61 protein-coding genes and 3 pseudogenes (1 of these 64 running past the window's edge) are annotated in these 54,971 nt (G+C 67.7%); 30 read left to right on the top strand and 34 right to left on the bottom strand.

All coding sequences use genetic code 11. The features are described 5' to 3' along the window. The 7 genes from IJ15_RS0108910 to hisI all read left to right on the top strand — a co-directional run. A protein-coding gene (locus tag IJ15_RS0108910; protein ID WP_031937987.1) for an MFS transporter crosses the window boundary here: on the top strand, positions 1-16 show its final stretch. The gene continues 1,136 nt to the left of window position 1, outside the view; only the last 16 of its 1,152 coding nucleotides appear in the window; its start codon lies beyond the left edge, outside the window; the stop codon is at positions 14-16. Positions 17-25: 9 nt separating this feature from the next. Further along, positions 26-661: an imidazole glycerol phosphate synthase subunit HisH gene (gene hisH / locus IJ15_RS0108905; RefSeq protein ID WP_031937986.1), complete on the top strand. Its 636-nt coding sequence runs from the start codon at positions 26-28 to the stop codon at positions 659-661. Beyond that, positions 658-912: a hypothetical protein gene (locus tag IJ15_RS0108900; RefSeq protein ID WP_031937985.1), complete on the top strand. Its 255-nt coding sequence runs from the start codon at positions 658-660 to the stop codon at positions 910-912. The genes hisH and IJ15_RS0108900 overlap by 4 nt, the downstream gene beginning before the upstream one ends. A gap of 61 nt (positions 913-973) precedes the next feature. Next, entirely contained in the window at positions 974-1,708 is a 735-nt protein-coding gene (gene priA / locus IJ15_RS0108895; protein WP_031937984.1) for a bifunctional 1-(5-phosphoribosyl)-5-((5-phosphoribosylamino)methylideneamino)imidazole-4-carboxamide isomerase/phosphoribosylanthranilate isomerase PriA, read from the top strand. A 14-nt stretch (positions 1,709-1,722) separates the two neighbouring features. Beyond that, complete coding sequence (locus IJ15_RS0108890) at positions 1,723-2,556, top strand: inositol monophosphatase family protein (RefSeq protein ID WP_031937983.1); 834 nt, start codon at positions 1,723-1,725, stop codon at positions 2,554-2,556. Then, complete coding sequence (hisF, locus tag IJ15_RS0108885; protein ID WP_031937982.1) at positions 2,553-3,326, top strand: imidazole glycerol phosphate synthase subunit HisF; 774 nt, start codon at positions 2,553-2,555, stop codon at positions 3,324-3,326. Before IJ15_RS0108890 ends, hisF begins: the two co-directional genes overlap by 4 nt. Further along, a complete protein-coding gene (hisI, locus tag IJ15_RS0108880) occupies positions 3,323-3,670 on the top strand; it encodes a phosphoribosyl-AMP cyclohydrolase (protein ID WP_031937981.1) in 348 nt (115 codons plus the stop codon). The genes hisF and hisI overlap by 4 nt, the downstream gene beginning before the upstream one ends. 10 nt (positions 3,671-3,680) lie before the next feature. Here hisI and IJ15_RS0108875 read toward each other — a convergent pair whose 3' ends face one another. The 6 genes from IJ15_RS0108875 to IJ15_RS0108850 are packed head-to-tail and all read right to left on the bottom strand — an operon-like array spanning position 3,681 to position 8,621. Further along, the gene (locus tag IJ15_RS0108875) at positions 3,681-4,148 is read right to left on the bottom strand and encodes a hydrogenase maturation protease (protein ID WP_031937980.1); all 468 of its coding nucleotides are present in this window, start codon (positions 4,146-4,148) and stop codon (positions 3,681-3,683) included. After that, on the bottom strand, positions 4,145-5,446 hold the full coding sequence (locus IJ15_RS0108870) for a Ni/Fe hydrogenase subunit alpha (RefSeq protein WP_031937979.1): 1,302 nt from the start codon (positions 5,444-5,446) through the stop codon (positions 4,145-4,147). Before IJ15_RS0108870 ends, IJ15_RS0108875 begins: the two co-directional genes overlap by 4 nt. Next, positions 5,436-6,206 (bottom strand): NADH-quinone oxidoreductase subunit B family protein, encoded by a 771-nt coding sequence (locus tag IJ15_RS0108865; protein ID WP_031937978.1) that lies wholly within the window; start codon positions 6,204-6,206, stop codon positions 5,436-5,438. Before IJ15_RS0108865 ends, IJ15_RS0108870 begins: the two co-directional genes overlap by 11 nt. Continuing rightward, positions 6,206-7,039, bottom strand: a complete 834-nt coding sequence (locus tag IJ15_RS0108860; protein ID WP_031937977.1) for an FAD/NAD(P)-binding protein — start codon at positions 7,037-7,039, stop codon at positions 6,206-6,208. The genes IJ15_RS0108865 and IJ15_RS0108860 overlap by 1 nt, the downstream gene beginning before the upstream one ends. Further along, the gene (locus IJ15_RS0108855; protein ID WP_031937976.1) at positions 7,036-7,482 is read right to left on the bottom strand and encodes a Crp/Fnr family transcriptional regulator; all 447 of its coding nucleotides are present in this window, start codon (positions 7,480-7,482) and stop codon (positions 7,036-7,038) included. Before IJ15_RS0108855 ends, IJ15_RS0108860 begins: the two co-directional genes overlap by 4 nt. Next, positions 7,479-8,621, bottom strand: a complete 1,143-nt coding sequence (locus IJ15_RS0108850) for a 4Fe-4S dicluster domain-containing protein (protein ID WP_231569469.1) — start codon at positions 8,619-8,621, stop codon at positions 7,479-7,481. Before IJ15_RS0108850 ends, IJ15_RS0108855 begins: the two co-directional genes overlap by 4 nt. Before the next feature lie 146 nt (positions 8,622-8,767). Between IJ15_RS0108850 and IJ15_RS0108845 the strand changes: the two genes are divergently transcribed. Then, positions 8,768-9,727, top strand: a complete 960-nt coding sequence (locus IJ15_RS0108845) for a 1-phosphofructokinase family hexose kinase (protein WP_031937974.1) — start codon at positions 8,768-8,770, stop codon at positions 9,725-9,727. A gap of 20 nt (positions 9,728-9,747) precedes the next feature. After that, positions 9,748-12,372, top strand: coding sequence for a cation-translocating P-type ATPase (locus IJ15_RS0108840; RefSeq protein ID WP_031937973.1), 2,625 nt, complete (start codon positions 9,748-9,750; stop codon positions 12,370-12,372). Between the two features lie 19 nt (positions 12,373-12,391). Here the strand turns inward: IJ15_RS0108840 and IJ15_RS0108835 are convergent, their stop codons facing one another. Then, complete coding sequence (locus IJ15_RS0108835; RefSeq protein WP_031937972.1) at positions 12,392-13,030, bottom strand: response regulator transcription factor; 639 nt, start codon at positions 13,028-13,030, stop codon at positions 12,392-12,394. A 137-nt stretch (positions 13,031-13,167) separates the two neighbouring features. Between IJ15_RS0108835 and IJ15_RS0108830 the strand changes: the two genes are divergently transcribed. The 3 genes from IJ15_RS0108830 (at position 13,168) to IJ15_RS24860 (ending at position 17,090) form a co-directional block, all read left to right on the top strand. Further along, positions 13,168-14,058 carry a universal stress protein gene (locus IJ15_RS0108830; RefSeq protein WP_231569468.1) on the top strand — a complete coding sequence of 297 codons (891 nt, stop codon included), beginning with the start codon at positions 13,168-13,170 and terminating at the stop codon, positions 14,056-14,058. A 274-nt stretch (positions 14,059-14,332) separates the two neighbouring features. After that, positions 14,333-16,651, top strand: a complete 2,319-nt coding sequence (gene ppsA / locus IJ15_RS0108820; RefSeq protein WP_031937970.1) for a phosphoenolpyruvate synthase — start codon at positions 14,333-14,335, stop codon at positions 16,649-16,651. Between the two features lie 4 nt (positions 16,652-16,655). Further along, positions 16,656-17,090, top strand: a complete 435-nt coding sequence (locus IJ15_RS24860) for a CBS domain-containing protein (protein WP_037135334.1) — start codon at positions 16,656-16,658, stop codon at positions 17,088-17,090. 22 nt (positions 17,091-17,112) lie between these two features. On the opposite strand, the gene IJ15_RS0108810 is transcribed toward IJ15_RS24860, so the two are convergent. The 5 genes from IJ15_RS0108810 to IJ15_RS0108790 form a co-directional block, all read right to left on the bottom strand. Beyond that, positions 17,113-17,532, bottom strand: a complete 420-nt coding sequence (locus IJ15_RS0108810) for an Hsp20/alpha crystallin family protein (protein WP_031937969.1) — start codon at positions 17,530-17,532, stop codon at positions 17,113-17,115. 108 nt (positions 17,533-17,640) lie between these two features. Beyond that, on the bottom strand, positions 17,641-19,335 hold the full coding sequence (locus IJ15_RS0108805; protein WP_081880654.1) for a sensor histidine kinase: 1,695 nt from the start codon (positions 19,333-19,335) through the stop codon (positions 17,641-17,643). A gap of 107 nt (positions 19,336-19,442) precedes the next feature. After that, positions 19,443-20,726 carry an RNA polymerase sigma factor gene (locus tag IJ15_RS0108800; RefSeq protein ID WP_031937967.1) on the bottom strand — a complete coding sequence of 428 codons (1,284 nt, stop codon included), beginning with the start codon at positions 20,724-20,726 and terminating at the stop codon, positions 19,443-19,445. Further along, positions 20,726-21,094 (bottom strand): YciI family protein, encoded by a 369-nt coding sequence (locus IJ15_RS0108795; RefSeq protein WP_031937966.1) that lies wholly within the window; start codon positions 21,092-21,094, stop codon positions 20,726-20,728. Before IJ15_RS0108795 ends, IJ15_RS0108800 begins: the two co-directional genes overlap by 1 nt. Positions 21,095-21,123: 29 nt before the next feature. Next, the gene (locus tag IJ15_RS0108790) at positions 21,124-21,804 is read right to left on the bottom strand and encodes a DUF998 domain-containing protein (RefSeq protein WP_031937965.1); all 681 of its coding nucleotides are present in this window, start codon (positions 21,802-21,804) and stop codon (positions 21,124-21,126) included. A 207-nt stretch (positions 21,805-22,011) separates the two neighbouring features. Here IJ15_RS0108790 and IJ15_RS0108785 point away from each other — a divergent pair, with 207 nt between their 5' ends. The 3 genes from IJ15_RS0108785 (at position 22,012) to IJ15_RS0108775 (ending at position 24,122) form a co-directional block, all read left to right on the top strand. Next, positions 22,012-22,485: a hypothetical protein gene (locus IJ15_RS0108785; RefSeq protein WP_031937964.1), complete on the top strand. Its 474-nt coding sequence runs from the start codon at positions 22,012-22,014 to the stop codon at positions 22,483-22,485. A gap of 163 nt (positions 22,486-22,648) precedes the next feature. Then, positions 22,649-23,056 (top strand): hypothetical protein, encoded by a 408-nt coding sequence (locus tag IJ15_RS0108780; protein ID WP_031937963.1) that lies wholly within the window; start codon positions 22,649-22,651, stop codon positions 23,054-23,056. A gap of 100 nt (positions 23,057-23,156) precedes the next feature. Continuing rightward, on the top strand, positions 23,157-24,122 hold the full coding sequence (locus IJ15_RS0108775) for a TIGR03557 family F420-dependent LLM class oxidoreductase (RefSeq protein ID WP_031937962.1): 966 nt from the start codon (positions 23,157-23,159) through the stop codon (positions 24,120-24,122). Between the two features lie 102 nt (positions 24,123-24,224). Here the strand turns inward: IJ15_RS0108775 and mbp1 are convergent, their stop codons facing one another. The 16 genes from mbp1 to IJ15_RS0108695 form a co-directional block, all read right to left on the bottom strand. Continuing rightward, positions 24,225-24,470, bottom strand: coding sequence for a microaggregate-binding protein 1 (gene mbp1, locus IJ15_RS0108770; protein WP_031937961.1), 246 nt, complete (start codon positions 24,468-24,470; stop codon positions 24,225-24,227). A 100-nt stretch (positions 24,471-24,570) separates the two neighbouring features. Beyond that, on the bottom strand, positions 24,571-24,855 hold the full coding sequence (locus IJ15_RS0108765; RefSeq protein WP_031937960.1) for a membrane protein: 285 nt from the start codon (positions 24,853-24,855) through the stop codon (positions 24,571-24,573). Positions 24,856-25,073: 218 nt separating this feature from the next. Then, positions 25,074-25,556: a CinA family protein gene (locus IJ15_RS0108760; RefSeq protein ID WP_031937959.1), complete on the bottom strand. Its 483-nt coding sequence runs from the start codon at positions 25,554-25,556 to the stop codon at positions 25,074-25,076. Positions 25,557-25,610: 54 nt separating this feature from the next. Next, on the bottom strand, positions 25,611-26,024 hold the full coding sequence (locus IJ15_RS0108755) for an STAS domain-containing protein (RefSeq protein WP_051918652.1): 414 nt from the start codon (positions 26,022-26,024) through the stop codon (positions 25,611-25,613). Positions 26,025-26,274: 250 nt separating this feature from the next. Further along, positions 26,275-27,048, bottom strand: a complete 774-nt coding sequence (locus tag IJ15_RS0108750) for a SigB/SigF/SigG family RNA polymerase sigma factor (protein ID WP_031937957.1) — start codon at positions 27,046-27,048, stop codon at positions 26,275-26,277. Then, complete coding sequence (locus IJ15_RS0108745; protein WP_031937956.1) at positions 27,045-27,485, bottom strand: ATP-binding protein; 441 nt, start codon at positions 27,483-27,485, stop codon at positions 27,045-27,047. Before IJ15_RS0108745 ends, IJ15_RS0108750 begins: the two co-directional genes overlap by 4 nt. 110 nt (positions 27,486-27,595) lie before the next feature. After that, positions 27,596-27,859: a gas vesicle protein K gene (locus IJ15_RS0108740; protein WP_031937955.1), complete on the bottom strand. Its 264-nt coding sequence runs from the start codon at positions 27,857-27,859 to the stop codon at positions 27,596-27,598. 74 nt (positions 27,860-27,933) lie between these two features. Continuing rightward, entirely contained in the window at positions 27,934-28,131 is a 198-nt protein-coding gene (gene gvpJ / locus IJ15_RS0108735) for a gas vesicle protein GvpJ (RefSeq protein ID WP_031937954.1), read from the bottom strand. Next, complete coding sequence (locus tag IJ15_RS0108730) at positions 28,128-28,904, bottom strand: GvpL/GvpF family gas vesicle protein (RefSeq protein WP_031937953.1); 777 nt, start codon at positions 28,902-28,904, stop codon at positions 28,128-28,130. Before IJ15_RS0108730 ends, gvpJ (IJ15_RS0108735) begins: the two co-directional genes overlap by 4 nt. Beyond that, a complete protein-coding gene (locus IJ15_RS0108725; protein WP_031937952.1) occupies positions 28,894-29,310 on the bottom strand; it encodes a gas vesicle protein in 417 nt (138 codons plus the stop codon). The genes IJ15_RS0108730 and IJ15_RS0108725 overlap by 11 nt, the downstream gene beginning before the upstream one ends. Beyond that, complete coding sequence (gvpO, locus tag IJ15_RS0108720; RefSeq protein ID WP_031937951.1) at positions 29,307-29,606, bottom strand: gas vesicle protein GvpO; 300 nt, start codon at positions 29,604-29,606, stop codon at positions 29,307-29,309. Before gvpO ends, IJ15_RS0108725 begins: the two co-directional genes overlap by 4 nt. Positions 29,607-29,609: 3 nt before the next feature. Further along, positions 29,610-29,864, bottom strand: coding sequence for a gas vesicle protein GvpG (locus IJ15_RS0108715; protein ID WP_031937950.1), 255 nt, complete (start codon positions 29,862-29,864; stop codon positions 29,610-29,612). 1 nt (position 29,865) lies between these two features. Further along, positions 29,866-30,648 carry a GvpL/GvpF family gas vesicle protein gene (locus IJ15_RS0108710; RefSeq protein ID WP_031937949.1) on the bottom strand — a complete coding sequence of 261 codons (783 nt, stop codon included), beginning with the start codon at positions 30,646-30,648 and terminating at the stop codon, positions 29,866-29,868. Next, positions 30,645-31,043 carry a gas vesicle protein GvpJ gene (gene gvpJ / locus IJ15_RS0108705; protein WP_031937948.1) on the bottom strand — a complete coding sequence of 133 codons (399 nt, stop codon included), beginning with the start codon at positions 31,041-31,043 and terminating at the stop codon, positions 30,645-30,647. The genes IJ15_RS0108710 and gvpJ (IJ15_RS0108705) overlap by 4 nt, the downstream gene beginning before the upstream one ends. Positions 31,044-31,050: 7 nt before the next feature. After that, a complete protein-coding gene (locus tag IJ15_RS0108700) occupies positions 31,051-32,079 on the bottom strand; it encodes an SRPBCC family protein (RefSeq protein WP_031937947.1) in 1,029 nt (342 codons plus the stop codon). 5 nt (positions 32,080-32,084) lie between these two features. Next, positions 32,085-32,756: a hypothetical protein gene (locus IJ15_RS0108695; protein ID WP_231569465.1), complete on the bottom strand. Its 672-nt coding sequence runs from the start codon at positions 32,754-32,756 to the stop codon at positions 32,085-32,087. A 217-nt stretch (positions 32,757-32,973) separates the two neighbouring features. Here IJ15_RS0108695 and IJ15_RS0108690 point away from each other — a divergent pair, with 217 nt between their 5' ends. After that, positions 32,974-33,408 (top strand): hypothetical protein, encoded by a 435-nt coding sequence (locus IJ15_RS0108690; protein ID WP_031937945.1) that lies wholly within the window; start codon positions 32,974-32,976, stop codon positions 33,406-33,408. 349 nt (positions 33,409-33,757) lie between these two features. After that, positions 33,758-34,137 (top strand): annotated as a pseudogene (locus tag IJ15_RS26680) (hypothetical protein). 37 nt (positions 34,138-34,174) lie between these two features. Here the strand turns inward: IJ15_RS26680 and IJ15_RS26020 are convergent. The 3 genes and pseudogenes from IJ15_RS26020 to IJ15_RS0108670 form a co-directional block, all read right to left on the bottom strand. Then, positions 34,175-34,378 (bottom strand): hypothetical protein, encoded by a 204-nt coding sequence (locus tag IJ15_RS26020; protein ID WP_156112056.1) that lies wholly within the window; start codon positions 34,376-34,378, stop codon positions 34,175-34,177. 626 nt (positions 34,379-35,004) lie between these two features. Beyond that, positions 35,005-35,457: a hypothetical protein gene (locus IJ15_RS0108675; RefSeq protein ID WP_031937944.1), complete on the bottom strand. Its 453-nt coding sequence runs from the start codon at positions 35,455-35,457 to the stop codon at positions 35,005-35,007. A 39-nt stretch (positions 35,458-35,496) separates the two neighbouring features. Then, positions 35,497-36,087, bottom strand: a pseudogene (locus IJ15_RS0108670) (ArsA-related P-loop ATPase); the annotation flags it as partial. Here IJ15_RS0108670 and IJ15_RS26675 point away from each other — a divergent pair. From IJ15_RS26675 to IJ15_RS0108645, 4 genes and pseudogenes are all read left to right on the top strand, one after another. Further along, a pseudogene (locus IJ15_RS26675) lies at positions 36,086-36,187 on the top strand (heat-shock protein HtpX); the annotation flags it as partial. The pseudogenes IJ15_RS0108670 and IJ15_RS26675 sit on opposite strands and share 2 nt — an antisense overlap. 555 nt (positions 36,188-36,742) lie before the next feature. Continuing rightward, positions 36,743-39,178 carry a tetratricopeptide repeat protein gene (locus IJ15_RS26015; protein WP_156112055.1) on the top strand — a complete coding sequence of 812 codons (2,436 nt, stop codon included), beginning with the start codon at positions 36,743-36,745 and terminating at the stop codon, positions 39,176-39,178. A 685-nt stretch (positions 39,179-39,863) separates the two neighbouring features. Then, the gene (locus IJ15_RS0108650) at positions 39,864-40,043 is read left to right on the top strand and encodes a tautomerase family protein (RefSeq protein WP_031937942.1); all 180 of its coding nucleotides are present in this window, start codon (positions 39,864-39,866) and stop codon (positions 40,041-40,043) included. A 52-nt stretch (positions 40,044-40,095) separates the two neighbouring features. After that, on the top strand, positions 40,096-40,308 hold the full coding sequence (locus tag IJ15_RS0108645; RefSeq protein WP_051918648.1) for a tautomerase family protein: 213 nt from the start codon (positions 40,096-40,098) through the stop codon (positions 40,306-40,308). Positions 40,309-40,333: 25 nt separating this feature from the next. Here IJ15_RS0108645 and IJ15_RS0108640 read toward each other — a convergent pair whose 3' ends face one another. The 3 genes from IJ15_RS0108640 to IJ15_RS0108630 all read right to left on the bottom strand — a co-directional run bounded on the left by IJ15_RS0108640 (position 40,334) and on the right by IJ15_RS0108630 (position 42,431). Next, positions 40,334-41,053, bottom strand: coding sequence for a transglutaminase-like domain-containing protein (locus IJ15_RS0108640; RefSeq protein WP_031937940.1), 720 nt, complete (start codon positions 41,051-41,053; stop codon positions 40,334-40,336). Between the two features lie 77 nt (positions 41,054-41,130). Continuing rightward, on the bottom strand, positions 41,131-41,928 hold the full coding sequence (locus IJ15_RS0108635) for a helix-turn-helix transcriptional regulator (protein WP_051918646.1): 798 nt from the start codon (positions 41,926-41,928) through the stop codon (positions 41,131-41,133). Positions 41,929-41,936: 8 nt separating this feature from the next. Then, complete coding sequence (locus IJ15_RS0108630) at positions 41,937-42,431, bottom strand: MarR family winged helix-turn-helix transcriptional regulator (RefSeq protein ID WP_031937938.1); 495 nt, start codon at positions 42,429-42,431, stop codon at positions 41,937-41,939. 151 nt (positions 42,432-42,582) lie between these two features. Between IJ15_RS0108630 and IJ15_RS0108625 the strand changes: the two genes are divergently transcribed. From IJ15_RS0108625 to gltB, 9 genes are all read left to right on the top strand, one after another. Beyond that, positions 42,583-43,350, top strand: a complete 768-nt coding sequence (locus tag IJ15_RS0108625) for a dioxygenase family protein (RefSeq protein ID WP_031937937.1) — start codon at positions 42,583-42,585, stop codon at positions 43,348-43,350. A gap of 98 nt (positions 43,351-43,448) precedes the next feature. Further along, positions 43,449-45,050, top strand: coding sequence for an anthranilate synthase component I (locus tag IJ15_RS0108620; protein WP_031937936.1), 1,602 nt, complete (start codon positions 43,449-43,451; stop codon positions 45,048-45,050). Then, entirely contained in the window at positions 45,043-45,777 is a 735-nt protein-coding gene (locus IJ15_RS0108615; protein WP_031937935.1) for a TIGR02234 family membrane protein, read from the top strand. The genes IJ15_RS0108620 and IJ15_RS0108615 overlap by 8 nt, the downstream gene beginning before the upstream one ends. Positions 45,778-45,853: 76 nt before the next feature. Next, a complete protein-coding gene (gene trpC / locus IJ15_RS0108610) occupies positions 45,854-46,663 on the top strand; it encodes an indole-3-glycerol phosphate synthase TrpC (RefSeq protein ID WP_031937934.1) in 810 nt (269 codons plus the stop codon). 61 nt (positions 46,664-46,724) lie between these two features. Further along, positions 46,725-48,032, top strand: a complete 1,308-nt coding sequence (trpB, locus tag IJ15_RS0108605; protein ID WP_031937933.1) for a tryptophan synthase subunit beta — start codon at positions 46,725-46,727, stop codon at positions 48,030-48,032. Then, entirely contained in the window at positions 48,029-48,832 is an 804-nt protein-coding gene (gene trpA, locus IJ15_RS0108600) for a tryptophan synthase subunit alpha (protein ID WP_031937932.1), read from the top strand. The genes trpB and trpA overlap by 4 nt, the downstream gene beginning before the upstream one ends. A 5-nt stretch (positions 48,833-48,837) precedes the next feature. Further along, positions 48,838-49,740, top strand: a complete 903-nt coding sequence (gene lgt, locus IJ15_RS0108595; protein ID WP_197059783.1) for a prolipoprotein diacylglyceryl transferase — start codon at positions 48,838-48,840, stop codon at positions 49,738-49,740. 5 nt (positions 49,741-49,745) lie between these two features. Beyond that, positions 49,746-50,501: a TM2 domain-containing protein gene (locus IJ15_RS0108590; RefSeq protein WP_031937930.1), complete on the top strand. Its 756-nt coding sequence runs from the start codon at positions 49,746-49,748 to the stop codon at positions 50,499-50,501. 286 nt (positions 50,502-50,787) lie between these two features. Next, positions 50,788-54,971: glutamate synthase large subunit (gene gltB, locus IJ15_RS0108585; RefSeq protein WP_031937929.1), on the top strand; the 4,184-nt coding region annotated here is incomplete at its 3' end.

The raw sequence follows: 54,971 nt of genomic DNA, 5'->3' as shown, positions 1-54,971 counted from the left end.
GTCGCGGCCCCGATAGAGTTTCCTCATGACCGCACGCAAGGTTGCCCTCCTCGATTACGGCTCCGGAAATCTCCACTCGGCGCAGCGCGCCCTCGCGCGGACCGGCGCGGAGATCGAGGTGACGTCGGATCCCAAGGTCGCACTCGCCGCAGACGGGCTGGTCGTGCCGGGGGTCGGCGCGTTCGCTGCGTGCATGGAGGGGCTGCTCGCGGTCCGGGGTGAGCGCATCATCGGTCAGCGTCTCGCCGGCGGACGCCCGGTGCTGGGCATCTGCGTCGGCATGCAGATCCTCTTCGAACGCGGTGTCGAGCACGGCGTCGAGGCCGACGGCTGCGGCGAGTGGCCCGGCACCGTCGAACGCCTCGAGGCCGATGTCCTGCCGCACATGGGCTGGAACACCGTCGAGGCGCCCGAGGACAGCGTGCTGTTCGACGGCATGGACGCGGAGACCCGCTTCTACTTCGTGCACTCCTACGGTGTCCGGAAGTGGGAGCTTCCGCCGTCGGACATCATCGCGCCGCCCAAGCTGACCTGGGCCGAGCACGGGGACCGCTTCCTCGCCGCCGTCGAGAACGGGGCCCTCTCGGCGACGCAGTTCCACCCCGAGAAGTCCGGGGACGCAGGCGCCCAGCTACTGGAGAACTGGGTCCGCGCTCTGTGACCCGTGCCCCCGACGGTCGTTCGGGTGATCTGTCGATCGCCCGGCTCGCGCTGGCGGCCCTGGGTGCGGCGACGTCGGCGCTGGTGGTCGTGACTGCGGTGATCGTGGTGCTGCGTCCGGGGCCGGTCGCGGGGCTCGTCATCGCCCTGGTCGGGGTCGCTGCCGCGATCGCGGCGATGGGCGTGGTGTCCACACGGATGGTCCGTCGGGCGGTCGGACCGGAGGCCGACGACCGCGACCGGCGCTCGTGACGGTGCGACCGTCTCGACCGTGCGTTCGGTTGCAGCGGCGCCAGGCACTAGAGTGGGCGCGGTGAGCCTGGTCCTTTTGCCTGCTGTAGATGTCGCCAACGGTGAAGCTGTTCGCCTCGTTCAGGGAGAGGCGGGGAGCGAGACCAGTTACGGTGCGCCCCGCGACGCCGCCCTGGCGTGGCAGAACGACGGTGCCGAGTGGGTGCATCTGGTCGACCTCGACGCCGCGTTCGGCCGCGGATCCAACCGTGAGCTGCTGGCCTCCGTCGTCGGTGAACTCGACGTCAAGGTCGAGCTGTCCGGTGGCATCCGTGACGACGAGTCCCTCGAGGCAGCTCTCGCGACCGGCTGCGCCCGCGTCAACCTCGGTACCGCCGCCGTCGAGAACCCGGACTGGTGCGCCCGCGCCATCGCCAAGCACGGCGAGCGCATCGCCGTCGGCCTCGACGTCAAGCTGATCGATGGCGACTACCGCCTGCGCGGGCGTGGCTGGGTGTCCGACGGCGGCGACCTGTGGGAGGTGCTCGAGCGTCTCAACCGTGACGGCTGCTCGCGTTACGTCGTCACCGACGTCAGCAAGGACGGCACCCTCACCGGCCCGAACCTCGAACTGCTGAGCGCGGTCTGCGCCGCCACCGATGCGCCGGTCGTCGCCTCCGGTGGCGTCTCGACCATCGCCGACCTCGAGGCCATCGCCGGTCTCGTGGGCGAGGGCGTCGAGGGATCGATCGTCGGAAAGGCCCTCTACGCAGGACGATTCACGCTTCCCGAGGCACTCGCCGCGGTCTCGCGCTAGGAACGACACTCGCAATGAGCCTGCCCCGGACACCGCTCGAACTGCTCGCGATCGCGAGTGAGGTTCTCGACGGTGCCCGGGGCAGGTTCGTCGCGGGGCTCGGCGCCCCCAGCGCGGTCCGCAAGGGCCCCAAGGACTTTGCGACCGCCGTCGACCTCGAACTCGAGAAGACGGTGTCGGCCGAACTCGAACGCCGCACCGGCATCGAGGTCCACGGCGAGGAATTCGGTGGGCCCGAACTGGCCCACGGTTACGTCTGGATCCTCGACCCGATCGACGGCACGTTCAACTATTCGGCCGGCCTGCCCACCGCGGGCATGCTGCTCGCGTTGCTGCGCGACGGAGTCCCGGTGCTGGGGCTGACGTGGCTGCCGCTGACCGGGGAACGGTTCGCCGCCGCGGAGGGCGGACCGGTGTACCGCAACGGCGTCGCAGTGCCCCGGCTCGAGGCGAGTTCGCTGTCCGCCGCGATGATCGGTTTCGGTGCGTTCAACATCGACAGCCGCGGCCGCATCCCCGGCCCGTACCGCTTCGAACTGCTCGGTCAGCTCAGCCGGATCTCGTCCCGGATCCGGATCCACGGATCGACGGGCGCCGACCTCGCCTACACCGCTGCCGGAATCCTCGGCGGCGCGGTCGTGTTCGGTCACCACGTGTGGGACAACGCGGCCGGCGTCGCGCTCGTCCGGGCGGCCGGGGGCGTCGTGACGGATCTGCGCGGGGACGACTGGCACGTCGGTTCCCGCTCCGTCCTGGCCGGCGCACCCGGCGTGCACCGCGAACTGCTCGACATTCTCCACTCTCTGGGCGACCCGGAGATCCGGCCTGAAGGAGGGCCACCACAATGACTTTGGCTGTTCGAGTGATCCCGTGCCTCGACGTCGACGCGGGCCGCGTCGTCAAGGGCGTCAACTTCGAGAACCTGCGGGACGCCGGCGATCCCGTCGAGCTCGCTGCGGCGTACAACGCGCAGGGCGCTGACGAGTTGACGTTCCTCGACGTCACCGCGTCCAGCGGCGACCGCGGCACGATGCTCGACGTCGTCACCCGCACCGCCGAGCAGGTCTTCATCCCGCTCACCGTCGGCGGCGGCGTACGCACCGCCCCGGACGTCGACCGCCTGCTGCGGGCCGGCGCCGACAAGGTCAGCGTCAACACCGCCGCGATCGCCCGTCCCGAGGTGCTGCGCGAGATGTCGCAGCGGTTCGGTTCGCAGTGCATCGTGCTGTCGGTCGACGCCCGCACCGTTCCGGAAGGTCAGGAGCCGACGCCGTCGGGCTGGGAGGTCACCACGCACGGCGGCAAACGCGGCACCGGCATCGACGCTGTCGAGTGGGCCATCCGCGGCGCCGAACTGGGTGTGGGGGAGATCCTGCTCAACTCGATGGATGCCGACGGCACCAAGGCCGGCTTCGATCTGAAGATGATCCGCGCGGTCCGCGCGGCGGTGCGTGTGCCGGTCATCGCCAGTGGCGGTGCGGGCGCCGTCGAGCACTTCGCCCCAGCCGTCGAGGCCGGCGCCGACGCCGTCCTCGCGGCGAGTGTCTTCCACTTCGGGGACATGACGATCGGGGACGTCAAGGCGTCCATGCGTGCAGAAGGGATCACCGTCCGATGAGCCTCGATCCGACGATCGCCGCCCGCCTCAAGCGCAACGACGCCGGCCTGTTCAGCGCCGTCGCGCAGGAGAAGTCGACCGGCGCCGTCCTCATGGTCGCGTGGATGGACGACGAGGCACTCGCCCGCACCCTCGAGACCCGCAAGGGCACCTACTACTCGCGCTCGCGCCAGCAGTACTGGGTCAAGGGTGAGACGTCCGGACACACCCAGTACGTGCACGAGGTGCGACTGGACTGCGACGGTGACAGCGTGCTGCTCATCGTCGACCAGGAGGGCGCCGCGTGCCACACCGGCACGCACACCTGTTTCGACACCGACGTCCTGCTCGCCGCCGAAGCCTGACGGGTTCGGGTCACTCGTCTCCCACCGGAGGCGGGTGACGCGTCTCGGCGACGATGGCCCGCGTCGCCACCGCGACGGCCCGCCGAACCGCCGGGGACAGTCCCACCCCGAACCCGACGTCGGTGCCCTCGACCGCGTAGACCACGACCCGACCGGGGGCGGTCCCGAGAACACGTGCGAGCGCCAGTGCGGCAGAAGGATCCGTGCCGTGGCTGCCCAGCACGCCCGGTGCGTCGCCGACGGCCCATCGGTGCAGTCGTCCCGGTCGCGGACGGGTGCGCAGGACGAGATCGACCACGATCACCGACCGCATGCCGGCCCACGCCGCGAGCAGGTCGACCGTGTCGTCGACCGTCAGGACAGTGGTCGTCGAGGGCAGGCGCCCGTCCAAGGCCCGGATCACTGCAGGACCGAAGCCGTCGTCGCGCCGGTACTCGTTGCCGAGCCCGATCACCGCGGTCCGCGGTGTGGAGGTCATCGTCGGGTCACCCGCAGGTCCAGGAAGTGTGTGGCGCACGAGATGCAGGGATCGTGGTTGCGGATCGTCCGTTCGCACAGCGCGGTCAGCACCGCGTCGGGGAGTTCGAGATTCTCGGCGATGCGGTCCACGAGGTCGGCCTCGATCACGTCCTGATTCTGGGCGGTCGGCGGCACGATGTCGGCGGCCCGGATCGATCCGTCGTCGGCCAGCACGTACCGGTGGTACAGCAGCCCCCGCGGTGCCTCGCTCACCCCGTGACCGGTGCCGGCGCGCGCGGTCACCGGCAGCGCCGCGGGCTCGGGACGCTCGTACGAGTCGATGATCCGCAGCGCCTCCTCGAGCGCATACGCCACTTCCACTGCCCGAACGACGATGCTGCGGTACGGGTTCCGGCACTCGTCGCCCAGCCCTGCCGCGTTGGCGGCATCCCGCGCAGCGCCGGTGAGCTGCCCGCCGTTGAGTGAGTACCGGGCCAGCGGCCCAGTCAGGTACGGCGCGCCGTCGAGCCGAGCGTGCAGCGCCGTCGAGTCCGGGACCTGCCGTTCGGTGACGTGGTCGGGGAACTCGGCGGCGGGGAATCGTCCGCCGGCGCTGGTGCGGACGACGCCGTCCTCGATCGCGTATCCGGTGTCGTCGTGCAGCGCCATCAGCATTGGGTCGAGGCGCACGTCCGGGAAGTCGAAGCCCGCGACCCAGTGGACGGTGCCGACGGCGTCGTCGAGGGCGCCCCGCAGCGTCCGCGCGAGCGGCGCCAGTTCGGCGCGGGTCGGGGCCCGGTAGAAGCCGCCGACCCGGATGTTGACCGGATGGATCGGCCGCCCGCCGATCGTCTCGAGGATCGCGTTGCCGGCCTTCTTCAGTGCCAGTCCGCGTTCGACGGCGCCGCGGTCGCGGCGGGCGAGTTCGATCGAATCGGGGACGCCGAGAAAGTCCGGCGCGTGCAGGAAGTAGATGTGCAGGGTGTGGCTGGCGATCCATTCGCCGCAGTACAGCAGCCGCCGCAAGGTCCGCACCCGCGGATCGACCGTGACCCCGCACGCCTGCTCGAGCGCGTTGCACGCGCTGACCTGGTACGCGACCGGGCAGATGCCGCAGATGCGGGACGTGATGTCGGGCGGTTCCCGGAAGTCGCGCCCGCGCAGGAACGCCTCGAAGAAGCGTGGTGGCTCGTAGATGTCGAGCCGGGCGTGCTCGACCGCGCCGGACCGAACCGTGACGTCGAGCCGGCCCTCTCCCTCGACCCGGGCCAACGCCCGCACCGTGAGCCGGCGCCGCTCCTCCTGGTCACCCGCCATGGCGCCGGCCCTCGTCGAACCCGGGGGCGGCGACGTTGAAGGTCGAGAACACCCGCCCGATGCCGTCGTCGTCCATGCCGCAGCGGCGCAACCACCCGGCCAACGACGCGATGTTCGGATCAGCAGTGGGCCCGAAACAGCCGTAGCAGCCGCGGGAATGGGCGGGGCACAGCGCGCCGCACCCGGCGTGCGTGACCGGCCCCAGACACGGGGTGCCGTCGGCGACCATCACGCACGTCAGGCCCCGACGCTTGCACTCGCTGCACACGCTGGTGTCCGGGACGTTCGGGGTGCGGCCGGCGAGGAACGCGGCGATCACCTCGATCAGCTGACCGCGGTCGATGGGGCAGCCGCGCAGTTCGAAGTCCACCGGCACGTGCGCCGAGATCGGCGTCGACGTCGCGAGCGTGTCGATGTACTCGGGGCTCGCGTACACCGCGGCCGCGAACTCGGCGACGTCACCGAAGTTGCGCAGCGCCTGCACCCCACCGGCGGTCGCGCACGCACCGATCGTGACCAGGTGCGAGGAGGTGTCCCGGATCCGGTGGATGCGTTCGACATCCTCGGCGGTGGTGATCGACCCCTCGACGAGGGAGAGGTCGTACGGGCCTGCCACGGTCGAACTGGACATCTCGAGGAAGTGTGCGATCTTCAGTTCCGTTGTCACCGTGAGCAGTTCGTCCTCGCAGTCGAGCAACGACAGTTGGCAGCCGTCGCACGACGCGAACTTCCACACGGCCAGGGTCGGTGGTGGGTCCATCACAGCTCCCGGGTGTGCAGCAGGGAATCGGCGACCGCGTAGTCGACGACCGGGCCGTCGCGGCAGAGCAACAACTCGCCGAGTTGGCAGTGCCCGCACACGCCGACACCGCACTGCATGTTCCGTTCGAGGGAGACCTGCACGTGGCGACGGTCGACGCCGTGGCCGACCAGCATCCGCACCGAGAACCGCATCATCGGCTCGGGCCCGCACAACAGCGCGTGGGTGCGGTCCGGGTCCACCCTCAACCGGGTGAGCACCTCGGTGACGAAGCCGACCGGACCGGTCCAGTCGCGGGCAGGCCGGTCGATGGTCACCACCACGTCGATGCCGGAAGCCCGCCAGCCGTCGAGGTCGCGGCGGTAGAGAATCTCGTCGGGACTGCGTGCCCCGATCACCAGCGTGACGTTCCGGTACCGCCGCCGGTGTGCGACGACCGCGAGCACCGGTGCGCGGACCGCCGCGAGTCCGAACCCGCCCGCGACGATCACCAGATCGCCGCCGACCGCGCCGCCGAGGTCCCAGGCCGTCCCGTACGGCCCGCGCGCGCCGACGACGGCGCCCAGCGGGGCGTCGTGCAGCGCGGCGCTCGCCGAACCGACGCTGCGCACCGTGTGGGTGAGGACGCCGTCGGACCGTGTCGGATCCCCGCACACCGAGATCGGAACCTCCCCGACACCGGGGGAGGCGAGCATCATGAACTGGCCGGGCCGGAACCGTGGCAGCGCGGCAGCGACCGGTTCCAGGTCCAGGGTGACCGAGTCGTGCGTCTCGACCGTGCGGCGGCGCACGCGGTGGGCCGTCGGGACCAGCACCGACACCGCCGCGGTCACGACGCACCCGGATTCGCGTACAGGTCGAGCAGTCGGGCCCGGGTCGCCTGCAGCCGATCGAGCAGCAGACCCGACATCGCGCGGGCGACCGAGTACCCGAATGCGGGATCCCGCTCGGCGGCCTCCTGCAACGCCGCGACGTCGAGTTGCAGGGCCTCGGTGGGCACGGCGGCTCGCGCCCCGAAGCTCCACACCTGAGGGGGTCGCAGCCACGACCACCCCAGCACGTCACCACCGGACAGCGTCTCGATCACCACGTCGCCGCGACCCGGCACGGCGGTGCTGAGCAGCACCCGCCCGCGTCGCAGCACCCAGCACCGCCGTGCGGGTTCGCCCTCGTGGAAGACGACCTCGTCCGGCACCCACAGGGTCGGGGTCGCCAGATCCTCCAGCCGGTCCCGCGCCGCAGCGGACAGGCCCGGCAGCAACAGCGGATCCGTCACGGCCGCGGCTCCCCGGGCGCGGCGTTGCCGTTGGGGACGTCGGGTAGCGCTCCGGTGAGCCGCGCGGCCTCGGCGGTGATGTCGATGCCGACCGGGCACCAGTCGATGCAACGCCCGCACCCGACGCAGCCCGACGAGCCGAACTGGTCGAACCATGTGCCGAGCTTGTGCGTCATCCACTGGCGGTAGCGGCTCGCGCCGCTGGTGCGCACGTTCCCGCCGTGCAGGTGCGAGAAGTCCAGTTCGAAGCACGAGGCCCAGCGCTGCCGCCGTTCCGTGCCGTCGGCGCCGAGTTCGCTCACGTCCTCGGAACTGGTGCAGAAGCAGGTGGGGCACACCATCGTGCAGTTCCCGCAGGTCAGGCAGCGGTCGGCGACGTCGTCCCACACCGGTTCGTCGCGGGCGGCGCGCAGTAGGGATCGCAGGTCCACATCGGGCATCGACCGACCCATCCGTCCGCGCGCGGCGTCGACGGCGGCGTGCGCGTCGTCGGTGTCGGCCGGGGTGGCGGCGGTGTGCGGGATGCGCGCGAGCAGTGCGCGTCCGGTGTCGGTGCCGACCTCGACGACGAAGCGGTGCCCGCGGTCGTCGATGCGTTCGGTCAGTGCCAGGTCGTAGCCGCTGCCGGCGTCGGGGCCGGTGCCCATCGAGGCGCAGAAACACACCCCGCCGGGTTCGGTGCAGTTGACTGCCACCACCACGAGGTCCGCGAGCACCCGCGCGGTGTGGCCGTCCGGGTCCGCGCCCAGCACGGTGCCCAGCGTGCCGATCGCGGCGAGGTCGCAGCCGCGCACCCCGAGGAAGGCGAACCGCTGCTCCTCGGGTTCGGCAACGGTGAAGGTGCCTCCGGACTCCGACCACAACGCCCGGTGCGGTGGATGGACGAACGTCTTCCACGACATTGGTCCCGCCGAATGCGCGAAGACCGCGCCGTCGTCCCGCGGATGCAGTCGGTACTCGCCCGGCGCGGTGACCACCCCCCACCCGTCGGGCAGGTCGGCCCCCGACTCGAGATCGGCCAGCACGACGGCGCTGTCGTGGACCGTCGGACCCACCACCCGGCGCCCGTCGGCACGCAGCACGAGAATCAGGTCGTCGAGGCCGCGTCGATCGATCACCGCTGTGTTCGTCGTGGCCATGGCACTCCTTTCGTCCATTGGCGCAGGTAGGCCGAGTCGTGTGAAGGGCCGTTCGGCCCTGGACCGGGAATTGCCTGCCCTCCACGATCGGAGGGGGCGGGCGCCCCGGCCGCGCCACGGCCCGGATCCGAGGGAGGCGCCCCACGATGCCGGCGATCGTCACGCTCACCATGAACCCGGCCCTCGACATCTCGACGACCGCCGAGCGTGTCGGGCCGACCGACAAGATCCGCTGCAGCGGACCCCGCTACGACCCCGGCGGCGGAGGCATCAACGTCGCCCGGATCGCGCGAGTCCTGGGCGAGTCGGTGGTCGCGGTGTTCCCGGTCGGGTCGGACACCGGCAGAGTGCTCGGGGGACTGCTGGACCGGGAGGGGGTGTGGACCCGTCGCATCCCGATCGAGGGCGCGACCCGGGAGAGTTTCACCGTCGACGAGGACTGTTCCGGTGAGCAGTATCGGTTCGTGCTCCCCGGCCCCCGGGTGACCCGCGCCGAGCAGGAACAGTGCCTGGTGATGCTCGAGGAAGTGGCCCGCGACGCCCGGTACATCGTTGCGAGTGGTTCACTGCCGCCGGGGATCTCACCGGACTTCTACGATCGGGTTGCCGGCACTGCCCGCGACCTCGGGGCGCGGTGTGTGCTCGACACCTCGGGAAAATCGTTGCAGTGCAGTGAATCCGGTGTGTATCTCCTCAAGCCGAGCATCCGGGAACTGCGGGAGCTGAGCGGGGACGACCTCGTCGACGAGTCCGCCCGGATCGGTGCGGCCCGCGCGCTCGTGGACTCCGGGCGATGCGAGGTGGTGGTGCTGTCGATGGGTGCGGGCGGTGCCCTGGCGGTCACTGCCGACTCGGCCGCCCGGTTCGCCGCCATCCCGATCGCGGTCCGCAGCGGAGTCGGCGCCGGGGACGCGATGCTTGCCGGCATCACCGTCGGACTGGTCCGGAACCTGGCCCTGCACGACGCGGTGCGGTTCGGCATCGCCGCGGGCGCCGCGATGCTCAGGATGCCCGGCACCCGTCCGTGCCGGCGCGAGGAGATCGAGATGCTCTACCACCGCGCCCCGCCCGCCACCGTAGTGGACGGCGACCGGGTGGAGTCGTAGGAGCGAGGCGGAGCGGATCGGTGGCACGCACCTCGGCAACCGAGCCCGTCGAGGCGGCGGCGGGACTGTCGTCCGCCGCTGCGGCCGCACGCCTGCGCACCGACGGACCGAATGTTCTGCCGACCGTGCGACCGGTGCCTGCCTGGCGCAAACTCCTGGCCGAGTTGACCCACTTCTTCGCGCTGATGCTGTGGGTGGCAGCGGTGCTCGCGCTCGTCGCCGGAATGCCGCAGTTGGCGATCGCGATCGTCGTGGTGATCCTGGTGAACGGCATCTTCGCGTTCGTGCAGGAGGAACGGGCGGAGAAGGCATCCGATCGGCTCCGGGACCTGTTGCCGTCCGCGGTCACAGTTCGTCGGGACGGTGAACCCCGAACCGTGGAGGCGGCCGACGTAGTCGTCGGTGACGTGATGCTGCTCGCGAGCGGCGACCGGATACCCGCCGACGCCCGCCTGCTGGACACGGACGATCTCGCGGTCGACGAATCGACGCTCACCGGTGAGAGCGAACCGGTGCGCGCAGCGGGCGGTGACAGGGTGTCGGCGGGCACCTACGTCGTGTCCGGACGTGGGGACGCGGTCTGTATCGCGACGGCCGACGACACCCGGCTGGCCGGGATCGCGTCGCTGACCGCCGGTGTGCGCCGACCCCGCAGCCCTCTCGCCGCCGAACTTCACCGCGTCGTGCGGATCATCGCCGTGCTCGCGATCGTCGTCGGGTGCGCCTTCTTCGGGCTGTCGCTGCTGGTCGGCTCTCCGGCCCACAACGGCTTCCTGTTCGCGGTCGGTGTGACCGTCGCCCTGGTCCCGGAGGGACTCCTGCCGACCGTGACACTGTCGTTGGCGATGGGTGCCCAGCGAATGGTCCACCGGCACGCCCTCGTCCGGCACCTCGAGGCCGTGGAGACACTCGGGTCGACGACGGTGATCTGCACCGACAAGACCGGCACACTCACTCAGAACCGGATGACGGTAGTCCAGGCATGGACCCCGGTCGGAACCGTCACCGTCACCGGCGACGGATACGAACCGACGGGGCAGGTTGCCGGTTCCGCCGCCGCACGCGCCGCGGGACAGCGGGTGGGGCGGGCCGCGGTCACCGCCTCGCAGGGCGGGATCGCGTTCCACGACGGGACGTGGTCGGTGGTCGGTGACCCGATGGAGGCAGCGATCGATGCCTTCGCGCGCCGGGTGAGCGGTGGGACCGGCCCGGTGCGCACACGGACGGACCGCCGCTACGTCTTCGACCCTCGGCGTCGCCGTGAATCGGTGGTGTCCGGCCGGACGCTCATGCTCAAGGGTGCGCCGGACTCCGTTCTCCCGCTGTGCACGGGACCCGATCGGGCCACGCTCGAGTCCGCGCACCGGACCGTCGACGAGATGGCAGGTCAGGGACTGCGAGTGCTGGCGGTAGCCGAGAGGAACCTTCCCGGTACCTCGACGATCTCGGACACCGACACGCCGATGTCGGTTGCCGACGCCGAGCGGGATCTGACGCTGCTCGGGCTGTTCGCGATCGAGGACCCGCCACGGCCGACGGTGACCGAAGCGCTCGAGGCGACGCGACGCGCCCACATCAAGGTCGTCATGCTCACCGGGGATCATCCCGCGACGGCCCTGGCCGTGGCGCGGGAAATCGGTCTCGTCGATCCCACGGGTGACGCCGAGGTCCTCGTGGGGCGCGACCTCCCGGCCGACGACGCCGCACTGGGCGAACTGCTCGACCGCGACGGCGCCGTCGTCAGTAGGGTGTCGCCGGAACAGAAGCTGGCCGTTGCCCGCGCCCTCCAGTCGCGGGGTCACGTGGTGGCGATGACCGGCGACGGTGTCAACGACGGTCCCGCGCTGCGCGAGGCCGACATCGGCGTCGCGATGGGGCGGGGCGGCACCGACGTCGCTCGCGCCGCCGCCGACCTCGTGCTGCTCGACGACGACTTCTCCACGATCGTTGCCGCCGTCGAGCAGGGGCGTGCGACCTACGCCAACATCAGGCGCTTTCTCACCTATCACCTGACGGCCAACGTCGCCGAGCTCACGCCGTTCGTCGTCTGGGCATTGTCGGGTGGCCACATTCCCCTCGCGATCGGTGTCCTGCAGGTGCTGTGCTTCGACATCGTCACCGACCTCCTGCCCGCTCTCGCGCTCGGTGGGGAACCACCGAGCGCAGGTGTGATGGATCGCGGTCCTGAGCGACGCCACCTCATGGACCGCGCGTTGTTGACCCGCGTGTTCGGGGTGCTGGGCCCCGTGGAGTCGCTGACCGAGATGCTGGCGTTCCTGACAGTGCTCATGCTCGGGGGCTGGCACTTGGGCGCCGGCGCGCCCGACGGTCGAGTGCTCGTCACAGCCTCCGGGAGCGCATTCACCGCGGTCGTGCTCGGCCAGATCGCGAATGCCTTCGCCTGCCGGAGCGCGACCCGGTCGCCGTGGCAGATCGGCTGGCTGACCAACCGGATGCTGGTGTGGGCGGTGGCCGCCGAGTTCGCGATCCTGATCGTGCTACTGACTGTCGGCCCCGTCGCCGCGGTGCTCGGACAATCGCCGCCGTCGGTCGTGGGGTGGGCGATTGCGCTCGTCGGTATGCCGGCGCTGATCGCGGCCGACTACGGGAGTAAACGGATCCGGCACGCACGCGCGCCGACGTGAACTCGGACAGCGGGCGTCGTCACGGACGCGACAGGCGCACGTCGGCCACACCCGATCGCGCGGCCAGCACGGCGGCCTGGGTTCGGCGCTCCACACCCAGCTTGCCCAGTAGTCGGGAGACGTAGTTCTTGACCGTCTTCTCGGCCAGGAACATGCGCGCCGCGATCTGTCGATTGGTGAGACCCTCCCCGAGCAGGGTGAGTAGCCGCTGTTCCTGTGCGGTGAGGTCCTCCGGGATCGGGGTGCGTCGACGGCGAGGTCGCGGCGTGGTTCCCGCAGGCAGTGGCAGGGTGCGGCCCGCTCCGACTTCCCGGACCGCCTCGATGAGTTGCATTCCGCGAATGTCCTTGACCACGTAGCCCTTTGCGCCCGCAGCGGCGGCGTCCTGTATCGCGCGCTCGTCGTGGAAGGCGGTGACGATCAGGCACCGCAGATCGGGAAGCCCGGTGCGCAGTTGACGGCAGACGTCGATTCCGTTGCCGTCCGGTAGACGCACGTCGAGCAGCACCACATCCGGCCGCAGTGCAGGTATCCGTGCGAGGGCCTGCGAGCGGTTCTCTGCCTGCCCCACCACTTGTATGCCGTCGTCCGTCTCGAGCAGTTCGGCGAGTCCGCGGCGCACGACCTCGTGATCGTCCACGATGAACACGGTCAGCATTCTCGGCACCTCCCAGGTGCATACCCGTCCGATCGTACGACGATCCGCGGGCCGCGGGCCGTGGCAGGACTTCCGGCCCTATCCCGGCGGGCCCCACGCGGCGACTATGGGTGCACGCGAGGTGCGTGGAGGTCGCCGTGGACACAATCGGAACGAAAGCCCCGGTGGTGGTCGGAATCGACGGATCGTCCACATCGTTTGCCGCGGTGAGTTGGGCGGCGCGGACCGCCGGGCTGCACGATTGCCCGTTGCGCATCGTGACTGCGCTGGGCGCGCCCACACCGTACGGCGACGGGGTCCGGCTCCCGCCGAGCTACTTCGCCGACCGCGACCGCGCCGCGCACACCAACCTCGAGGAGGCGGCCGCGATCGCGCGGACCACTGACACCCCTACGAACATCACCGACATCGCCACGGAGGTTCTCGACGGCCCCGCGCGTCCGGCGCTGATCGAGGCGTCGACGTCCGCACGGATGGTCGTGGTCGGCAGCAGGGGTCTGGGCCGGGTCACGGGCGTGCTGGCGGGGTCGGTGGCCGTGGCCCTGGCCGCGCACGCCCACAGTCCCGTCGTGGTGATCCGACGCCCGGCCCATCTGGTATCCGGCGGCCGCTACGTCGTAGTCGGCGTCGACGGCACGGAGAACGCCGGGCCGGCACTCGCCGCGGCGTTCGGGGAGGCGTCACTGCGGGGATCCGGGCTGCTCGCGATCCACACGTGGTCGACGTTCGAGCTTTCCACTGCGTTCGACGACCAACTCGATCTGCAGTGGGACGAGGTCGAGGTCGCCGAGCGGGCAGTTCTGGCGGAGTGTCTCGCCGGATGGCGCGAGCGCCGCCCCGAGATCGAGGTGACTGCGCTGGTCGTCCGCGGCAACGCTGCGGAGGAATTGCGGATCCGGGCCGCCGACGCCGAACTGCTGGTGGTCGGCTCGCACGGGCGTGGAGGCTTCGCCGGAATGCTCCTCGGGTCGACCAGTTCCGTCCTGCTGCACTCGGCCGACTGTCCACTCATGATCGTCCGACCGTGACCGCCGGAACCGAGAGGACACGCCCGTGGACGCCCCTGCCGACCAACTCTTCCTCCTGGCCGGGTCGTCGGTCTCGTTGACCGACGCGATGGCGTATGCGTTCCGGCAGCGGCGTCCGTGCGTGGTGTTCTCGGAGGACCGCCCTGACACAGGGCATCAGACGCCCAGGTGATCGGATGCCGGGGGATCAGGACCGATGACCTTGGGCCCTGGAACGGGTCCGGTCGACGGGTGTTTGCTGAAGAGGACTCTCGCACCACCACGAGGAGCGGAGATGACAACTCAGTCGGGCCCGGTCGGGCAACCGTGGACCGCGTCGATCGACGATCTCGGGTCGGCCGACGCCCCATCGGTGGGTGGCAAGGCCGCGAATCTGGGGGAACTCGTGCGCGCCGGATTTCCGGTGCCACCGGCGTTCGCGATCACCGAACGGGCGTATCTCGCCGCGATGGACGCGGCCGGTGTCCGGACCGAACTCGCCGACCGCGGCGCAACTCTCCGTCGCACGATCGACGACGCCGATCTCACCCGTGCATCGGAGGAACTGCAGGGCCTCGTGCGCGGGGTGCGGCTCCCCGACGACATGAGATCCGAGATCGCTCGCGCCTACCGGGATCTCGGGCCCGACGTCCCTGTCGCGGTGCGCTCGTCGGCCCCGGCTGAGGACGCCGCCGACACATCGTTCGCCGGAATCCACGAGAGCTACACCGACGTCGTCGGAGACGAGGCACTCGTCGACGCGGTACTCGCCTGCTGGGCATCGCTGTGGACACCACGCGCTCTCACCTATCGGAGCATGCGGAACTACGAGGAGGAACCGTCGATCGCGGTCGTCGTGCAGCGCATGGTCCGCTCCGACCGCTCCGGTGTCGCGTTCACCGCCGACCCTCGCACCGGTGACCGGGATCGCGTCGTCGTGGAGGCTGCCCTCGGGTTGGGCGAGGTGATCGTCGGTGGCCAGGTCGAGCCCGACACCTACGTCGTCGCCAAGGACGATTTCGTGCTGATCGACAAGCGCATCGGGGTACAGGCGTTCGCGATCCGCCCCGGCCGCCACGGCGATGAGCGGGTCGACCTGTCGCCCGACGAGGGTGCCCGCCAGGTCCTCGGCCTCTCCCAGGTGCGGGAGATCGCAAAAATTGCTGCGGCAGTGGAGAAACACTACGGGGTGCCGCAGGACCTCGAGTTCGCGGTCGAGGACGGTCGGGTGTGGCTCGTCCAGACGCGTCCCATCACCACACTCGGAGATCGGCCGTCGGCTTCCGCGGACACCACGACCGGTGCCGCCACACTCCTGGTCCGCGGACTCGGCGCCGGACCCGGCACCGTGACCGGAACGGCACGCGTGCTCACCGCCCTCGAGGATTCGAATCGACTCGAGGACGGCGACATTCTCGTCGCCCCGATGACCCGCCCGGACTGGCTGCCCGTGCTCCGGCGCGCTGCGGCGATCGTGACCGACGGTGGCGGAGTGACGTGCCATGCGGCGATCGTCGGCCGCGAACTCGGACGGCCCGTCGTCGTCGGCACCCACGAGGCCACCACGGTCATCGGCGACGGCACCGTGATCACGGTCGACGGCGACGGCGGGACGGTGTTCGCCGGCGCCCCGCCGCATCCCGCCCGTTCGGAACCCTCCGCACCGGCCCGCGGCGCCCCGAGCACTGCGATGAACGAGCCAACCGCCACGGCGCTCTACGTCAACCTCGCGACCCCCGACGCCGCGGAGTCCGTCGCCGCCACCGACGTGGACGGCGTCGGACTACTGCGCGCCGAGTTCATGATCACCGGCGCGCTCGGCGGCAAACACCCCGCGGCGATGATCGCCGCCGGCCGCCGACAGGAGTACGTCGACGAGATGTCCGCTGGTGTCGAGCACATCGCCGCCGCGTTCGCGCCCCGGCCGGTCGTCTACCGGGCGGTGGATCTGCGGTCCAACGAGTTCGCGGAACTCGAGGGCGGTGACATCGAGCCGGACGAGGACAATCCGATGATCGGCTATCGCGGCTGCTTCCGGTACGTGCGCGAGCCCGAACTGTTCTCCCTCGACCTCGACGTGCTGCACCGTGTCCGGCGGCGGTTGCCGAACGTGCACCTGATGATCCCGTTCGTCCGCACCCGCTGGGAACTCGCGGACTGCCTCGCCCAACTCGACGCGCATCCGCTGGGCGCCGATCGTCGGATGCACCGCTGGATCATGGCCGAGGTCCCGTCGGTGACGTACTGGATCCCCGAGTACGCCGGACTGGGCATCGACGGGGTGTCGATCGGCAGTAACGACCTCACACAGTTGATGCTCGGCGTCGACCGCGATTCCGAGGTGTGCAAGGACCTGTTCGACACAATGGACCCGGCCGTCCTCGATGCGATCGACCGGATAATCGACCGGGCCCGACGGGCGGGGATGACGACGTCACTGTGCGGGCAGGCGGTCTCCACCGACCCTGGTCTCGCCGAGCACCTCGTGCGGAGGGGGATCACCTCGGTGTCCGTGACTGCGGATTCGGCGACCCGTACCCGTCGGGTGATCGCGGCCGCCGAACGTCGCATCCTGCTCGATCACGCCCGCGCCGCGGACCGAACCGAGGAATGAGTCGATGCGTGCCGGCGACATCATGGAGCGGGGAGTCGTCACGGTGGGCGAGCATGCCTCGCTCGCCGACGCGGTCGGGTTGCTCTGCACCGACCCCCGCGCCACCCTCCACGTCGTGGACGCCGCGGGTCACCTCGTCGGCCTGGTCACCGCCGCCCACCTGCTCGAGCCGATTCGCGCGGTCCTGGCCGCGGTCGAACGCTCGACCGGAGGCGACGCGACCACCGACACTGTCGCCGACGCGATGAGCACGCCGGTCGTTGCGGTGCGCGCCGACACCGACATAGGCCACCTCGCGGCCGCGCTGACCGACACCGACACGGTCGCCGTGGCCGTGGTCGATGGATTCACCCCGATCGGCACGGTTACCCGGCTCGAACTCGTCCGGGCGCTGACCGGGCTCGGCACCCGGCAACGCCAGGACGGGGGCACCACCTGACCGCCGGTCCGCAGCGGATCGGTCAATCGGCGGATTTCACGTCGATGCTCCTGCCCCCGGTTCCCGTCGCCGTCAAGGCCACGGTGACCTCCAGGATCCCTTTCGCATAGCTTGCTTCGACCTGGTCCTCGTCGGCGCCGGCCGGAAGGGACACCGACCTGTTGAACGATCCGTACGAGAACTCCGACCGACCGCTCTCCGACCGCTCCTCGGTCCGCTCGGCCTCGATCGTCAGTCGACCGTCCTCGACGTTGACCTTGATGTCCTCGGGGTCCAGGCCCGGGAGTTCGGCGCGCAGGACGTACTTGTCCTCGTCGACCCGGTCCTCGACTCGAATCAGGTTGCCGCCGAAGGGGGGACGGAAACCCGTGACGGGGAACGCGTCGAACAGCTCGGTCAGATCGGGAAAGACGGACCGGCGGCGGGCAGGAACATTCGACATGGCCACTCCTCACTGTCGTGCAGCCTCGGAAATCGGCTGTCTCCCCATTCGACGCCCGTTGCGGACTGCTGGGGAGGGCCGTTGGTCACAGCCGTCTACCGGCGGCACTCACTCGGTCGCGGGAGCCGACCAGACGACCCATGTGCCCTCGCCCGGCACCGAATCGAACGCGAACGTGCCCCCGACCTCGTCGGCCCGGGCGGCGAGGTTCGTCAGCCCGCTGCGCTCGACGTCCGCGCGGGCGCCGCACCCGTCGTCGGAGATCTCCACCGTCACCCGGTCTGCCACCTCGACCGTGACTCGGAGCGTCTCGGCCCGCGAGTGCCGGACCGCGTTGCTCACCGCTTCGCGCACCACCGCCTCGACGTGGTCCGTGACCACCGGTGTCAGCGTTTCCAACTGACCCCGGATGCGCAGTTCCGTCGCCGCCGGGGAGTTCGCGGTCAGGGCCGCCACGGCCCGCCGTATCCGCCGGCCGAGACTGCCTGGTTCGCCGCCGTCATGGAGGTCGCGGATCGCGCTCCGGATCTCCGCGACCACCGCGTGCAGTTCGTCGATCGTCGTGTCGACGCGGGCTCGCGACTCCGGTGAGGCGGGATCCCGAAGGGTGCCGTGCAGCGCCAGACCGGCCGCGAAGAGGCGTTGGATGACATGGTCGTGGAGGTCGCGCGCGATGCGATCCCGGTCGGCCAGCAGTTCCAGTTCGTGCCTGTCGCGCTGCGCGGAGGCCAGCCGCAGTGCGAGTGCCGCCTGATCCGCGAAGGAGGTCATCAGGTCCAGCTGATCGGAGTCGAAGGCCGGACGTCCGCGGCGCCGCAACGTGACGAGTAGCCCCGTGACCCCCTTCGTGGCGCGGAGAGGAACGATCAGCGCCGGCCCGAACGTGTCCAGGACGCCGTCGGGCGGCGAGCACGCGAGGCGGTCCGCGCCGCTCGGCAGGTCCGTCCACACCGATCGCCCACGGCCCGCAGGAGCAACCGAGACGACACAGCCCACCGCCTGCGCGGATCCCGGTCCCGAGGCAACAGCGATCTCCAGTTCGTCGATCTCGCCGGTTGCGGCGTCCGGGTCGGTCGGCATCGCGAGGAACGACTGATCCGAGTCGGTGAGTTCCAGGGCGTGGTCGGACACGATCTGCAACACACCGTCAGGATCGCCGCCCGCCAGGAGCGCGGTGCTCACCTCGTGCAGCGCTTCGAGGCGACGCTGCCTCGCATGGGATTGCTCGTACAGTCGCGCGTTGGCGATCGCGATTCCAGCCTCGGACGCCAGTGCCCGGGCCAGGATCTCGTCGTCGGTGGTGAACGGCGCACCGTCCGCCTTCTCCGTCAGATACAACGCCCCGTGCACCGTGCCGCGCAACTGGATCGGAACACCCAGAAACGTCGTCATAGGTGGATGACCAGTGGGAAAGCCGACCGAGGACGGGTGGCGGCGCAGGTCCTCGAGTCGTAGCGGAACCGGATCGTCGAACAGCACACCCAGGATCCCGCGTCCGTGTGGAGCCCGGCCGATGGCGCGCACCGTCTCGGGGTCGAGACCCTGGTGCACGAAATGGGACAGCTGGCTCTCGTCGGGGCCGCGCACGCCGAGTGCCCCGTAGCGAGCGCCGGTCAGGCGCATACCGGCAACCACCACACGGCGCAGTGTTTCGGGCAGATCCAGATCTGCTGTGATGTCGAGCAGCGCCTGCACCAGCCCCTCGAGCTGATCCCGGGTACGGCACGACGCGGCGATCATCTCGCCGTCGAGTTGATCCGCGGCGTCGGTGAGGGTTCCACGCTGTTTCGGAGTCCGGGGCACGGCGTCATCGATTCGTGCATCTACAGGGCAGCGGCGATCGAGTCGATGTGGCCATCGAAAGCTCGTCGCCATCCGTGAACGAGAATACGGGAGCCGGATGCGCGGCGTCAGCGTTCTCTCTCGGGGAGTTCTCCTGCGCGACGCAGAAGGTACCGCCTCTCGACGTCGTTTCCGGTGAGTTCTGCAGCCGCACGGAACTGTTCACGTGCTCGGGTGTCGTCGCCGAGTTGTTCGAGCAGATGTGCCCGAACGGCACGGGCACGTTGTGCGACGAGCGGATCGTCCGTGATCCGGTGATCCCGCTCGAACTCGTCGAGAAGGGCGATGCCGCGTCGTGGGCCGAAGGCGTGCGTGACGGCGACGACCCTGCTCAGGCGTACCGGCGCGGTGGGCTGCAATCGCTCGAGCCACAGGTAGAGGGCAGCGATCTGGGGCCAATCGGTCTCCGCGGCCGTCTGCGCCTGCGCGTGAGTTGCGGCGATGGCGGCTTGGAGCTGATAGGGGCCCACATCGTTGTGCGCCCAGGCCTGTTCGATCAGTCGCCGGCCCTCCGCGGTCAGCCGCTCGTCCCACAGTGCGCGGTCCTGCTCGGCGAGGGGGACGAGCTCGTCGTCCCCGTCGGTCCGAGCGGAGCGGCGTGCCTCGGTGAGCAGCATCAGTGCGAGCAGGCCGGACGCCTCGGGGTCGTCGGGCAGCAGATCGCGCAGCATCCGGGTCAGCCGTGTCGCCTCCACCGTCAGATCGGTCCGGGTGAGTGCGTCCCCGGCGGTGACGGTGTAGCCCTCGTTGAAGACGAGATAGAGCACGCGCATGACGGTGGCGGTGCGCTCCGCGAGTTCCTCACCGGAGCGAATCTCGAAGCGGGCCCCGGCCTTCTTCAACGTCTGCTTGGCCCTGCTGATCCGGGTACTCATCGTCGCTTCGGTCGTGCCGTAGGCATGCGCGATCTCCGCCGTGGTCAGGCCACCCACCGCGCGCAGGGTCAGGGCGACTTGGGAGGTCCGGCTGAGCGCAGGATGGCAGCACAGCAACAGCAGTTGCACGCTGTCGTCACTGTCGCCGGGGGCGGTGCCGGTCCGTACGGGATCGACCAGCACCGCATCGGCGTACGCGACTTCCTCCTCGCGGCGGCGAGCCGCCTGCTCGGACCGGACGAGATCGACCATCTTGCGATAGCCGACGCGGATGAGCCAGCTGCGAGGTTCCTCGGGGATCGCGTCCTCGCGCCACGTCCGGCTGGCCACGAGCAGTGCTTCCTGGGTGGCGTCCTCAGCGAGCTCGAATCTGCCGAAGCGGCGTACCAACGCGCCGACCACGTGCGGCGTCTCGGTGCGCAGCACGTGCTCGATGCGCCGGTGCCCAGTTCCGGGAGCGGACGCCGAAGGTTCCATCAGGCGAAATCGTCACCCATGATCGGCCGGATCTCCATCGGCTCGCCGAGCACGTCGACCATCCGGGCCACGATGTCACGAGCGCGTTCGAGGCTCGAGCATTCGACGATCGCGAAGCTCGCGAGTACCTCCTTCAGTTCGGCGAAGGGGCCGTCCGTCGCGACGACACCGGTATCCGTCTTCCGGACGGTGGTCGACACCGCCGGGTGCCCCAGGCCCTCGCTCAGGACGAACTCACCTGTCTCGCGGAGTTCGTTCTCGAACTTCTGGTAGGCGGCGAAGGCGGCCATCGCGTCGTCGCTGGGGACGTCGGCGGTCTCGGCGTCCCAGGCTTCCGCGGGCGTGTAGCTCAACAGCAGGAACTTCATCGCTCTCCTCGGTTGTTTCGTTTCTGTTGTCAGCCTAGGCTTTTCGCGGGGTCTGTGTGGTCCGACATGCCGTGGCGCAGTCCGAGTGAGTACACCGTGACCCACGTGAACGCGACCAGTCCGGTCACCGCGATCTGCACGCTCGACTCGGACGGAGACACCGGCACCAACAGCACGAGCGCCGTCACGCCGTGGCCGACAGCGGCCCACACGTGGTGGCGTCGGAACGCGCGCACGAGCAGCACGATGCACGCCGCGGCCAATGCGACGAACGACAGGGCGGCCGCCGCGGAATGGATGACGGAGTGCCAGGACATCTCCACCGTGCCCGCCGGCGCCCCGATGGGGAAGCCGTTCTGCGGATCCATCGGGAAGCAGCCGGCGACGACGAATCCGACCCCGAAGATGCCGAGGAACACGGGCGCACTGCGGGCGCCGGTGCCCTTCGGCACCACTCGTCGATGCGCGACCGCCAGGGCGAGCACACCGAGGCCCGCCAGCACGAAACTCACCGCCTGAATCCAGCCGAGGTCGCCGGTGGCGAGCTGACTGAGGGGATGGTCGCGAAGGTCGAAGCCGCTGCGCGTGAGCGCCTGCACGGTGGACGAGAGGTAGAACAGTGGACCGGCGATCGCCGCGGCAGTGAGCAGGAGACGCGTCCGCCCGTCCGCTCGCTGCGTCGCGCGGTCGTGAAGTGTGGTGATGGCCATGTCGTCCTCCGGTGATCGTGGCGTCCACCGCCCGGATCCGGGCGGTTCTCACGGACACCACGGAGCCGGAGTCGCTGCTTCGACATCGCCGCCGAAGAAATCGGTTGAAACTTCTTCGCACACGATGTCGAGAACTCGATGTCGGCTCCGAGGTATCCGCGAGAGCAGCCACAAAGACGCTGCTTCGGACCGGACAGGGAGCACATCATGAGCGACACCACCAGCACCACCAGCAACACTCTTGACGCTTTCGAGCAGGGCGAGCCGGCGCGGCCCAGCGACAGGGTTCGAGCCCTCGAGCGGCTCGTCGGCACCTGGACGGTCACCGGGGGAGCCGAGGGCGCCGTGCGGTACGAGTGGATGCCGGGCGGGCACTTCCTCGTCCAGCACGTCGAACTCGAACAGTACGGCCAGGCCGTGACGGGGTTCGAGGTGATCGGGCACCTGCACCCGTTCGGGGAGCCGGTGGGCGAGGAGGTCGTCTCCCGGTTCTACGACTCGGAGGGCAACACGTTCGACTACGTGTACGAACTCGACGGTGACGTCCTCACCATCTGGGCCGGTGCACACGGCAGCCCGGCGTACTTCCGCGGCACCTTCGCCGATGGCGACCGGACGATGACCGGTGACTGGGTGTACCCCGGTGGCGGCGGATACCCCTCGACGATGACGCGGCGGTAGTTGGCGTCGCGCCGGTCGAGTGCCGGCGCGGCGCTGCCGTCTCCGGACGTTTGTGCCCCGGCTGTGGGGGGTAGGTCATAGGCGTGATCCCCACAAGACGTCGGGATCACCGGGTTCTTGAAGTGCCGCACACGGTTCGCCCGCGATCGAGCGAGGAGTTCACATGATCATCATCGGACTTGTCATCCTGATCGCAGCTGTTGCGATCGGCGTCGCGGGCGTCGTGAACAACACCGGTGGCGAGCATCTCGTGCGTGACGACTTCACGATCTTCGGCGTCCAGGTGACCGGATCGACGGGGACGTTGTTCCTCGCCGGCCTCATCGTCGGCGCGGCGGGAATGCTGGGCCTCGCTCTCCTGCTCGCGGGATCGCGTCGACACTCGCGCAGGGAGCGCCAAGCGCGGCACGAACTCGCACGCCGCGAGTCGGTGTCGGCTGTCGGTGACGGTGGCGCCGTCACCGCGCCGACAACGCGGTCCGCGGCGCACGGCACGGCTCCTGTCAGGAGTTGGCGGCACCCGTTCGGGGGCGGTGCCACCGCTGTCGGGAGCCCGCACCCGACGCATTGACCGGATCCCGTCCGAATCCCGCGGAGGAGGGACGAACGGGCACGGTTCGCCGGGAGTCGCGCCGGTGAGTCCAGTCCAGGCAGGGAAGGGCCGATGCACTGTGAAGATCGGATACAAGTTGTTCGCGGAGGCCTACTCGCCGCCCGAGTTGGTTCGTCAGGCCGTTCGCGCGGAGGAAGCGGGTTTCGATTTCGTCGAGATCAGTGACCACTTCCACCCGTGGCTGCACGATCAGAACCACTCGGGCTTCGCTTGGTCGATCCTGGGTTCGATCGCAGCGAAGACATCGACGCTCGACTTGGCCACCGGCGTGACCTGCCCGTTCGTTCGCTATCACCCCGCGATCGTCGCGCAGGCGGCGGCAACGACGGCTCTGCTGTCCGACGGCAGGTTCACTCTCGGTCTGGGAACCGGAGAAAAGCTGAACGAGCACGTCGTGGCCAGGGGCTGGCCACCGGCGTCCACTCGTACTGAGATGCTGCGCGAATCGATCGAGGTCATCCGTCTGTTGTGGGGCGGTGGCTATCACAGCTACACCGGGCGTCATGTCCAACTCGAGGACGCGCGGGTCTTCGATCTGCCCGACGAGCTTCCGGCGATCGTGGTCGCGGGCTCGGGTGGACCGGCGGCCAGGGTCGCAGCCGAACTCGGCGACGGACTGTTCGCGACGGAAGCAGACCCGGAGTTGATCGAGACATACCGGAACGCGGGTGGGGTGGGACCGCGCTATGCGGAGGTACCGCTGTCGTGGGCGCCGACCGACGACGCAGCACTGAAGTCGGCGCACAAGCTGTTCCGCTTCTCGGCAGCAGGCTGGAAGGTCCAGGCCGAGCTGCCGAACCCCGTCAACTTCGAGGCAGCGTCCTCCCTGGTCCGCGAGTCGGACACTGCAGACAGCTTCGGCTACGGACCCGGCAGGGAGCACCATCTCGCGAGGGTGCGGATGTTCGCCGACGCCGGTTTCGATCATCTTGCCCTCGTGAATGCGGGACCTGACATCGAGGGATTCTTCCGCTTCTACTCGGACGAACTCGAGCCGGCGCTGTCGACGCTCACCTCGGCCTGAGAATCGGCCTGACAACGTCCGACAACGACTGCACCGGCCTCGGAACCGTGAAAGAGGCCGGTGCACTTCACTTGTCGTCTGATCGGCATCGAGGCCGGTGCGCTACTTGTCCTGTTCGGCTCGCTGGCGCGCCTCGTGTGCCGCCGCTTTGCCGCGCGCCTTCTCCGCCGCCGCTTCCTTCTCGGCCGCTTCTCGTTGCGCCGCCGCCTTGTCTTGCTGGGCCTTGCCCTCGCGGACCAGATCGTCCTGACCGGTCACGGCGCCCGTGGCCTCCTTGGCCTTACCTTTCACGCCCTCGACGACTCCTTTGACGGCCTCCGCGGGTCCCGACTTGTCCTTGTCCGACATGACGCGACCTCCCTTCTGCAGATCTACGGTGCGCACGTGGGTACCCGACCGGTCCCGCCGACAAACATGGGCCGGACCTCCCGTAGTAGGTCGCTCCAGGTCAGTGGCCTCGTTGATCGCCGAGTGATGCATTGTCGAGTCGTTTGACCCGCTGATGCTCGGTCAGAACGAGAACCGTCCCGGCCACCAGCGCGCAGCCGCAAACGATCCCGGCGATCCAGGCCCATCCCGCGAAGCCGTAACCGGCCGCGACGAGTGTGAGGCCCAGTGCGACGATCGCGATGCCGATCAGCGCATATCCGGGCCAATTCCGTGAGTCTTCGATGGCCTCGCCGGGGTGCTCCCGGGTTGTGTGTGCGAGGTCGCGAGGGTCGTTGCTGTTCATTCGAGCCTCCCGGTGTCGAATCGATTCCCCCACCGCGCCGAATCTGCCGGTGGGGCCGGTGCGTCGTTCATCGATTGTCGTCCACCTCGGTCGATCGTGCACGGAACGGAACTCAGCGCACTGTCGGTACTCGGTTCGGCGGCAACGCAATGCGGGAAGAAGCGGGACGGCGCCGTGCCGGTGCCGCTCGCACCCGATGCGGTGCCACGCCGACCAGATCATTCGTGAGCGAGACACTCCGCGAGCAGCTCGAGTGCATAGCGTGAGGTCTGTTCGACGACGTCGGATGGTCCTCCCGGAAAATGCTTCCGCTCGGCAGTCACGGTGCCACGGTCGAACAGTCCGACCCAGACGGTGCCGGGCTCCTGTCCGTCCTGCGGATCAGGACCGGCCGCGCCGGTCACCGCAACGACGGTGTCGGCGTCGAGCAGTCTCGCCGTCGCGGCAGCCATCCTGCGAGCGCTCTCCTCGGACACGACCGGCCCCGGGGGCACCCCCAGCAACCGATACTTCACCTCGCTCGAATACGCGACGATGCTGCCGCGATACCAATCGGAGGACGAAGAGGCTGCGCCGAGAAGGCAGGAGATGTGCCCGCCGGTCAGAGATTCGGCGGCGGCGACAGTTCGAGCGCTGCCGAGCGCCAGCTCGGAAATCTTCTCTGCCGCAGCCGAACTGCCGTCGCTCGCGGTGACTGTCATCGTTCGGTTATACCCCTGTGGGACCGGATGGTGCCGGCCTGCGGTGGTGTCGGGTCAGGTCCGTGCCGGGTGCGTCAATACGTCGAGTAGAGGCGAGTCTGCGGCCAGTGCCGATTCGACGGTCGGGTGACACTCGAAGGATCGTCGCGTTCCTGTGGCAGCGAGAGCGCGTTCGACTCCATGCGCTGCAGTGACGAGCCTGAACCCGACACTGTGTCGAAGGGTCAGATCCCTGGCTTCGACCAGCGCGGAAGTGCCGTCGATGCTGAGGAACTTCACGAGGGATAGATCGAGCACGATGACGTCTCCGGGCGCCAATCCGGCGGGGGCCTCGCCGAGCAGAGCCCCGAACGCGCGACGGAAGCTGTCGATCGTGCTCATGTCCAGATCGTCCGTGATGTCGACCACGAGTGCCGTGGAATGAGGCGTGTGGGTGGCTGTGGCGCCATCGACGCAGACGCGACGCATGGCCCGTGTTGAAACAAGAAGATCAGGCACGTTGTGCCTCCAACCGGTTGGAACGAGCCCGAAGTGCCTGTCGAACTGCCGACGGGGGACACCCGCTCGCGACGGTGGCGAATGCACCATCTCTGATGTGGCGGCAGGCTGTTCACTCAACCTCCCTCGTTTCTAACACTGACTTGCCCGGTTGTACAGCGGGAGCGAGGGCGCCGATGCGGTCCGGGAGCCGTCACGAGGGGGGAGGGCGGCTGATCGACTATCTCTCCACACGTTCGCGAAGCTTCGCCAACGTGTCCGACAGGATGCGCGAAACGTGCATCTGGGAGACGCCGATTCGCGCGGCGATCTGAGACTGGGTCTGGTCTCGGAAGAAGCGAAGCAACAGGACGGTTCGTTCTCGCTCCGGTAGGTCGTCGAGTATGGCGCGCAAGGTCTCGTGGTCGTCGATTCCGGCCAGCGCGTCGTCGTCGCCACCCAGCAGATCGCCCAGTGTCGATCCGTCTTCGGAGCGGGCCGCCGCGTCCACCGAGAGCGCCTGGTAGCCACTGGCGGCCTGCAGGCCCTGCTCGACGTCTTCCTCCGTGACGCCAAGATCCACGGCGATCTCTCGGAACGTCGGCGACCGGCCGAGCCGTTGTGACAACGCCGAGGACGCTCGGGTGATCTCGAAGTGAAGTTCCTTCAGCCGCCGCGGCACCCGGACAGCCCATCCGGTGTCACGGAAGTGACGTCGCACCTCGCCCATGATCGTCGGCACCGCGAAGGCGAGGAAATCGGAACCACGGTCCACGTCGTAACGATCCACCGCATTGAGCAGCCCGAGGCGCGCGACCTGCACGAGGTCGTCGAACGGCTCACCGCGCCGATCGAAGCGGCGGGCAATGTGCTCCGCCAGGGGCAGGCACCGGGTGATGATCGCCGACCGCAGTTCGTCGCGAGCGACGTCGTCGCCGTCCACCGACGCCAGTGCCGTGAACATGGGCTTCACGTCGCCGTACTCGTCGGACCGGTCGGCGGTTCGGGAACTCATGCAGCGTCTCCACACCGCACGGTGAACGAGATGCTGACACTCGAGTATGCGCCGTCGCCGTTGCCGTGGTGCCGGTGGAGTTTCAGATCGTCGGTCAGTGTGCGTAGAACGTGCCAGCCGAACCGGCGCTCGTAGGGGCCGTCGACATCTTCCCCTTCGGTGGCCACACAAGCCGCGAAGTGCAGTGAATCAGGCGACACGCGAAACCTGCACACGACCTCGCTGCCGGTCAACGCGATCCGAAAGAGAGTGCTGCAAGCCTCGTCCACTGCCAGGCGCAAGTCAGCGATCTGGTCCAGGGTCATTCCGCACTGCTCTGCCAGCGATGCGGCCACGCTCCGAATCGGACCCAGTTGTGAGGCGTCGGCCGGAGCGCGTAGTTCGATCACCGCTCCCGAGTTCTCGGGCTTCCTCGTGGAAGCGCACGCTTCGCTCATGACTCCTCGCTTCGACGGTGCCTGTTGATCCGATCGGCGTCGGCGAGTGAGTAATTCCCGAACCGCGCGCATTCCAAACTCGTGGGCGAGGATCGATGTCGTTCCCGATCTCACTCGTCGGCGAGAAGTGGACCGAGGGGCCCGAGATCGATGTTGAGATCCTCGGGTTCGAGTCCGAAGTGGTTGCGCAACTCCTCCATCTTCTCCTCGAGCAGCATCAAGGTGGTTCCGATGCGTTCGATCTGGTCGTCGGAGAGATCGCCTGCGTCCACACGGCGCAGCGCCTGGCGTTCCATGAGCTGGCGCAGCAACTCGACGAGCGTGAGCACCAACGCCACGAGGCCGCGTTCGACCGAGTCCGGGTCGGCGTCGATCCTTTGACGAAGCGACGACGGGCCGGGGCCCGATGCCGGGTCCCCCGTCGGGTGCCTGTCGTCCGGTGAACCGTTCACTGCGGAATCTCCGGCGGTCCGCCGGGGGGAGGTGTGAGTGCACTGACCGACGACACGAGTGTGCGGAGGGAGATGTGCACCATGTCGACATCGGCGATCGAGAGTGTGATCTCGCCGGCAACGACCACACCGCCGCCGAGGACTCGATCGAGTAGGTCGACCAGGGCGATTCGGCGATCGGGGGCCGCGCTCATCGAATGTTCTCCACCGAGGTGAACGAATACGGCGGCCATGGCCCGGTGAAGGCCAGTTCGACGTCGTCGAGGCGTGCATCGAGTTGTTCGACCGCAGCGATGAACTCGCGACACCGCTTGTTGTCGACCAGGAACGACGCGTTGAGGATCTCCGGTGAGCGATGTGTGGACAGATCGGGAGGAGAAGGCGGCTGGCGAACGCCTGCCACGGCCGACCGGCCCAACTCGGAGAAGATCTCATCGGCCCGCCGGGCCGCAGCGGATTCGGATTCCTCACGTGCGGCTGCCTTCGCGCGTCGTTGCATGAGATATGCCGTCCCGGAGGGCCTGCCGGACTGCTCGGATGTGGTCCGCTGTTCCGGGCGGGGCCGATCGAGGTATGCCCGCACGCCCCACTCTGCGCGGTCGGTGATTCGCTCGAGTGCCTCGCCGAGTTGTTCGGCATTGTCGCGCAACATCGTTCGCACTCGATCGGCGTCGAAGTACACGGTCGCCAGACGGAGAGGCACGGTGGCGCCGCCGGCACAGATCGAGGCGACGACCGCATCGTGACGGCGGGCCGTCTCGGACAGCCAGTCGAGGTCTTCGAGATTACGGCGCAGTGCCTCCTCCCCGAACGTGTCGAGACGCACGGTGCCGACGACGGCAGTGAAACCCGAGTCGGTGACCGTGCGCAATTCCTCACCGGCCACGCCTCGAATGCCCGAGATGCCGCCGGGGAATGGACTGTCGCTGGTCACCGCGTACACCCACACGCCGTCGTCAGAGGTCATCCTGGCGCTCCTCGTCCGCTGCCGGTTCCAACGGTTCCCTTGCCTGCGGCGCGGCGGCGGTCCGGCCGTCGACCCTTTCATGACCTGCCTCGAGCGCCTCGACTCGAGCGCGCAGACGCTCGTTCTCCAGCTTCAGGTCACTGCTGCGTCCCGACAGCCACGGGTCGTGCTCCCACCAATCGATTCCGACTTCACGGGCCGTCTCGAGCGACGCGATCACCAAGCGCAGCTTGATCGTGAGGAGTTCGATGTCGAGAAGGTTGACGCGGATGTCACCGGCGATGACGATGCCCTTGTCGAGAACGCGCTCGAGGATGTCGCCGAGGTTGGCTGGCTCGTGCCCAGCTCCGCCGAGACCCTGGCTGTACTGCTGTGGGTAGTTCGATCCGCCTCCTGATCTCGTCACTGCTGCGCTCCCTTCTCGGACCGCCCCCGCGTGTACTGTCGGATTCTTCTGTAGGACAGGAGCATCCCGTCCATGTCGAGAACCACGACGTAGATGGCCAATACGTCGGAAGACGACGGGATCCGCCGATCCTCCACGACCTCCACTTCGACGGACCATCCCTCGTCGCTGGGTGCGACGGACACTGCCCCGATCGGCGTCCTGCCGGTGAGTGCGGCGATCTGTCGGGCGGCCTCGGCCGCGGCCTCGGGTGCGCTCAGGTCGCTGTGCTCGTCCGGATCTCGTGGGCCGGACATCGGTCACTCCTCTCCGTCCGGGGCTTCGACGTCCCTCGTTCGCGTGACCCGGTCGAGGATTTCGTCTTCGGCACCTGCGGCGTCGTCCTCCGAGATCTGCCCCGAACGCCGGCGCTCCTCGATCGCCTCGAGGTCACGGCGCATCGCAGCCGGACTCGTCGTCTCTTCCTCCACCTGGCGGCGAACGACCTCCCCGATCCACACCACGCCCCGGACCGGAGCCAGTGGCAGTCCGAAGACGGCAGAGAAGAGGCCCATGTCAGGTTCCCGGTGCCCGAGTCTTCACGAAGTCGTATGCGGCGAGCGGCCCGGTCACCGTCACGTCGACGCGTCCCTGCCAGTCGTCGATCAGCGGAGCCACGGCCTTGTCCAACTCGGCCGCCCGGTCCGCGGGCATCAGCACGGCCACAATGCCGGTCCCCTCGTCGTCGGTGGGCTCGCGCGCCGACACGGCCGTGGCGACCGGTTCGACGGCCTCGGCTATGCGCTGGGTGTCCTGTTCGCGCTTGGCGGTCAAAACTCGACTGATCAGTTCACCGAGTGCGAGGCGCTCGTCACGCGTCGCCTCCTCGGGCTGATCGCGGATCGCGTCCCGCAGGCGCGTTGCCTCGGGGTCGCTCGACAGGATCTCGCGCAGGATCACATCCTCGACGTACTTGCCCTTGACGATGAATTGGACCGTTCCCTCCAACTGGTCGAGCGCGTCGCGGAATTCGTCCCGGTACGGTTCGAGCAACTCGGAGATCACCGCATCCGTGTCGGTGAGTACGGCGCCGAACCGCAGCGGTAGCACCGGTGCCACCGTGGCGGTGGAATCGAGAACCGCGGCGTGGGTCCGAAGATCGTCGGAGCTCCCGAGTGGGGCGTCCGCATCTATCTTGCTCACGAGGGCTGCGACGTCGTCGTGCGTCACGATCTCGAGGGGCCGCGGAGGCGATCCGATGCCGGTGGCGTCTTCGTTCACTTCCACGTCCGCAGGCACCAGTCCGTAGACGTACACCACGGCTGCGCTCTCCTCGGGCGCGGACTTCTCCTCGGTCATCCCTCCTCACCTCCACCGGAACGTCCGCGAGGCTGCCGCTCGCGCTCGTCCTGCGAGCTGCCCAGGAAGTCGAGTACCTTCTCGCCGGCGGCCTCGATTGCGCCTTTCGTCTTGCCTTCGGCGACGCCCGTGGTCATGTCCTGCACCACGTCGGGGAGGCCCTTCGGCTGGGTTTCCGAAATCTCCAGGCGGTTGACCGCCTCGGCGAAGCGCAGATACGTGTCGACGCTGGCCACCACGACGCGCGCGTCGATCGTGACGAGTTCGATGCCCACGAGGGAGACCCGCACGTAGGCATCGATCACGAGGCCCTTGTCGAGAATCGTGTCCACGACATCCGCGAGACTCTGGGAACTGGGCCCGCCCGCCGCGCCGCCGCTCTGAACCATGGTCATCTTCCTGTCACCTCCGGCTCTTCCGTGGCGTCCCGGCCGTGTCGTCGTCACCGGACTCGGCATCTGCGCTCTCGTCGTCCTCGTCCGGCTCGTCCGGCTCGTCCGGCTCGTCTTGCTCTTCCTGCCCGTCCTCGCCCCGGTCCTCGTCGTTCTCGGGTTCGTCGAACTCCTCCTCGTCGCCCTCGGATTCGTCGCGCTCCTCCTCGGGTACCACCTCACCGTCGCGGATCTCTCCGTGCCACCCCTCGACATCGTCCGGGTGCAGAAGTGTCTGGATCATGACTTGGCGTTGGAAGTGTTTGAGCTCCAGTCGTATTCGCCGACCCTGCGCGCGCCAGATGTTGCCGGTCTTCTCGAAGAAGCCCTGCGGGTGGTACTCGATCACGACCACCACCCTTGTGAGATCGGGTGTGAGTTCGTGGAATGTGATCGCGCCGTCGAGGTATCCCTTGTCGCCTTTCGACCGCCACACGATGCGTTCGTCCTGGACCTGTTCGAGAATCGTGGACTCCCACGAACGGTGGGACCAGAAGACCTGCGCTTTCCACCTCAGCTTCTCGTCCGAGACCTGTTCCACCTGCTCGAGTTTCTTCATGAAGCGGGGGAAGTCGGCGAACTCTGTCCACTGGTCGTAGACCAGGTCGACCGGTGCACCGATATCGATCTGCTCGACGATGTTGGTGATCTTGTCCTTCTTGCCCTTACCTTTGCCTTTGCCGCCTCCGGTGAGGGCTTCCTTGAGGTCGCGTCCCTTCTCCTTGATCTTTCCCGTCACGGACGACATTCCTGCCTTGAGCGCTACCTTGGCCGGGGACTCTCCCTGGGAGAGGCCGGACACAGCGGAGGCCAGGCCGCCGCTGCCGCCGTTCGACGCGAACTGGTCCAGATTGCCGACAGTCGACGTGATCGTGTCGGTCAGCGACTTGACCCCCTTCTGGGTTACGGCACCGACGAGATGCTGCAACGACGACTTGAGCTGGTCCGCGCCGACCGCGGACCCCTGCTCTTCCTCGATCCCATCCTTCGTGGCGGTCATCGGTGTCACCTCCCTGTGCGGCGCACAGGTGCGTCGGTGGACGTAGTGGGCCGCGAGCGGGTCCGCGACTTGGGTTCGGATTCCCTGCGGGTGCGGGGGGTGCTGCGGCGCGACGCCGAGGTACGTGACGACGTCGAAGCAGTGCGCCGGCGCCCGGAGTCTTCGGTCGACGACTCGGCCCGGTCGTGTCCGTCTTCTGCGTCGGCATCCTCGCGTTCGGCATCCGGTTGCTTCTTCCGTTGCCGGGGGGCACGGGTGCGTTCGCGGTCAACCTCCGGCTCGGCGGCCTCGGTCTCGGCTTCTTCGTGCTCCTCCTCCGGTTGTTCCCCGCCCAGGAGCCCTTCACCGACCTTGCCCACCTGCTCGCCGACCTTGCCGACACCGTCGCCCGCGGCGTCACCGACACCCTCGATGCGACTGGTGAGTGCTTCGATCCGGTTGCTGGCCGCGGCGACTGCCGCGCGTTTCGCCGCATCGGTGAGTTCGCCTCGGACGCTTTCGGTGAGTTTTCCGACCTCTGCGGAATCGCCGAGCTTCTTGATGCCCTCCCGGACCAACTCGCGAGAGTTGCTGGGGAGACGACCGGTCGCGCCCGCGCCGGCCAGCATCAGAGCAACCTTCATCTTGCGCGTTCGGCCCAGGAAGTACCCGACTGCGACGCCCAGGGCGATTCGCATGCCACCTTTCATGACGGGTTCCATTCGTACGAGGGAGACGAGTGTCCGACACCCGGACGGCCCGGATCGATCCGCTCCGTGCGACGGGTAGCCCCTATTGGACTGCCGCAAACACGGATTACCGAAAGGTGATGGGTTGTTCGGCGGCGACGATTGATCGAGGGGCCGACCGGGTACGTACCGTCCACGCGAGGTTCTGAGTAGACGGGCAATCCGAATGAAGAAGATCATCGCCACCGCGCTGGTAGGTGCCGGCGCCGTGCTCACCTTGTCGGCGTGCGGAGACGGCAACGACGACAACACCGACACGACGATGCAGACATCGATGGAGATGCCGGTGACCACGGAAACAGAAACCGACGGGTCGAGCCCCTCCTCGGTCACATCGACCGAACAATTGGGGACCATCGATCAGGCCAAGCTCGATGCGTTCGTGGTCTCGTTCCGAACCGGCTACGCGGATCTCTCCGCGGACCGCGACGACGACAGCATCGAGAACATCGTCATCACCTCGTGCAACGACCTCGCGAACGGGGTCAGAGAAGAGCAGGTGACCGAGAAGATCCGGGTACTGGCGGCGAACAACGGCACCGAGCCGTCGCAGGATCAGGCCGAGCAGATCTACGACATCGTCACGCCGGCCTGCCCCTGACGACCTGGGCGAACCCGGCCCGGTCGGCAGATGAATCACGCCCGGCCCCGAAGATCGGCCGCACATGGACCGAGGCGACAATGGCGGCATGCCACTGGTGCTTGTGTATGACCGGTCAGTGACCACTGCCGGTGTCGGCGGCAACGATGGCTCATGGGTCGAGTCTGCTGCCTTGGCGTAGTGGCCCAGAGTGTTGGTCCGGCGAACCATATTGACGGGCATTGATGCCTCTCTGATCGCCGTCTTCGGAACTAGATCTCTGCGCTGTGCAAAAAGTTGAGAATGCTGGATCCAAGTTGCACGATGCGTATACACGCTCGGACCTATCGTGGGATTGGAGGTGGATTGCATGGCGGCGTCGCACCCACGGCCGGATCTTGACGCGTATTCCGAAGCAGCGTTTATGGGCCCCGCTGAGTTAACCAGCGCACTCCGCGAAGTACTCGGAGCGAAGTTGGTCGCCTACCTCGGTGGAGTGAGCGATACACGGATTATTCGGCAGTGGGCGGAGGGCTCCGTCGAGATTGACAGCCACGAGCTCATCGCGCGACTTCGGTTCGCGTATCGCGACTGATTGCCGACCGCAACAACAAAGCGGTCGCGCAGGGCTGGTTCCAAGGGATGAACTGTGACCTCGACGACCGGTCGCCCGCCCAGATGCTCCAGCAAGGCCGCACCCTGGAGGACTGGTCGCTCATATTGGCCGCTGCCCGGACATTCGTGGCATAGCTCGCTGCGCCGAGTGCCCGCGTGGGACTCTCCAAACTCACTTGATGGCTGTGCTTGAGACGCTCAGTGCGCCAAGCGCCACGACTCCCACAGGTTCTTCAGTTAGTGCCGGAACAACAGCGAACTTTTCCGCGTGCTCGGTGGCAATCAGGGCGAGTTCCGCCACTTCCGCCGCAGCGCGCCGCTGCAACAGCGTCCAGGAGCTGATCGATGAGCTTGAGTAGGCGTCCAGCGGTGGCACGCCTCGACTCCGTTGGTTGATTGGGGGCGCTGATGACCAGTCGATTCTTCACGGCGCGTGGGCCGGTTCTCCGTGACCTCTGTGTGTGCGTGGGGTGGGGACGAATTGCCTTCTGCTGCAAGTCCGACCAGTCCCTCGGCTGAACTCTTGGCCTCGGCCAGGCGCTCGATCCAGTGTCGTGTCCCGGTCAGCCGATACACGTACGACGGATGCCAGACAGGCCGGCCTGCCGGGGTTGGGAGGCCCTCGGCGTTGAAGATCTCGCAGATTCTCCGGTAGGACAGACCAGCCAGACGCATCGCGATCGTCCGATCAAGTACCTCAGGAGAGCACAGCGGTGGCCGGCCTCGTCGGCCGGACAGTACCGTCACCGCTGATCACTCCCGCCGCGGCGTAGCAGGTCCGTGAAGATGCGGACCAGGTCGCGAGCGCGATCGGCACGGTCTCCGTCCGACTTCAGCGCAACGAACAGCGCACAGGAAACCCAGACAGCCCAGAAGAGAAGCACCAGCGCGACCATCGCGCACATGAAGGAGCCGGGAGCGACGGAGTCGAAAGCAGAGAAGAGATAGGTATGCACCGGGATTAGTCCTCAGCAACTAGTGCGGGGGACTGCTGCCTGATGCTCAGGCGTGCAGAACCACCGCAGGGTCTATTTCGGCAAAAGACCTGCGGTAGTCAGGGCCGCGTGTGACCTGCGGCTGGGTCGAGACGAGGTGTCCGGGTGGGTCTCCACCCCCGCGGTGGCGCACTATCAGCGATCGGAGGAAGGCGTGGACGTGGCCGTCGGCATCGATGGACCGGCGACGGTACTGCCCCAGCGATTCGTCGAGATTGCTGACTTTCGCCGGCGCCAGACTCGACAGCCACGCGCTGGAGCGGCGGGCGCGCTCCCAGAAGATATCGAGCACCTGGCGTGTACGGTCGAGCATGTCGAGGATGGCGGCGCTCCGCCGCATGACTTCCATCGCGGGTTCGAAGGCGCGTTGCATCTGTTGCGCCGCAGGCCCGAAATCCACGTGCACCGACAGAGACAGGGGCACCCCAGGCTGCCTCGCTGTCGGTGCGATCGTAATCATCCCTCGATGATAGCTAGCTGAACCGACCGTTCGGCATATTCAATATGAGATGTTCTCGATGGCAGGTCGCTCAGAGTGGGCTAGGGCCTTGAGCGCAGCTATACCGATGGGCTCCGTTTGAAGCATCGGGGCGATGGCGCAGCGGGTGTGCGCGCGACAGTGGGTGTGCGCGCGTGTGGTGGCATCGATTTCGGCGAACTCTGTGTGCGCGCGGCGTTGAAGCAGCGGTGATGTTGGTTTCGCTGCGGCGATTGAGTTGTTGACGACCCATACCCAGGGGTGAATGCCGGCACGCTCGAGGTCGGCATGCAGAGTTTCGGCTTCGAGGCGGGGTGTGGTTTCGGCGAGGGTGACGATGAGGATCTTGGTCTCGTCGGGGTTCTGCAGCCGCATGAGCCGGGTGGTGTAGTACGTGTTCTCGCCCATCTGTCGGGCGATCTCGCGGTGGTAGGAGCCGGGGGCATCGAGTAGGAGCAGGGTGTGGCCGGTGGGGGCGGTGTCGACGACGACGAAGCGTCGGCGGGATTCGTGGATGACCCGGGAGAAGGCATGGAAGACGGACACTCCCTCGGTGCACGGGGATTTCAGGTCTTCGGCGAGGTTGGCGTGGCCCTGGTCGTCGAGGGCGGCCAGCGAGGGCGTCGCGGCTGTCCGACCGATCCGCGACGAGATTGAAGCGAAGGTCGAGGCGCCGATCGCCGAACTGACCACCGAACCCGTCCACCCCTGACCACAAATGTCCCGCTCTTCGCCCCTGTAGGGGCGTCACGGAAGGCTAGGGGAGTGCGTGTTGTTTGGTGCAGAGTTCGTGGTCGCCGAAGCGAAATACGTGCGTATCCGCACAGCTTCATGTCGCGGTCGGCACGGATGTTGTCTGCGTATCTTACGGGTGACGCGTGGCCGCGGTCGTCGGTGTAGAGCTGTTTGCCGTCGAATTCGAGGACGCTGCGGTGGACTGTATAGCAGTAGGAGGAAGTCCACTCGGAAGTTGAGGAGGGCGGCGGCCCGTCACGGTCTTGTGGTCCAGTGCAGTCGCACATCGGGCAAGAGGGCCGGCAGGTCCGGGATCGATGCCCCTGGGAGATGTGACGGTAGGCCATGAACAAGACTCTGCTGCGGTGGAGAGTTGTCCGGCCTACAGCACACAAGCCGGGCGTAGAGGACCTTCTTGACTTCGGTGTCGCTCGGGTCGAGGCGGGTACGGCTCGACCAGATTTGCATATCGCGCTTGCCCTGGATAGCTGCGCGCGAGGTAACCTGCTGCAAAACCGATGGGGAGGTCAACTTGAGCCTGGCGATCGAAGACGTACGGATGAGCAGGGCACGCTTGTATGTGCTAATCGACAGTTTCGAACAAGACATGCGTCGAACTATCGAATCGAATCTTCTCGACCATCTGACCGAACGCGACATCCTGACTGAAGCCGAGTTCACCGAAGCGTCTCGCCGACAGAAGCTTGATGAGAATGGCGATCACGTCAGCATCATCCACTACCTCGACCTCGGAACATGTTTCGATATCATGCTGAGAAATAAAGATTGTCTTCCAACTGAGGTGGTCCAAGAAATTCGCGACAACGCCCCGTCAGTCGCCAAGCTTTCTCCAATTCGACACCGCGTGATGCACGGTAGACCACTGAACTCAGACGACCCAATAGTTGCAGTTTCTATACTGTCAGGGTTTCATTCTCGAGCATGGGAGGAAACCGTCGTTGTCATCGGCCGACTTCGACGCGACCCCACCTGGGAGCCATACTTTGAGCGGTCCGCCGTGCCTTTCGAGAAGACCCTCCACAATCTCCCCGAGGTTGACTACGACGAAACTTCCTTCATCGGCCGAAAAGATGAGTCGGAGAAACTATTCCAGGCGCTAATAAGGCGGCGCCAGAACGTCATTACTGTTACAGGGGAGGGCGGAATCGGCAAGACAACCCTCGCGCTCGACGTCGCGTATCGCATACTTGACTCCGACGCAAACCCTTACGAAGCAATCCTCTGGGTCTCCCTCAAGACCGAGAGGCTTACGGCTTATGGGGTCGAGGAACTTAGAAACGCAATCCAAGGAATCGACCAGACGATTGTTGCGCTCGGACGAGGGCTCGACAACGATTTCACGGGCAGGCTGACCGACCTATCGCACGCACTTGAGGGAATCGAATGTCTGATCATTATTGACAACTTGGAGTCTGCACAGGGGGATGAAATCGTGCACATGTACGATGTTCTTCCACCGTCTGTCAACTACCTGTTTACGAGCCGGTTAGGAATCGGCCAGCTCGAGCGGAGATTCCCTCTACCTCCATTGAGCGCACAAGAGGCAAAGCTGCTACTTCGAAAGTTCTCCAAGGCAAGGAATCAACGAAAGCTCGCAGGACTGTCCGAGAAGACCCTAGACAAGGTCGTTGAACAGCTCAGATGTAGCCCGCTAGCGATTCGCTGGTACGTCCTATCGAGTGAGGCGGGAAAGGTTCCACTCGACACCCTAAGGGACCAACGGGAACTGCTGGACTTCTGCGTTAAGAACGTATACGACGGCCTCCCCCAGAATGCAAGGGCGGTTCTAACCATCCTTCGGGCACTGGACAGGTCAATCGGGTTTGATGAGTTCGCGATTCTTACCGATATGTCAATCGACGATCTGCGGTCGGCGACCCAAAAACTCACACAAGGTTCACTAGTCTCAGTAGAATCCGAATCTGCAGGTGCGGTGGCGGGCAAACTTGCACTCACACCGACGGCACGAATGTTTGTAGCGCGGCCCGATCATTCTGGAGCCTTCATTGGTGCTGTCCTTCAGCGAGAACGGCAATTCCGGGCCTCGGTCGAGCATAACGCTCAACAGAAGCAGGAGCGGATCAATCCGGAGCGCGTGTTTCCTTCGGACGAATTGGACCATCCCGCAACATTTCTATTGTCGCGCGCAGTAACAATGGCCAAGTCAGGCCAGTACGATAGGGCCCATGAACAGATCGAACGCGCGAGAAGCTTTAATCCCGAGTTTTCTGAAGTTTATCGAATTTCCGGTTTTGTAAACACGCTCGAGCGGCGGTACGAGAACGCGGTGTCCGAATACAAAATGGCACTCTCCTACGCTACCGACCCGATCGTTACCGCGACAACAAACTATTCACTAGCAAACGTCATGGCGAAGGATCTCCACGATGCAGGATTGGCACTACCCCACGCCAAATCCGCGTACCAGACTTTTCCATGTAGCGACACCTCATTCCTGCTCGGTCGAGTTCTTATCTGGACTGGGAACTTCAAAGACGGCCAGGAGACTATCGAAAACCACTTGGAAGAAACAAGCGGGCGCCACCGCCGAATCGTTCTGGCCGTGCTCGTCGACAGTTGGGCTCGCTGGGCCGACCGCGAGTTCGCTGCCAGACGATTCAAAGAATCATTCGATAAGGCATCAGTCGGAATACACAGCGGAGTAGTAGCCATGAACGAAGGTGGTCCCCACAGCAAGACTGCCGAATCCATTGCAGAATGTGCGATCGTACTGTTCAAATCATGGCAGAAGCTTGAGGAGCCAACCTCCAACTCGCAAGAGCGAGCCATACGGCAGGTAGTAGATTTTGTGGTCAAGTGGAGCCGGAGCATTTCTCCGCGCAGGTCGTCTATCCTCAGCGACCGAATCGGTACTGCCGCTAGTGCAGTTGGATCAGGACACCGGCTCCACGGTGAACTCGTAAAGGCATGCTCGCTGTTGGCATAGACAGAGCAAGAACGGCAGTGCCTGCACCGGCACTGCCGTTCACGCCCACCCTTGAAGACCTGGGCCCTCGGTTCCGCTAACTGTCGGCCAAGTACTTCGCGGTGACACCGGACACGATGCTTCTCCAGTTCGCACCGAGCGCGCCTCCCGGGTGGTCTTCGCGGATCGCAGTGTCCCGGAGTACGTCCGCGAGCCCTGCCGTTTGCTCGCCGTGTCGAGCAGATTGAAGAATTCCTCGATAAGAATGTCCGGAGCAAATCGTGAAGCCACGTGGTTCGATTCCTGACATTGATGACGTGCGGGTAGTGGTGCGGGACCCGAGCCGGGGCGAGGGAAGCACGCGATTGAGCGTCCTGTCGATCGCGCGCCATTTTGGATTGTCCAACACAACTTCGCAGATGTCGTCGACGAGATCCGAACGATCAACGAAATCGAACCCGTTGCTCGCGGGAGTGCTACTCGGTCGACCGGACCTTGCCATGACTGTGATCGGCTTCGGAAAGAGAACTCGGTCCTGCGAGGTGACGTGGCGGCCGCTGCTGTCAGCGTGCAGCGCCTGGCCCTCGAGAACTACCGTTTGCACCGCGAGCTCGAAGCCCTGAGTGGAGTCGTGGACATCGCGTCACGGAATCGAACGCGAGTGGTGTCCGAGGCGGTCGAATGAGGTTGTGACACAGTACTTCCTATGCCGATGATTCAGATCACTCAAACACCGGGGCTTACGAGGGAACAGAAGCGGGCGGTGATCGAAGCGGTCACCAGGGCGTATGCCGAGGCTGCGGGGAAGAACCCGGACAAGGTCTGGGTGACGATCACCGAGGTTCTCGGCGAGAACTGGGGGGTTGGGGGAGTGCCCTTGAGCTGAGGTCGTGGAACTCCTCAGCGCATCACGATAGTGGCGGCGGGCCGTACGGCGTATGTATCTAGTCAATGGTCAATCCGAAAGTACCGACACAATCATTCAGATCAGCCAGACCCCCGGACTGACCGCCGAACAGAAGCGCGAGACCATCGCCGCCGTCACCAAGGCCTACGCCGAGGCGACCGGGAAGAACGCCTCGTCGGTGTGGGTGACAATCACCGAGGTGCCGCGGGAGAACTGGGGCGTCGGCGGCGAGCCGCTGGGTTGAATTAGCGGCTCGCCGCTGAGTTGATCTAGCGGCTCGCCGCTGTGCTGGTCGCGCGCCCGCGGATCGAGGCCACCTTCCGGTTCATCAGGTGCCGGATCACCTTCTGATACAGGAGATCCCGCACTCCGCTGAGGTTGGTTCCGTGCTGTCGGTAGAACGTGTCCGGATCGTCGTGGACCCCGAGGTCGCGGTTCACTCCCGTCTTCTGGATCGCGGTGTCGGTGCCGGTCCAGGCGACCGGCGGGTCGGCGATGTCCTCGGTGCCGGCACCGTAGCCGAGGAACGGACCATTCGACGCGACCGTGTTGCGCAGTCCGGCCAGATAGTCGGCGTCGAGGATGACGCCCTCCAGGTCGACCCAGCGGTCGTCGAACCGGACCTCGGCCCAACTGTGCAGGATGTCGTTCGGGGCCAGTCGGTAGAGGATCCCGTCGACGACGCCCTTCTGCAGGCGTTTGTCGATCGTCGCCCCGTGGAATCGGCAGGGCACCTCGACCGCTCTCAACAGCGCCATCAGGAGCGTGGTCTTGGTGTTGCACTGGCCGTACCCGTCCGAGAGCACCTGGGACGCGGGTAGCGCGTCGGTCGCGTTGTACCCGAAGCCGATCTCGTCCCGGACGAAGTCGTAGACCGCACCGATGCGCTCTCCATAGTGCAGATCGAGCCATCCGTGGATCGACACCAATGACTGGATCGAGGGGTGGTCGTAGTCGAGGATCGCGGTGGATTTCCGGTGAACGTCCATGAGTCGAACCTAGGGGGAGCGGGATCTCGAACGCTTGAACGTTGCGGCTGACCTTCCCCGGACGGTGCCCCGTCGGGTCAGGTGGTGCCGCCGGGCCAGGCGTCGCGATCGAACTGCATCCCCAACAGGGCGGACGGACTCAGGCCGAAATTGCTCTTGAACACCCGGCTGAGGTGCGCAGAGTCGCTGAAGCCGGCGGCGACGGCCGCCCGAGTCAGGTTGTCGCCCTCCGCCACTCGCTCGGCCACGGTCCGTAGCCGCACCCAAAGTGCGTAGCGACGAAACGGGATACCCACCTCCCGGGTGAAGAGGTGTGTCAAACGGGAGGGCGACAGGTGCGCCTCGGCGGCCGCGTGGCCGAGGGTGGGCCGTGCACCGGAGTTCCCCTCGATGTACCGAAGCGCCGAGCGCACCGGCGCGGACAAGTGGGTGGGCGGTTGCTGGACTGTCGGGGTGATCGTCCGAACCAGGCGGTCGATCGTGGCCACGGTGCTCGAATCGTGGGAGTGCTCGGTGGCGATGCGCGCGAGCGCGTCCTCGACCTCCTGGCCACGACTGCGCTGTCCGGCGACGCTGAGTCCACGGCCCCGCGGACCGAACGGCTCGACCAGCATCAACAGCAGGCTGCGGGAGTTGCAGCGCAATCCGTGCGGCAGCCCGCTCGGGACGACCGCGGCCGCCGCGGGATGGAGGCCGTCCTCGAGCTCCAGAACGAACGGCTCGTCCAGGGAGACGATGACCTGCACGGCGTGGTGCGCGTGGATCTCCGCGTCGCCGCCGGCGCCGACGTAGAGAACCGCCCCCGGGGTCAGCGTGAGCACGCCCTCCCACGGGAATCGTGCGGGTGTCGGCTGTTCCGCCGACGTGGCAGCCACGGTTCGCTCTAGGCCTTGCCGGTGCCTGCCGCGATGCCCTTGTCGAGTTGATCGACGAGGGCGCGGCCCAGCGACGACAGTTGGGCGACCTGATCGTCGTCGAGCCCCTCGAAGACCAGCGCCTGCACAGTGGCGACGTGCCCGGGTGCCGCCTCGACGACCGTGGCCAGGCCCGCGTCGGTGAGGACCGCGAACGCGCCCCGTGTCCCGGCGACCGTCTCGCGACGGGCCCAGCCCCGCTTCTCCAGCCGGGTGACGACGTGCGACAGGCGGGAGAGCGACGCGTTGGCCTGCTGCGCCAGTTCCGACAGCCGCAGTCGCCGGTCCGGGGCCTCCGAGAGTACGGCGAGGACGAAGTACTCGAAGTGGGCCAGGTCGGAGTCCCGCTGCAGTTGGGTGTCCAGCGCTGCGGGCAGTCGCGTCACGAGGGCGACGAGGGTGCGCCAGGCGTCCTGCTGGGCGGCGGTGAGCCACTTGGTGTCGGTGTTGTCCTGCGCGCCCATCGGCTCGTTTCTCCGATCGCTGAAAGTCGGTGTTCGGGTACCAGCGTGCCAAATGTCCGCGGCGGCCCGCTGACCGGGGAATAGCGGGACGGAGGGAGCGTTGAGGGACATGTTAGGTTGAAGCTTCAACAAAGGAGTTCCTGTGACCGACATCCCCGCGATCTTCCTCAGCCACGGCGCACCCCCGCTGGTCGACAGCGAACGGTGGGTCCGCGAACTCACACAGTGGTCGTCCGACCTGCCGCGTCCGACGGCGATCCTCGTCGTCTCCGCGCACTGGGAGTCAGCGCCGCTCACGATCGGCGCCACCGCGACCGGGACGCCGCTCGTCTACGACTTCGGGGGATTCCCTCGACGGTTCTACGACGTGACCTACCGGTCTCCCGGTGCGCCGGAACTGGCTCGTCGGGTCGCGGCGCTGATGCCGGACAGTGAACCCGTCCACCACCAGCCGGATCGCGGCCTCGATCACGGCGCGTACGTGCCGCTGACGGTCATGTATCCGGACGCCGACATCCCGGTCCTGCAGATCTCGATGCCGACGCTCGACCCGCAGCGTCTGCTCGACCTCGGGCGGCGGCTGCGGCCCCTGCGCGAGGAGGGCGTGCTGATCATCGGGTCGGGCTTCGCGACGCACGGGCTGCCGTTCCTGCGCGATCCGTCGCCCGATGCGGTTGCCCCGGGTTGGTCGGCCGAGTTCGACGCGTGGGCGGGGGAGCGGTTGGCCGCCGGCGACGTCGACGCCCTGCTCGACTTCCGTGCGCAGGCGCCCGGCATGCCGTACGCGCATCCGACGATCGAGCACTTCGCGCCGCTGTTCGTCACGCTGGGCGCCTCGAGTGACCCGGAGCAGTCCCCGCGGCAGGTGATCGACGGATTCTGGATGGGTCTGGCGAAACGATCGATCCAGGTGGCCTGACGCGCCGGCGCCGCGCCGGTGCGCACTTCAGGCGGTGGCCGCTACCGAAAAGGCGCACGGGCGCGCAGCGCCCCGGTGCCGCCTGGGATGATGGGTGCATGCGCGGCGAGTCCACCACCATCCCAGCAGCTACCTCGGCAGTTCCGGGCGAGGGTCCCCGGCACGATTCGACCACCACGCGGGAGCAGTTCCGGGCTCTCGCGGCGGAGCATCGCGTGGTGCCCGTCATCCGAAAGGTGTTGGCGGATGCCGAGACTCCACTGTCGGCGTACACCAAGCTGGCCGGCAGCCGTCCGGGCACCTTCCTGCTCGAGTCGGCGGAGAACGGCCGGTCGTGGTCGCGTTGGTCGTTCATCGGCGCGGGCAGTCCCGCAGCGCTGACCGTGCAGGACGGGGAGGCCGCGTGGTTCGGCAACGTCCCGGTGGGCGCGCCGTCCGGCGGTGATCCCCTGGAGGCGTTGGGGCGCACCCTCGAGTTGCTGCGCAGCGAGCGCCTGCCGGACCTCCCGCCGCTGACCGGCGGCATGGTCGGGTTCCTCGGATACGACGCCGTCCGACGCCTCGAACGCCTACCTGAACATGCCGTCGACGACCTGCAGATCCCCGAGATGGTGATGCTCCTCGCCACCGACCTGGCCGCGGTCGATCACCACGAGGGCGCCATCACGCTCATCGCCAATGCCGTCAACTGGGACGGCTCCGACGAGCGTGTCGACGCCGCGTACGACGACGCCGTCGCCCGCCTGGACAGGATGACCGCGGCGCTCGCCGCACCCGCCCACTCGACGGTCTCGACGTTCGCCCGCCCGCAACCCGACTACCGGCGCCAGCGCACCACCGAGAGCTTCGGGACCGATGTCCGACGGCTGATCGGTGAGATCGAGGCCGGTGAGGCGTTCCAGGTGGTGCTCTCGCAGCGATTCGAGATGGATTGCGCGGCTGAGCCGATCGATGTGTACCGCATGCTGCGCGCATCGAACCCGAGTCCGTACATGTATCTCGTGCAGGTCCCCGGCGCAGACGGGGAGACGGCGTTCTCGATCGTCGGTTCCAGTCCGGAGGCGCTCGTCACGGTGAAGGACGGGACCGCGACGACGCATCCGATCGCCGGAACCCGGTGGCGTGGTGCCACCGAGGAGGACGACATCCTGCTCGAGAAGGATCTCCTCGCCGACGAGAAGGAAAATTCCGAGCACCTGATGCTCGTGGATCTCGGTCGCAACGACCTGGGCCGGGTGTGCGAGCCGGGTACCGTCAAGGTGCACGACTACCGGCACATCGAGCGGTACAGCCACGTGATGCACCTGGTCTCGACCGTGACCGGACGCCTGGCGGAGGGCAAGCACGCGCTCAACGCGGTGACGGCCTGCTTCCCCGCCGGAACGCTGTCGGGTGCGCCGAAGGTCCGCGCGATGGAGCTGATCGACGAACTCGAGCCGACCCGCCGGGGCATCTACGGCGGCATCGTCGGATACCTGGACTTCGCGGGCGACGCGGACACCGCGATCGCGATCCGCACCGCGTTGATCAAGGACGGCACGGCGTACGTCCAGGCGGGCGCCGGTGTCGTGGCCGACTCGGACCCCGTCTACGAGGACACTGAGGCACGGAACAAGGCGATGGCGGTCCTGAGCGCGATCGCCGCGGCGCAGACGCTGCGGTCCTTCGGGGACCGTTCGGAGGTGAACAACGGTGAGTGAGAACGAGACCGGACGACGGGCGGCCGGTCGGCGCGCGACCGGGGTGGCCGCGTTGCTGCTCGCGGTGGCTGCGCTGTGCCTGTGGGGCTCGTCGCGGATGACGTGGGTGACGGTGACGTCGTCCGACGGGCTGGGCGAGGACCGCGTGACGGCCCTCGACGGCGGCACCTGGGCCGCGGCGACGACACCGCTGGCGCTCGCGTTGGTCGCGGCGATCGCGGCCGCGTTCGCGGTACGCGGGTGGCTCGTGCGACTTCTGGGTCTGCTGGTCGCGATCGTCGCCGTCGTCGCCGCGATTCCCGCGATCGGCATGCTGGTGAGTGGGGCGTCGGACGAGAAGGCCGCGGACATCGCAGGATTCGAGCGAGTCGCCACGCAGGTGACCGCGACCGAGGTCTCCGTCCTGCCGGCGGTGCTGGTGTTGCTGGGTTCGGTGGTTGCGCTGGCCGCGGCCTTCGTGCTCATCCGGAAACCGGCTGCGACGGGCGGACTCTCGTCGAAGTACGACAGCCCGGCCGCTCGACGGGACGCTGCCTCCAAGCGTGCGGACACCGGCGCGAAGGACGAGCCTCCGACGCAGCGCATGCTGTGGGATGCCCTCGACGCCGGTGAGGACCCGACCGTCTCGGACGACGAGGGGGCTCCCCGTGCCGAGGAGTCAACCCCTCCCGCGACGGATGTGACCAAGGACACCGGCGGGTCGGGTACCCGCCGCGAGACCGAATAACCCCTACCTCTAGGCTGAGTCAAGATCCGATGAGGTACCTCACACATCGGACATGCCGGAAAGGACTCGGGCCACGATGACCGTTCTCGACTCGATTCTCGACGGGGTACGCGCCGATGTCGCCGCCCGCGAAGCCGTTCTCGACCTGGCCGCCGTCAAGGCCGCCGCTGCCGCAGCGCCCCCCGCGCTGGACGCGGCCGCGGCGCTGCGCGCCCCGGGTATCGGCGTCATCGCGGAGGTCAAGCGCGCGAGCCCGTCGAAGGGTGCACTCGCAGACATCCCGGATCCCGCTGTGCTCGCGGCTGCGTACGAAGCCGGTGGCGCACGGATGATCAGCGTCCTCACCGAGGAACGCCGCTTCCACGGTTCGCTCGCGGACCTCGACGCCGTTCGCCGGGCGGTGAACATCCCGATCCTGCGCAAGGATTTCATCGTCGGCCCGTACCAGATCCACGAGGCACGCGCGCACGGCGCGGACGTCATCCTGCTGATCGTCGCGGCCCTCGAGCAGGCCGTGCTCACGTCACTGCTCGAGCGCACCGAATCGCTCGGCATGACCGCGCTGGTCGAGGTTCACACCGAGGCCGAGGCGGACCGTGCTCTCGAGGCCGGCGCCAGCGTCATCGGCGTGAACGCCCGCAATCTCAAGACCCTCGAGGTCGACATGGACACGTTCGGGCGGATCGCTCCGGGCCTGCCGTCCAGCGTCGTGAAGATCGCCGAGTCCGGCGTTCGCGGCACCGCCGACCTGTTGGCCTACGCGGGTGCCGGTGCGGACGCGGTGCTCGTCGGCGAGGGACTGGTGACCAGCGGCGACCCGCGGACCGCCGTTTCCGATCTGGTCACGGCGGGTGCGCATCCGTCGTGCCCCAAGCCGGCTCGCTGAGTCGACGGCCGGCGGCGGACCCGACCATTCGTTCTCGTCGGGGTTGGGGCAGACTGGGGGCGTGAGTTCACGCAATGAGGCCTTCGTCTCCAAGGGCGGGAATCTGCCCCCCGCCAGCGCCGGTCTGACCGAGCGCTCCACCCATGAGCCCGATCCCGGCGGCCACTGGGGCGTGTACGGCGGGCGTCACGTCCCCGAGGCGCTGATGGCGGTGATCGAGGAGGTCACCGCCGAGTACGACAAGGCCCGGGGGGACGACTCGTTCCTCGACGAGCTGGATCGACTCCAGCGCGACTACACCGGTCGTCCGTCGCCGATGTTCGAGGCGACGCGGCTGCGCGAGCACGCCGGTGGCGCGCGCATCCTGCTCAAGCGGGAAGACCTGAACCACACCGGATCTCACAAGATCAACAACGTGCTGGGGCAGGTCCTGCTCGCCAAGCGCATGGGCAAGACGCGGATCATCGCCGAGACCGGTGCCGGTCAGCACGGTGTGGCGACGGCGACCGCGTGTGCACTGCTCGGTCTCGAGTGCGTCGTCTACATGGGCGCGGTCGACACCCGCCGGCAGGCGCTCAATGTCGCCCGGATGCGTCTGCTGGGCGCGGAGGTCGTGTCCGTCGAGACCGGATCGGCCACCCTGAAGGACGCGATCAACGAGGCACTGCGCGACTGGGTCACCAACGCCGATCGGACGTACTACTGCTTCGGCACCGCAGCCGGACCGCACCCGTTCCCGATGATCGTGCGCGACTTCCAGCGCATCGTCGGACTCGAGGCGCGCGCACAGGTGCAGGCGCTGACGGGCCGACTGCCGGACGCGGTCGTGGCGTGTGTCGGCGGCGGCTCCAACGCGATCGGAATCTTCCACGCATTCATCGACGATCCGTCGGTCAAGCTGGTCGGCTACGAGGCGGCCGGTGACGGTGTCGAGACCGGTCGGCATGCTGCCACGTTCGCCGGCGGCACCCCGGGGGCCTTCCAGGGCGCGTACTCGTACCTGCTGCAGGACGAGGACGGCCAGACCGTCGAGTCGCACTCGATCTCGGCCGGCCTCGACTACCCGGGTGTCGGACCCGAGCACGCCTACCTCAAGGACACCGGACGGGCGACCTACGAGCCGATCACCGACTCCCAGGCGATGGACGCGCTGCTGCTGCTGTCGCGGCGCGAGGGCATCATCCCGGCGATCGAGTCGGCGCACGCGATCGCCGGCGCCCTCGAGCTCGGTCGTGAACTGGGCGACGGCGCGATCATCGTCGTGAGCCTGTCCGGCCGCGGCGACAAGGACATGGACACCGCCGCGCAGTGGTTCGACCTGTTCGACAAGGACGCTGCTGATTCGAGCAAGGAAGGTACGGTCAAGTGAGCCAACGAGATTCACGCCTGGCGTCGACGTTCGCGAAGTGTCGCGAGGAGAAGCGGGCGGCACTCGTCGGCTACCTGCCGGCCGGCTACCCGGACGTTGCCGGGTCGATCGACGTCTACAAGACGATGGTCGATGCGGGCTGCGACATCATCGAGGTCGGTGTCGCGTACTCCGATCCGGTGATGGACGGACCGACGATCCAGACCGCGGCCGAGACCGCACTGCGCAACGGGGTGCGACTCCGTGACGTGTTCACCGTCGTCGAGCAGATCGCGTCGGTCGGTGGCAAAGCCGTCGTCATGACGTACTGGAACCCGGTGCTCAAGTACGGCGTCGACGCGTTCTCGCGCGACCTGGCTTCCGCGGGTGGCCTCGGCATGATCACCCCGAACCTGATCCCCGAGGAAGCCGGCGAATGGATGGCGGCGTCCGAGGAGCATCACCTCGACCGCATCTTCCTGGTGGCGCCGTCGTCCACCGAGGAGCGACTGGCCATGACCCTCGAGGCGAGCAGCGGGTTCATCTACGCTGCGTCGACGATGGGCGTGACCGGTGCGCGTGATGCGGTGTCGTCGATGGCGCCGGAACTGACGTCTCGGATCCGCGCTCACTCGGACATCCCGGTCGGTGTCGGACTCGGCGTCCGGTCGGGTGCCCAGGCCGCCGAGATCGCGGCGTACGCGGACGCGGTCATCGTCGGATCCGCCATCGTCTCCGCGGTGGAGCAGGGCCTGGGCGCGGTCCGCGCCCTCACCACCGAACTCGCGGAGGGCGTGCGCTCGGCTACCGTGGCCCAGTGACTTCGATGGCGACTTCGACGCAACTTCTCGCGTATCTCCCCAGTCCACCGCAAGGGGTGTGGTACCTCGGTCCGTTCGCCCTGCGTGCCTACGCGCTCTGCATCATTGCCGGCATCATCGTGGCGATCGTGTGGGGTGACCGGCGCTGGGTGGCGCGTGGCGGCGAGAAGGGCACGGTTCTCGACATCGCCGTCTGGGCGGTGCCGTTCGGTCTGATCGGTGGACGGCTGTATCACGTCCTCACGGACTGGCCGACGTACTTCGGAGCCGGCGGGAACCCCGTCGATGCGCTGAAGATCTGGCAGGGCGGCCTCGGCATCTGGGGCGCGGTGGCGCTCGGTGCCGTCGGCGCCTGGATCGGGTGCCGGCGCCGGGGGATCCCGTTGCCGGCGCTGGGCGATGCGGTCGCGCCGGGTGTCATCCTGGCGCAGGCGATCGGCCGACTCGGCAACTGGTTCAACCAGGAACTCTACGGCCGCGAGACGACGGTTCCGTGGGGGCTCGAGATCTATGAGCGCACCGACGGCGCGGGCCGGGTCGACACCCTCGACGGCGTGTCCAACGGTGTCGTGTTGCAGGTCGTTCACCCCACGTTCCTGTACGAACTGGTGTGGAACCTGCTGATCGTGGTGCTGCTCGTGGTGGTGGACCGCAGGTTCCGGATCGGGCACGGCCGCCTGTTCGCGCTCTACGTGGCCGGTTACTGCGCGGGCCGCTTCTGGATCGAACTGATGCGCTCGGACCATGCCTCCGAGATCCTCGGTATCCGCGTCAACTCGTTCACGTCGGCGATCGTGTTCGTCGGTGCGATCGCGTACTTCGTGCTCGCGAAGAAGGGTCGGGAGGATCCGGAGGAATTGAAGCCGCACCGGGTGGCCGGCGCCGATCCGTCCGACGTGAAGGGATAGAAGCGATGATCGATCTCAGCAAGTCGGGCGGCGATGAGCCGGACCCGCAGGAACCGAACCGGGCCGCACAGGCCCCACCGGAGTTCGGCTCGCCGTTCGACTACGACGCCACCGCGGACGCGTCGCTGTCCGAGTCGACGTCGGGTACCTCCGCGGTGCCACCGTCCGGCGGCTCGACCGCGGGCCCGGGCTGGGACACCTACTCGGGCGTCGGGAACGGCCCCGGGTGGGGCAGCGAGCCGAGCTATCCGCCGCCGGTGAGCGGCTCCGTGCCGCAGCCCACAGGGCCGGTGTTCGGAACGCCGCAGCCCGAGTACACCTCGCCGGTCCCGCCCCCGCCGAGTTATCCGTCGCCGCCGGTGTCGGGGTACCCGCCGGCCTCGGGCTACCCGGCGGCACCGGGGTACCAGGCGGCGCCCGGGTACCCGGCTCCTTACGGCGGTGGCTACGGCGACCCGAGCGCGCCGTTCGGGCGCGACCCGGTCACCGGTGAACCCTTCTCGGACAAGTCGAAGGCCACGGCCGGCTTGCTGCAGATCCTGCTCGGCTTCGTCTCCCTGCCCGGAATCGGCCGACTGTACATCGGCAGTATCGGAATCGGACTCACCCAGTTGCTCGTCTTCTGGCTGGGTATCGCCACCATCTTCTTCGGAATCGGACTCATCATCTTCCCGGTGGTCTGGCTCTGGGGATTCGTCGACGGCATCCTGATGCTCTCCGGTGCGGTGCGCGACCCCCAGGGGCGTCCGCTGCGAACCTGATTCCCGTCGAGGACATCACTCACCGACACACCGCCCGCGCCGTTTTCCGGCGCGGGCGGTGTGCGTTTTCGCCATCGCTTCGGGTGGCCGTGGCGGGGTAAACTGGCCCGGCCGGGTGTGAAACTCGGCAACCTTCACGGGTCGACAGCAATGCCGGTGGACCCCGATCAACGCAGTCAGCGCCCGTAGTCGGCGACCCCCCAGGAGGGAGTCGCCCCGAGAAGTGCGTGATGCGCGAACAGGTGGTCGCGGTCGAAGATTTCCGCGTCCGGTGTGGAGGTGTTCGGTGCTGTTCTCTCGGCAACCCGATGCCGGTGGCCTGTATGTCCCCGATCGGGAATCGGACTCGTGCGGTGTCGCGATGGTCGCCGACGTCCGCGGTCGCCGCTCGTACGCGATCGTCGCGGACGCGTTGCTCGCCCTCGAGAATCTCGAGCATCGTGGGGCCGCGGGCGCCGAGGTCAACAGCGGTGACGGTGCGGGAATCCTCATCCAGCTTCCGGTGGACTTCCTGCGCGAACTGGTTGATTTCGAACTTCCGCCGGCATCGGCGGACGGGTCCGCGACCTTCGCGGCCGGAATCTGCTTCCTGCCGACGGAGCCCGGCCTGCGCGCGGAGGCGCGCCGCCGGGTGGAGTCGATCGCGGACCGCGAGGATCTCGAGGTCCTCGGTTGGCACGAGGTACGGGTGGATCCGATCGGGGCCGATGTCGGCGCGACGGCCCGGTCCTGCATGCCGCACATGACGTTCCTCTTCGTGTCCGCACCGCCTGTCGGCGGCGTCCGGCCGGCCGGGGTGGATTTGGATCGACGGGTGTACGGGCTGCGCAAGCGCGCCGAGTCGATGACACCGGAGATCGAACGGGCCGGCACCGGCGTGTACTTCCCGTCGCTGTCGAGTCGGACGATGACGTTCAAGGGCATGCTGACGACCGCCCAGTTGGCGTTGTACTTCGCGGATCTGCGGGATCGGCGGATCACGAGTGCGATCGCGCTCGTGCACAGTCGCTTCTCGACCAACACGTTCCCGTCCTGGCCGTTGGCGCATCCGTTCCGGTACGTCGCGCACAACGGGGAGATCAATACGGTCCGGGGGAACCGGAACCGGATGCGTTCGCGGGAGGCGATGCTGCGCAGCGACCTCATCCCGGGTGCGCTCGAACGGCTCTTTCCGATCTGCACTGCCGATGCGTCGGACTCGGCGTCGTTCGACGAGGTTCTCGAGTTGCTGCACCTGGGGGGCCGGTCGCTGCCGCACGCGGTGTTGATGATGATCCCGGAGGCGTGGGAGAACCACACGGCGATGAGCGACGACCGACGTGCGTTCTACCAGTTCCACGCGTCGCTGATGGAGCCGTGGGACGGCCCGGCCTGCATGACGTTCACCGACGGCACGGTCGTGGGCGCGGTCCTCGACCGCAACGGGCTTCGTCCGGGCCGGTGGTGGCACACCAGCGATGGCCGTGTGGTGCTCGCGAGCGAGAGCGGGGTCCTGCCGATACCCCAGTCGGATGTGATCGCGAAGGGCCGCCTCGAGCCGGGCCATATGTTCCTGGTCGACACCGCGGCAGGGCGCATCGTGCCCGACGACGAGATCAAGGCGGACCTGGCGTCCCGGGAGCCGTACCGGGAGTGGCTCCACGCGGGCCTGCTCGAACTGCGCGCGCTCCCGAACCGGGGGCGGATCCCGCACGACCACGAGTCGGTGGTGCGCCGGCAGCAGGCGTTCGGCTACACGGAGGAGGAGGAACGCGTCCTGCTCGCGCCGATGGCGGCGTCGGGTGGCGAACCGCTCGGGTCGATGGGCACCGACACGCCCGTCGCGGTACTGTCGCAACGTCCGCGGCTGCTCTACGACTACTTCGTCGAGACGTTCGCGCAGGTGACGAACCCGCCGTTGGACGCGATCCGGGAGGAAATCGTCACGTCGCTGCGGCGGGTGATGGGCCCGGAACAGAATCTCCTCGAGCCGACGGCGGCGTCGTGTCGTCAACTGGTCCTGTCATGGCCCGTCCTCGACAACGACGAACTCGGCAAGATCATCGACATCAACGCCGACGGTGACTGTCCGGGGTTCGCGGCGACCGTCCTACGGGCGCTCTACGGTGTCGACAGCGGCGGCGCGGGCATGGCCGAGGCGATCGAGGACCTGCGGGCGGCAGCCAGTGCCGCCATCGCGAACGGATACCGGACTCTGGTGATCTCCGATCGCGACTCCGACCACCTGCGGGCGCCGATCCCGTCGTTGCTCGCCGTGTCCGCGGTGCACCACCACCTGGTGCGGACCAAGGAGCGCACGAAGGTGGCGCTGGTGGTCGAGTCCGGCGACGCCCGGGAGGTGCACCACATCGCGTTGCTGATCGGGTTCGGAGCGGCGGCGGTCAATCCGTATCTCGCGATGGAGACGATCGAGGACCTCGTCGCAGAGGGGGAACTGACCGGAGTGGAGTCCTCGGTCGCGGTGCGCAACTACCTCACCGCCCTCGGTCGGGGCGTGCTGAAGGTGATGTCGAAGATGGGGATTTCGACGGTCGGGTCGTACACTGCCGCACAGGTTTTCGAGGCCATCGGTCTGTCGCACGACGTGGTCGACGAGTACTTCACCGCCACGGTGAGCCGACTCGGCGGCGTGGGTCTGGATGTGCTCGCGCGGGAGGTGGGGTTGCGGCATCGGTCGGCATACCCGGAGAGCCCGTCGGCGCGGGTCCATCGCCGCCTCGACGTGGGCGGCATCTACCAGTACCGCCGTGACGGCGAACTGCACCTGTTCACGCCGGAGACGGTGTTCCTGCTCCAGCACGCGACCCGAACGGGCCGGGCAGATGTCTTCGAGCGGTACAGCGCCGAGGTGGACCGCCTCTCGGCGGAGGGCGGCACCTTGCGGGGACTGTTCGAGTTCCGTCGTGGATTGCGGCCGCCCGTTCCGCTCGACGAGGTCGAACCGGCCGAGTCGATCTTCACGCGGTTCAACACCGGCGCCATGAGTTACGGCTCGATCTCGGCGGAAGCGCACGAGACCATCGCGGTCGCGATGAACAGGATCGGTGGGCGGTCGAACTCCGGCGAGGGCGGTGAGGACGCCGACCGGCTGCACGATCCGCAGCGGCGGAGCGCCGTCAAGCAGGTCGCGAGCGGGCGATTCGGTGTGACCAGCGACTATCTCGTGAATGCGACCGACGTCCAGATCAAGATGGCGCAGGGTGCCAAGCCCGGCGAGGGCGGACAGTTGCCCGCGTACAAGGTGTATCCGTGGATCGCGCGGACGCGGCATTCCACGCCCGGTGTGGGGCTGATCTCGCCGCCGCCGCACCACGATATCTACTCGATCGAGGACCTTGCCCAGTTGATCCACGATCTGAAGAACGCGAACGAGCAGGCCCGGGTGCACGTCAAGCTGGTCAGTTCGGTCGGTGTCGGCACGGTCGCCGCCGGCGTGAGCAAGGCGCACGCCGACGTCGTGCTGATCTCCGGTCACGACGGCGGTACCGGCGCGTCCCCGCTGACGTCGCTCGAGCACGCCGGGTTGCCGTGGGAGATCGGTCTCGCCGATGCACAGCAGACGTTGGTGCGGGGCGGGTTACGCGATCGGATCACGATGCAGTGCGACGGGGGGCTGCGCACCGCGCGGGACGTCGTCGTGGCGATGCTGCTCGGCGCGGAGGAGTACGGATTTTCCACGGCACCGCTGATCGCGGCGGGCTGCATCATGATGCGGGTGTGCCACCTCGATACCTGCCCGGTGGGCGTGGCGACGCAGAATCCCGAGTTGCGCAAGCGGTTCACCGGTCGACCGGAGTTCGTGGCGGACTTCTTCCGGTTCGTGGCCGAGGATGTGCGCCGGCATCTCGCCGACCTCGGCTTCCGCAGCATCGACGAGGCGGTGGGGCACCCGGAGGTGCTCGGGACCGCCGCCGGGGTGGCGCACTGGAAGAGTCGGGGACTGGACCTGAGTCCGATCTTTGCTACGGCCGAGTCGCCGGCGGGTGCGGCCGTGCCGCAACGCCGGCGGGTGCGGGCGCAGGACCACGGACTCGATCTGGCGCTGGACCGCACGCTCATCCAGCTGGCCGAGGGTGCGCTCGAGGACGCGTTGCCGGTCCGGCTGGAACTGCCGGTGCGCAACGTCAACCGGACCGTGGGGACGCTGCTCGGGTCGGAGGTCACCCGCCGGTACGGCGCCGTGGGTCTGCCCGACGACACCATCCGGATCCAGTTGGACGGCTCGGCCGGTCAATCGTTGGGTGCGTTCCTGCCACCGGGCATCACGATCGACCTCGTCGGCGACGCCAACGACTACGTCGGCAAGGGGCTCTCCGGTGGCCGGGTCGTGGTCCGGCCGGCGGACGACGTGCTGTTCCTGCCGGAGACGCAGGTGATCGCGGGCAACACGCTGCTCTACGGGGCGACGTCGGGAGAGGCATTCCTGCGGGGGCGGGTGGGCGAGCGATTCTGCGTGCGCAACTCCGGTGC

Source organism: Prescottella defluvii (assembly GCF_000738775.1).
Lineage (GTDB): Bacteria > Actinomycetota > Actinomycetes > Mycobacteriales > Mycobacteriaceae > Prescottella > Prescottella defluvii.
The sequence above is the reverse complement of the archived record's forward strand: the minus strand, read 5'-3'. Positions and strand labels throughout refer to the sequence as shown.

Excerpts from the sequence above, each read along its gene's own strand:
- IJ15_RS0108750 (WP_031937957.1), bottom strand. The coding sequence starts at position 27,048 with ATGAGTTCCCGAACCGCCGACCGGTCCGACGAGTACGGCGACGTGAAG.
- IJ15_RS0108760 (WP_031937959.1), bottom strand. The coding sequence starts at position 25,556 with ATGACAGTCACCGCGAGCGACGGCAGTTCGGCTGCGGCAGAGAAGATT.
- IJ15_RS0108835 (WP_031937972.1), bottom strand. The coding sequence starts at position 13,030 with ATGCTGACCGTGTTCATCGTGGACGATCACGAGGTCGTGCGCCGCGGA.
- IJ15_RS0108675 (WP_031937944.1), bottom strand. The coding sequence starts at position 35,457 with ATGATTACGATCGCACCGACAGCGAGGCAGCCTGGGGTGCCCCTGTCT.
- IJ15_RS0108790 (WP_031937965.1), bottom strand. The coding sequence starts at position 21,804 with ATGGCCATCACCACACTTCACGACCGCGCGACGCAGCGAGCGGACGGG.
- IJ15_RS0108640 (WP_031937940.1), bottom strand. The coding sequence starts at position 41,053 with ATGGACGTTCACCGGAAATCCACCGCGATCCTCGACTACGACCACCCC.
- IJ15_RS0108780 (WP_031937963.1), top strand. The coding sequence starts at position 22,649 with ATGATCATCATCGGACTTGTCATCCTGATCGCAGCTGTTGCGATCGGC.
- IJ15_RS0108875 (WP_031937980.1), bottom strand. The coding sequence starts at position 4,148 with ATGACCTCCACACCGCGGACCGCGGTGATCGGGCTCGGCAACGAGTAC.
- trpC (WP_031937934.1), top strand. The coding sequence starts at position 45,854 with ATGACCGTTCTCGACTCGATTCTCGACGGGGTACGCGCCGATGTCGCC.
- IJ15_RS0108870 (WP_031937979.1), bottom strand. The coding sequence starts at position 5,446 with ATGGCGGGTGACCAGGAGGAGCGGCGCCGGCTCACGGTGCGGGCGTTG.
- hisH (WP_031937986.1), top strand. The coding sequence starts at position 26 with ATGACCGCACGCAAGGTTGCCCTCCTCGATTACGGCTCCGGAAATCTC.
- IJ15_RS0108730 (WP_031937953.1), bottom strand. The coding sequence starts at position 28,904 with ATGACCTCTGACGACGGCGTGTGGGTGTACGCGGTGACCAGCGACAGT.
- mbp1 (WP_031937961.1), bottom strand. The coding sequence starts at position 24,470 with ATGTCGGACAAGGACAAGTCGGGACCCGCGGAGGCCGTCAAAGGAGTC.
- IJ15_RS0108645 (WP_051918648.1), top strand. The coding sequence starts at position 40,096 with ATGTATCTAGTCAATGGTCAATCCGAAAGTACCGACACAATCATTCAG.
- hisI (WP_031937981.1), top strand. The coding sequence starts at position 3,323 with ATGAGCCTCGATCCGACGATCGCCGCCCGCCTCAAGCGCAACGACGCC.
- IJ15_RS0108850 (WP_231569469.1), bottom strand. The coding sequence starts at position 8,621 with ATGGCCACGACGAACACAGCGGTGATCGATCGACGCGGCCTCGACGAC.
- IJ15_RS0108715 (WP_031937950.1), bottom strand. The coding sequence starts at position 29,864 with ATGGGCCTCTTCTCTGCCGTCTTCGGACTGCCACTGGCTCCGGTCCGG.
- gvpO (WP_031937951.1), bottom strand. The coding sequence starts at position 29,606 with ATGTCCGGCCCACGAGATCCGGACGAGCACAGCGACCTGAGCGCACCC.
- IJ15_RS0108765 (WP_031937960.1), bottom strand. The coding sequence starts at position 24,855 with ATGAACAGCAACGACCCTCGCGACCTCGCACACACAACCCGGGAGCAC.
- IJ15_RS0108800 (WP_031937967.1), bottom strand. The coding sequence starts at position 20,726 with ATGGAACCTTCGGCGTCCGCTCCCGGAACTGGGCACCGGCGCATCGAG.
- IJ15_RS0108690 (WP_031937945.1), top strand. The coding sequence starts at position 32,974 with ATGAAGAAGATCATCGCCACCGCGCTGGTAGGTGCCGGCGCCGTGCTC.
- IJ15_RS0108755 (WP_051918652.1), bottom strand. The coding sequence starts at position 26,024 with ATGCGTCGCGTCTGCGTCGATGGCGCCACAGCCACCCACACGCCTCAT.
- IJ15_RS0108785 (WP_031937964.1), top strand. The coding sequence starts at position 22,012 with ATGAGCGACACCACCAGCACCACCAGCAACACTCTTGACGCTTTCGAG.
- IJ15_RS0108620 (WP_031937936.1), top strand. The coding sequence starts at position 43,449 with ATGCGCGGCGAGTCCACCACCATCCCAGCAGCTACCTCGGCAGTTCCG.
- IJ15_RS0108810 (WP_031937969.1), bottom strand. The coding sequence starts at position 17,532 with ATGTCGAATGTTCCTGCCCGCCGCCGGTCCGTCTTTCCCGATCTGACC.
- hisF (WP_031937982.1), top strand. The coding sequence starts at position 2,553 with ATGACTTTGGCTGTTCGAGTGATCCCGTGCCTCGACGTCGACGCGGGC.
- IJ15_RS0108630 (WP_031937938.1), bottom strand. The coding sequence starts at position 42,431 with ATGGGCGCGCAGGACAACACCGACACCAAGTGGCTCACCGCCGCCCAG.
- IJ15_RS0108795 (WP_031937966.1), bottom strand. The coding sequence starts at position 21,094 with ATGAAGTTCCTGCTGTTGAGCTACACGCCCGCGGAAGCCTGGGACGCC.
- gvpJ (WP_031937954.1), bottom strand. The coding sequence starts at position 28,131 with ATGAGCGCGGCCCCCGATCGCCGAATCGCCCTGGTCGACCTACTCGAT.
- IJ15_RS0108865 (WP_031937978.1), bottom strand. The coding sequence starts at position 6,206 with ATGGACCCACCACCGACCCTGGCCGTGTGGAAGTTCGCGTCGTGCGAC.
- IJ15_RS0108700 (WP_031937947.1), bottom strand. The coding sequence starts at position 32,079 with ATGACCGCCACGAAGGATGGGATCGAGGAAGAGCAGGGGTCCGCGGTC.
- IJ15_RS0108710 (WP_031937949.1), bottom strand. The coding sequence starts at position 30,648 with ATGACCGAGGAGAAGTCCGCGCCCGAGGAGAGCGCAGCCGTGGTGTAC.
- IJ15_RS0108650 (WP_031937942.1), top strand. The coding sequence starts at position 39,864 with ATGCCGATGATTCAGATCACTCAAACACCGGGGCTTACGAGGGAACAG.
- IJ15_RS0108695 (WP_231569465.1), bottom strand. The coding sequence starts at position 32,756 with ATGCGAATCGCCCTGGGCGTCGCAGTCGGGTACTTCCTGGGCCGAACG.
- IJ15_RS0108745 (WP_031937956.1), bottom strand. The coding sequence starts at position 27,485 with ATGAGCGAAGCGTGCGCTTCCACGAGGAAGCCCGAGAACTCGGGAGCG.
- IJ15_RS24860 (WP_037135334.1), top strand. The coding sequence starts at position 16,656 with ATGCGTGCCGGCGACATCATGGAGCGGGGAGTCGTCACGGTGGGCGAG.
- IJ15_RS0108890 (WP_031937983.1), top strand. The coding sequence starts at position 1,723 with ATGAGCCTGCCCCGGACACCGCTCGAACTGCTCGCGATCGCGAGTGAG.
- IJ15_RS0108845 (WP_031937974.1), top strand. The coding sequence starts at position 8,768 with ATGCCGGCGATCGTCACGCTCACCATGAACCCGGCCCTCGACATCTCG.
- ppsA (WP_031937970.1), top strand. The coding sequence starts at position 14,333 with ATGACAACTCAGTCGGGCCCGGTCGGGCAACCGTGGACCGCGTCGATC.
- gvpJ (WP_031937948.1), bottom strand. The coding sequence starts at position 31,043 with ATGACCATGGTTCAGAGCGGCGGCGCGGCGGGCGGGCCCAGTTCCCAG.
- lgt (WP_197059783.1), top strand. The coding sequence starts at position 48,838 with ATGGCGACTTCGACGCAACTTCTCGCGTATCTCCCCAGTCCACCGCAA.
- IJ15_RS0108590 (WP_031937930.1), top strand. The coding sequence starts at position 49,746 with ATGATCGATCTCAGCAAGTCGGGCGGCGATGAGCCGGACCCGCAGGAA.